49 protein-coding genes and 1 tRNA gene are annotated in these 57,671 nt (G+C 62.4%); 20 read left to right on the top strand and 30 right to left on the bottom strand.

Features of this window, described 5'->3' with window-relative positions; translation table 11 throughout:
- Positions 1-57 precede the first annotated feature (57 nt).
- Genes BUA36_RS23415 through BUA36_RS23405 form a run of 3 tightly spaced genes read right to left on the bottom strand, consistent with a single transcriptional unit; the run spans position 58 to position 3,588 of the window.
- Positions 58-984 (bottom strand): ABC transporter permease, encoded by a 927-nt coding sequence (locus tag BUA36_RS23415; protein ID WP_072788002.1) that lies wholly within the window; start codon positions 982-984, stop codon positions 58-60.
- Positions 981-2,057: an ABC transporter permease gene (locus BUA36_RS23410; protein ID WP_072787999.1), complete on the bottom strand. Its 1,077-nt coding sequence runs from the start codon at positions 2,055-2,057 to the stop codon at positions 981-983. The genes BUA36_RS23415 and BUA36_RS23410 overlap by 4 nt, the downstream gene beginning before the upstream one ends.
- On the bottom strand, positions 2,044-3,588 hold the full coding sequence (locus BUA36_RS23405; protein WP_072787997.1) for an ABC transporter ATP-binding protein: 1,545 nt from the start codon (positions 3,586-3,588) through the stop codon (positions 2,044-2,046). The genes BUA36_RS23410 and BUA36_RS23405 overlap by 14 nt, the downstream gene beginning before the upstream one ends.
- A gap of 250 nt (positions 3,589-3,838) precedes the next feature.
- Between BUA36_RS23405 and BUA36_RS23400 the strand changes: the two genes are divergently transcribed.
- The 7 genes from BUA36_RS23400 (at position 3,839) to BUA36_RS23370 (ending at position 10,160) form a co-directional block, all read left to right on the top strand.
- Positions 3,839-4,552 carry a GntR family transcriptional regulator gene (locus tag BUA36_RS23400; RefSeq protein WP_072787995.1) on the top strand — a complete coding sequence of 238 codons (714 nt, stop codon included), beginning with the start codon at positions 3,839-3,841 and terminating at the stop codon, positions 4,550-4,552.
- A 115-nt stretch (positions 4,553-4,667) separates the two neighbouring features.
- The gene (locus BUA36_RS23395; protein ID WP_072787993.1) at positions 4,668-5,516 is read left to right on the top strand and encodes an outer envelope protein; all 849 of its coding nucleotides are present in this window, start codon (positions 4,668-4,670) and stop codon (positions 5,514-5,516) included.
- 24 nt (positions 5,517-5,540) lie between these two features.
- Complete coding sequence (locus BUA36_RS23390; RefSeq protein ID WP_072787991.1) at positions 5,541-6,617, top strand: BMP family ABC transporter substrate-binding protein; 1,077 nt, start codon at positions 5,541-5,543, stop codon at positions 6,615-6,617.
- Positions 6,618-6,619: 2 nt separating this feature from the next.
- A complete protein-coding gene (locus BUA36_RS23385; RefSeq protein ID WP_072787988.1) occupies positions 6,620-7,603 on the top strand; it encodes an aromatic ring-hydroxylating dioxygenase subunit alpha in 984 nt (327 codons plus the stop codon).
- On the top strand, positions 7,600-8,076 hold the full coding sequence (locus BUA36_RS23380) for a nucleoside deaminase (protein ID WP_072787986.1): 477 nt from the start codon (positions 7,600-7,602) through the stop codon (positions 8,074-8,076). Before BUA36_RS23385 ends, BUA36_RS23380 begins: the two co-directional genes overlap by 4 nt.
- 58 nt (positions 8,077-8,134) lie before the next feature.
- Positions 8,135-9,718 (top strand): S10 family peptidase, encoded by a 1,584-nt coding sequence (locus tag BUA36_RS23375; protein WP_072787983.1) that lies wholly within the window; start codon positions 8,135-8,137, stop codon positions 9,716-9,718.
- A 31-nt stretch (positions 9,719-9,749) separates the two neighbouring features.
- On the top strand, positions 9,750-10,160 hold the full coding sequence (locus tag BUA36_RS23370) for an EF-hand domain-containing protein (RefSeq protein WP_229215547.1): 411 nt from the start codon (positions 9,750-9,752) through the stop codon (positions 10,158-10,160).
- Here BUA36_RS23370 and BUA36_RS23365 read toward each other — a convergent pair whose 3' ends face one another.
- From BUA36_RS23365 to BUA36_RS23350, 4 genes are read right to left on the bottom strand one after another with little or no spacing between them, the layout of a single operon-like run.
- Entirely contained in the window at positions 10,161-11,342 is a 1,182-nt protein-coding gene (locus BUA36_RS23365; protein ID WP_072787981.1) for a hybrid sensor histidine kinase/response regulator, read from the bottom strand.
- Positions 11,342-11,944: a chemotaxis protein CheB gene (locus BUA36_RS23360; protein WP_072787978.1), complete on the bottom strand. Its 603-nt coding sequence runs from the start codon at positions 11,942-11,944 to the stop codon at positions 11,342-11,344. Before BUA36_RS23360 ends, BUA36_RS23365 begins: the two co-directional genes overlap by 1 nt.
- 2 nt (positions 11,945-11,946) lie before the next feature.
- On the bottom strand, positions 11,947-12,765 hold the full coding sequence (locus tag BUA36_RS23355; RefSeq protein ID WP_072787976.1) for a CheR family methyltransferase: 819 nt from the start codon (positions 12,763-12,765) through the stop codon (positions 11,947-11,949).
- A 2-nt stretch (positions 12,766-12,767) separates the two neighbouring features.
- On the bottom strand, positions 12,768-16,259 hold the full coding sequence (locus tag BUA36_RS23350) for a response regulator (RefSeq protein ID WP_072787974.1): 3,492 nt from the start codon (positions 16,257-16,259) through the stop codon (positions 12,768-12,770).
- A gap of 215 nt (positions 16,260-16,474) precedes the next feature.
- Between BUA36_RS23350 and BUA36_RS23345 the strand changes: the two genes are divergently transcribed.
- Positions 16,475-17,428: a DUF535 family protein gene (locus tag BUA36_RS23345; protein ID WP_167544324.1), complete on the top strand. Its 954-nt coding sequence runs from the start codon at positions 16,475-16,477 to the stop codon at positions 17,426-17,428.
- A gap of 2 nt (positions 17,429-17,430) precedes the next feature.
- On the opposite strand, the gene BUA36_RS23340 is transcribed toward BUA36_RS23345, so the two are convergent.
- The 11 genes from BUA36_RS23340 to BUA36_RS23290 all read right to left on the bottom strand — a co-directional run bounded on the left by BUA36_RS23340 (position 17,431) and on the right by BUA36_RS23290 (position 32,888).
- Positions 17,431-19,593, bottom strand: coding sequence for an ATP-binding protein (locus tag BUA36_RS23340; RefSeq protein WP_072787969.1), 2,163 nt, complete (start codon positions 19,591-19,593; stop codon positions 17,431-17,433).
- A gap of 98 nt (positions 19,594-19,691) precedes the next feature.
- Positions 19,692-22,388 (bottom strand): TonB-dependent receptor, encoded by a 2,697-nt coding sequence (locus tag BUA36_RS23335; protein ID WP_229255791.1) that lies wholly within the window; start codon positions 22,386-22,388, stop codon positions 19,692-19,694.
- Between the two features lie 187 nt (positions 22,389-22,575).
- A complete protein-coding gene (locus BUA36_RS23330; RefSeq protein ID WP_229255790.1) occupies positions 22,576-23,985 on the bottom strand; it encodes a glycoside hydrolase family 30 protein in 1,410 nt (469 codons plus the stop codon).
- 331 nt (positions 23,986-24,316) lie between these two features.
- Positions 24,317-25,336 carry a sulfate ABC transporter substrate-binding protein gene (locus BUA36_RS23325; protein WP_072787967.1) on the bottom strand — a complete coding sequence of 340 codons (1,020 nt, stop codon included), beginning with the start codon at positions 25,334-25,336 and terminating at the stop codon, positions 24,317-24,319.
- A complete protein-coding gene (locus tag BUA36_RS23320; protein ID WP_072787965.1) occupies positions 25,336-28,503 on the bottom strand; it encodes an efflux RND transporter permease subunit in 3,168 nt (1,055 codons plus the stop codon). The genes BUA36_RS23325 and BUA36_RS23320 overlap by 1 nt, the downstream gene beginning before the upstream one ends.
- Positions 28,500-29,645, bottom strand: coding sequence for an efflux RND transporter periplasmic adaptor subunit (locus BUA36_RS23315; protein WP_072787963.1), 1,146 nt, complete (start codon positions 29,643-29,645; stop codon positions 28,500-28,502). Before BUA36_RS23315 ends, BUA36_RS23320 begins: the two co-directional genes overlap by 4 nt.
- On the bottom strand, positions 29,642-30,052 hold the full coding sequence (locus tag BUA36_RS23310) for an ExbD/TolR family protein (RefSeq protein ID WP_072787960.1): 411 nt from the start codon (positions 30,050-30,052) through the stop codon (positions 29,642-29,644). The genes BUA36_RS23315 and BUA36_RS23310 overlap by 4 nt, the downstream gene beginning before the upstream one ends.
- Entirely contained in the window at positions 30,052-30,774 is a 723-nt protein-coding gene (locus BUA36_RS23305) for a MotA/TolQ/ExbB proton channel family protein (RefSeq protein WP_072787958.1), read from the bottom strand. Before BUA36_RS23305 ends, BUA36_RS23310 begins: the two co-directional genes overlap by 1 nt.
- A 21-nt stretch (positions 30,775-30,795) precedes the next feature.
- Positions 30,796-31,572, bottom strand: a complete 777-nt coding sequence (locus BUA36_RS23300) for an energy transducer TonB (protein WP_072787955.1) — start codon at positions 31,570-31,572, stop codon at positions 30,796-30,798.
- Between the two features lie 151 nt (positions 31,573-31,723).
- The gene (locus BUA36_RS23295; RefSeq protein ID WP_084560311.1) at positions 31,724-32,422 is read right to left on the bottom strand and encodes a cytochrome b/b6 domain-containing protein; all 699 of its coding nucleotides are present in this window, start codon (positions 32,420-32,422) and stop codon (positions 31,724-31,726) included.
- 10 nt (positions 32,423-32,432) lie between these two features.
- Positions 32,433-32,888: a rhodanese-like domain-containing protein gene (locus tag BUA36_RS23290; RefSeq protein WP_072787953.1), complete on the bottom strand. Its 456-nt coding sequence runs from the start codon at positions 32,886-32,888 to the stop codon at positions 32,433-32,435.
- Positions 32,889-33,206: 318 nt separating this feature from the next.
- Here BUA36_RS23290 and BUA36_RS23285 point away from each other — a divergent pair, with 318 nt between their 5' ends.
- The 10 genes from BUA36_RS23285 to BUA36_RS23240 all read left to right on the top strand — a co-directional run bounded on the left by BUA36_RS23285 (position 33,207) and on the right by BUA36_RS23240 (position 44,290).
- The gene (locus BUA36_RS23285; RefSeq protein WP_072787951.1) at positions 33,207-36,020 is read left to right on the top strand and encodes a TonB-dependent receptor; all 2,814 of its coding nucleotides are present in this window, start codon (positions 33,207-33,209) and stop codon (positions 36,018-36,020) included.
- A gap of 190 nt (positions 36,021-36,210) precedes the next feature.
- A complete protein-coding gene (locus BUA36_RS23280; RefSeq protein WP_208861924.1) occupies positions 36,211-38,529 on the top strand; it encodes a DUF1549 and DUF1553 domain-containing protein in 2,319 nt (772 codons plus the stop codon).
- Between the two features lie 29 nt (positions 38,530-38,558).
- On the top strand, positions 38,559-40,004 hold the full coding sequence (locus BUA36_RS23275) for a DUF1501 domain-containing protein (RefSeq protein WP_072787949.1): 1,446 nt from the start codon (positions 38,559-38,561) through the stop codon (positions 40,002-40,004).
- A 13-nt stretch (positions 40,005-40,017) separates the two neighbouring features.
- On the top strand, positions 40,018-40,428 hold the full coding sequence (locus tag BUA36_RS23270) for a CHRD domain-containing protein (RefSeq protein ID WP_072787946.1): 411 nt from the start codon (positions 40,018-40,020) through the stop codon (positions 40,426-40,428).
- A gap of 12 nt (positions 40,429-40,440) precedes the next feature.
- Positions 40,441-40,818: a hypothetical protein gene (locus BUA36_RS23265; RefSeq protein WP_072787943.1), complete on the top strand. Its 378-nt coding sequence runs from the start codon at positions 40,441-40,443 to the stop codon at positions 40,816-40,818.
- Positions 40,819-40,833: 15 nt separating this feature from the next.
- Positions 40,834-41,439: a c-type cytochrome gene (locus BUA36_RS23260; RefSeq protein ID WP_072787941.1), complete on the top strand. Its 606-nt coding sequence runs from the start codon at positions 40,834-40,836 to the stop codon at positions 41,437-41,439.
- 25 nt (positions 41,440-41,464) lie between these two features.
- On the top strand, positions 41,465-42,046 hold the full coding sequence (locus BUA36_RS23255) for a peroxiredoxin (RefSeq protein WP_072787939.1): 582 nt from the start codon (positions 41,465-41,467) through the stop codon (positions 42,044-42,046).
- A 10-nt stretch (positions 42,047-42,056) separates the two neighbouring features.
- Complete coding sequence (locus tag BUA36_RS23250; protein WP_072787937.1) at positions 42,057-43,058, top strand: SMP-30/gluconolactonase/LRE family protein; 1,002 nt, start codon at positions 42,057-42,059, stop codon at positions 43,056-43,058.
- 27 nt (positions 43,059-43,085) lie between these two features.
- A complete protein-coding gene (locus tag BUA36_RS23245) occupies positions 43,086-43,565 on the top strand; it encodes a c-type cytochrome (RefSeq protein ID WP_084560310.1) in 480 nt (159 codons plus the stop codon).
- 2 nt (positions 43,566-43,567) lie between these two features.
- Positions 43,568-44,290 (top strand): lectin, encoded by a 723-nt coding sequence (locus tag BUA36_RS23240; protein ID WP_072787935.1) that lies wholly within the window; start codon positions 43,568-43,570, stop codon positions 44,288-44,290.
- A gap of 35 nt (positions 44,291-44,325) precedes the next feature.
- On the opposite strand, the gene BUA36_RS23235 is transcribed toward BUA36_RS23240, so the two are convergent.
- Entirely contained in the window at positions 44,326-47,031 is a 2,706-nt protein-coding gene (locus BUA36_RS23235) for a TonB-dependent receptor (RefSeq protein ID WP_072787932.1), read from the bottom strand.
- A 247-nt stretch (positions 47,032-47,278) separates the two neighbouring features.
- Here BUA36_RS23235 and groL point away from each other — a divergent pair, with 247 nt between their 5' ends.
- Positions 47,279-48,901, top strand: a complete 1,623-nt coding sequence (gene groL, locus BUA36_RS23230; RefSeq protein WP_072787930.1) for a chaperonin GroEL — start codon at positions 47,279-47,281, stop codon at positions 48,899-48,901.
- Positions 48,902-48,903: 2 nt separating this feature from the next.
- On the opposite strand, the gene BUA36_RS23225 is transcribed toward groL, so the two are convergent.
- The 11 genes from BUA36_RS23225 to BUA36_RS23175 form a co-directional block, all read right to left on the bottom strand.
- Positions 48,904-49,554: a tetratricopeptide repeat protein gene (locus tag BUA36_RS23225; RefSeq protein WP_072787928.1), complete on the bottom strand. Its 651-nt coding sequence runs from the start codon at positions 49,552-49,554 to the stop codon at positions 48,904-48,906.
- Complete coding sequence (locus tag BUA36_RS23220; protein ID WP_072787926.1) at positions 49,551-49,937, bottom strand: cytochrome c-type biogenesis protein; 387 nt, start codon at positions 49,935-49,937, stop codon at positions 49,551-49,553. The genes BUA36_RS23225 and BUA36_RS23220 overlap by 4 nt, the downstream gene beginning before the upstream one ends.
- Complete coding sequence (locus BUA36_RS23215; RefSeq protein ID WP_072787924.1) at positions 49,930-50,457, bottom strand: DsbE family thiol:disulfide interchange protein; 528 nt, start codon at positions 50,455-50,457, stop codon at positions 49,930-49,932. The genes BUA36_RS23220 and BUA36_RS23215 overlap by 8 nt, the downstream gene beginning before the upstream one ends.
- A 12-nt stretch (positions 50,458-50,469) precedes the next feature.
- Positions 50,470-52,413 carry a heme lyase CcmF/NrfE family subunit gene (locus tag BUA36_RS23210; protein WP_072787922.1) on the bottom strand — a complete coding sequence of 648 codons (1,944 nt, stop codon included), beginning with the start codon at positions 52,411-52,413 and terminating at the stop codon, positions 50,470-50,472.
- Positions 52,410-52,850, bottom strand: a complete 441-nt coding sequence (ccmE, locus tag BUA36_RS23205; RefSeq protein ID WP_072787919.1) for a cytochrome c maturation protein CcmE — start codon at positions 52,848-52,850, stop codon at positions 52,410-52,412. Before ccmE ends, BUA36_RS23210 begins: the two co-directional genes overlap by 4 nt.
- Positions 52,847-52,993 carry a heme exporter protein CcmD gene (gene ccmD / locus BUA36_RS23200; RefSeq protein ID WP_072787917.1) on the bottom strand — a complete coding sequence of 49 codons (147 nt, stop codon included), beginning with the start codon at positions 52,991-52,993 and terminating at the stop codon, positions 52,847-52,849. The genes ccmE and ccmD overlap by 4 nt, the downstream gene beginning before the upstream one ends.
- Positions 52,990-53,769 carry a heme ABC transporter permease CcmC gene (gene ccmC, locus BUA36_RS23195; protein ID WP_084560309.1) on the bottom strand — a complete coding sequence of 260 codons (780 nt, stop codon included), beginning with the start codon at positions 53,767-53,769 and terminating at the stop codon, positions 52,990-52,992. Before ccmC ends, ccmD begins: the two co-directional genes overlap by 4 nt.
- 17 nt (positions 53,770-53,786) lie before the next feature.
- Positions 53,787-54,455: a heme exporter protein CcmB gene (gene ccmB / locus BUA36_RS23190; RefSeq protein WP_072787915.1), complete on the bottom strand. Its 669-nt coding sequence runs from the start codon at positions 54,453-54,455 to the stop codon at positions 53,787-53,789.
- Positions 54,449-55,084: a cytochrome c biogenesis heme-transporting ATPase CcmA gene (gene ccmA, locus BUA36_RS23185; RefSeq protein WP_229255789.1), complete on the bottom strand. Its 636-nt coding sequence runs from the start codon at positions 55,082-55,084 to the stop codon at positions 54,449-54,451. Before ccmA ends, ccmB begins: the two co-directional genes overlap by 7 nt.
- A gap of 14 nt (positions 55,085-55,098) precedes the next feature.
- Positions 55,099-56,199 carry a sigma-54 interaction domain-containing protein gene (locus BUA36_RS23180; RefSeq protein WP_229215549.1) on the bottom strand — a complete coding sequence of 367 codons (1,101 nt, stop codon included), beginning with the start codon at positions 56,197-56,199 and terminating at the stop codon, positions 55,099-55,101.
- A gap of 502 nt (positions 56,200-56,701) precedes the next feature.
- Positions 56,702-56,777 (bottom strand) — tRNA-Arg (locus tag BUA36_RS23175).
- A 202-nt stretch (positions 56,778-56,979) separates the two neighbouring features.
- Between BUA36_RS23175 and BUA36_RS23170 the strand changes: the two genes are divergently transcribed.
- Positions 56,980-57,537 carry a c-type cytochrome gene (locus BUA36_RS23170; protein WP_072787908.1) on the top strand — a complete coding sequence of 186 codons (558 nt, stop codon included), beginning with the start codon at positions 56,980-56,982 and terminating at the stop codon, positions 57,535-57,537.
- Positions 57,538-57,671: the final 134 nt, after the last annotated feature.

The raw sequence follows: 57,671 nt of genomic DNA, 5'->3' as shown, positions 1-57,671 counted from the left end.
GAGTGCCAAAAAATCACCAATTGTCGCAATGCCGCATTTTTGCGACAAATACAACACTCAATCTGGTTTGAAGTGCTGGCCCAACGACATTGGCTTATTGAGCAAGATTGTTTGCGGATTACGGCAGATAATCACCAGCACCACGATGGTCGCAAGGTAAGGCAGCATCGACAAAAACTCCGACGGTATCGCCAGCCCCATGCCCTGCCCATGAAACTGCAGCACCGTGACACCGCCAAACAGGTACGCACCAATCAACACGCCGCGCGGTTTCCACGTTGCGAACACCACCTGCGCCAGGGCGATCCAGCCGCGGCCTGCCGTCATGCCCTCTACCCACATCGGCGTCAGCGCCAGCGACAGATAAGCCCCGCCCAGACCAGCCAGCGCACCGCCGAACAACACCGTGCCATAACGCAGGCCTATCACCGGGAAGCCGATCGCATGGGCGCTATGCGGCGACTCGCCCACGGCGCGGATGACAAGACCCAGCCGCGTCCGCGCCAGCATCCAGCCGATCAGCAGCACCAGCGCCACCGAGGCATACACCATCGCATCAAAGCGGAACAGCAGCGGCCCGATAAACGGCAGGTCCGACAGCACCGGGAAACTCAGATGCGGCATCGGCTCCACCGTCTGCCCGACAAAGCCACGGCCCAGAAACGCCGACGCGCCGAGGCCGAACAGGGTCAGCGCAAGGCCTGTGGCGACCTGATTGGTTTGCAGCGTCAGCACCAGGAAGCCAAACACCAGCGACATCAGCATGCCCGCCGCTGCCGCTGCAAGCAGGCCAAGCACCATGCTGCCAGTGCCGAGCGTGACGCCAAAGCCAACCACCGCGCCCATCAGCATCATGCCTTCCAGGCCCAGATTGAGTACGCCCGAGCGTTCGGTCACCAGTTCCCCCATGGATGCCACCACCAGCGGCGTCGCCGCGCCTGCGGTGCTGGCAAGGAAAGCGATCAACAATTCCGTGGTCATCATGCGGTGACTCCCGCCGCGCGCTGGTGCGGCTTGATGCGATAGTGAATGAACAGATCTGCCGCCAGCAGATAAAACAGCAGCAGTCCCTGGAAGATGCCGGTGACGGCCGACGGTGCGCCCAGCTCGATCTGCGCCGCCTCGCCGCCGATATACAGCAGCGACATCAGCACCGCCGACAACACCACGCCGAGCGGATGCAGGCGCCCGACGTAGGCCACGATAATCGCTGCGAAGCCGTAGCCTGGCGATACCGATGGTTGCAACTGCCCCAGCGGCCCCGCCACCTCGCCCACGCCGGCCACGCCGGCCAGCGCACCGCTGACCATGAAGGCAAGCCACACATTGCGCGGCTCGCTGAAGCCCGCATACAGCGCCGCTGCAGGCGCCATGCCGCTGACCTGCATGCGGTAGCCTGCAAACGTATGCTGGCAGAAGAACCACGCCGCACCGGCCGCCAGCAGGGACAGGATCAACGCGGCATTCACGCGCAAGCCCTCCACCAGCAGCGGCAAGGTCGCCGACTCGCTGAACATCTTCGACTGCGGAAAGTTGAACCCGGCCGGGTCGCGCATCGGACCATGCACCAGATAGCTGAGCCAGTGATACGACACATACACCAGCATCAGGCTGACCAGAATTTCGCTGGTGTTGAAGCGCGTGCGCAGCAAGGCCGGTATTGCCGCCCACAGCATGCCGCCCAGCGCGCCCGCCAGCAGCATCAAGGGCAGCACCCACCACGCTTGCACCTCATCGAAATACAGTGCGACCGCGCCGGCACAGATGGCGCCTATCGTCAGCTGGCCATCGGCGCCGATGTTGTTGACGTTGGCGCGAAAACCGATCGCCAGGCCAACGCCGCACAATATCAGCGGCGTCGCCTTCAATAGCAGCTCGCCCACACCGTACAAGGTGGTCCACGGTTTGATAAAGTAGACATAGAACGCATGCAGCGGTTCCTGCCCGAGGAAGAAGAACAGCATCGAGCCAGTCACCAGCATGGCTGCCGCCGCAATCAGCGGCGACGCCAGCATCATGCGGCGCGAGGGTTCGGGACGACGTTCAAGCCTGGACATATTCTGGCGCTCCCTGGTAATCGAAATCGCCGCTCATCCACACGCCGATCTGGTTGATGCTGGTAGCTGCTGCGGGCACGGCGCGCGACAGGCGGCCATCGGCCAGCACGGCGATGCGGTCACTCATCATGAACAGTTCGTCCAGCTCTTCGGACAACACCAGCACCGCCACGCCCTGGTCGCGCATATCGATGATGGCCTGGCGTATCAGCATGGCCGCGCCGATGTCCACGCCCCACGTCGGCTGCGCAAACACCACCACTTTCGGCGCCAGCAGAATCTCGCGGCCAACAATGAATTTTTGCAGATTGCCGCCGGAGAGCGAGGCCGCCGCCGAAGCGTCGCCACCGCATTTGACCTTGAAGCGTTCGATGACCTTCTGCGCAAACGCCCGCACTGCGCCACGCTGTATCAGGCCATGCCGGACCATGCCGGTGCCCGCTGCCGTAATGTAGCCGGTCAGCAGCGCGTTGTCCGCCAGCGACAGGTCAGGCGCCGCACCACGCCCCAGCCGCTCTTCGGGCACGAAGCCCAGTCCCAGCTCGCGGCGCTGCGCCGCACTGAGCATGCCGGCATCGCGTTCGCCGAGTTGTATCGTTCCCTGCCGCGCACGCAGCAGGCGCTCGCCGGAGATGGCCTTCAGCAGCTCCTGCTGGCCGTTGCCCGAGATGCCGGCGATGCCGACGATCTCGCCACTGCGCAGCGCCAGGCTCACATCCTTGAGCCGGGTGCCGAACGGATCGTCACTGTCGACGTTGAGCTGATCGAGCAGCAGCCGCACCTCGCCCGGCTCACGCGGCTTGTGCACGCAGACTGGCAGCTCGCGGCCGATCATCAGCTCCGCCAGCGACCGGGCGCTTTCCTGCTTCGGCAGCGCCGTGCCGGACACGCGCCCGCCGCGCAGCACCGTGGCCTTGTCGCACAGCGCCTGGATCTCATCGAGCTTGTGGCTGATATACAGAATGCTGACGCCCTCCGCCGCCAGACGGCGCAAGGACTCAAACAGCTTGAGCACCGCATCCGGCGTCAGCACCGACGTCGGCTCGTCCATGATGAGCAGCTTGGGCGATTGCAGCAGGCAGCGCACAATCTCCACGCGCTGCCGCTCGCCGACCGACATGCTATGCACCAGCCGCTGCGGGTCCAGCGGCAAGCCATACTGCTCCGACACCGCCTTGATGCGCGGCGCCAGCGCCGCAGGCGACACCTTGTCATCCAGCGCCAGCGCGATGTTCTCGGCCACCGTCAGCGTCTCGAACAGGGCGAAATGCTGGAACACCATGCCGATGCCCAGCTTGCGCGCATCGTGCGGTGAATGGATGTGGACCTGGCGGCCCTCCCACATGATCTGGCCCTCGTCCGGCTTGACCACGCCATAGATAATCTTCATCAGCGTGCTCTTGCCGGCGCCGTTCTCGCCCAGCACGGCATGAATCTCGCCCGGCATCACCGTCAGGTTGATCTCGGCGTTGGCCACCACCGAGGGATACATCTTGGAGATGCCCAGCATCTGCAAGCGCGGTTCTGTCATCGGCGCCTTCCCTTCATCGTATACAAATCGAATACGGCGACTGACGCAATTAGCATGCCACGCACGCGCTGCCGCCAACGCGCCGCAATGGCCCGCGCCCTGCACTAAAGCGGGGTGCGGCGCTCCCCAAAAGCGTGCGGCTGCGCCTCAAACAAAGTCATTTCGTACACAATCCGCATACCGTATTTGTACACGAGTTAGCACGCTTCGTGCTTAGTATGTTCCAGCATCTCTTACATGGAGCCTACGAATGCCCGATAAGCGCAAAGCCGATCAAGCTGTCGTCAAACGCGGTACCACTGCGGTCGACATGCGCATCTACAAAGCGGTCGTCAATGCCGTGATGAGCCACCGACTGCCGCCCGGCACCCACCTTGGCGAAGCGGATTTCTGCGAGCTGTATCAGGTCAGCCGCACCACGGTGCGCAAGGCGCTGCAAAGGCTGGCGCATGACCACATCATTGAACTGCGGCCCAATCGCGGCGCGGTGATCGCCTCGCCAACGCCGCAGGAGGCGCGCGACATCTTTGCCGCACGGCGCGCGATCGAACGCGAGATCGTGCCGCTGGTGATACAGAACGCCACGCCGGCATCCATCCAGCAAATCCGCGCCGCCATTGCGGCAGAAGACGCCGCGCGCCGCAGCGGCGACCGCGCCGGCTGGATACGCCTGGGCGGCGAGTTCCACCTGCTGCTGGCCCAGCTGGCCGGCAACCATGTGCTACAGCGCTTCATGCAGGAACTGGTGTCGCGCTGCTCGCTGATTATCGCGCTGTACGAAACGCCCGGCAGCACCATGTGCGAGAACGATGAACACCAGGACCTGGCCACGCTGATCGAACAGCGCAAGGTCAAGGAAGCCACCCACCTGATCGAGCATCACTTGCAGGAAATCGAAGAACGCCTGCGCCTGGCCGACCAGGACCGCAAAGTGAATCTGGCCGAAGCGTTGTCAGGATTCTGAAAATATGGCCCGCTTATTGCTTTAGGTGTAGACGAGATTGAATCCAATTGATAAAACGATTGGATACAAAAAAAGTGCTTTCAACACCCCATTACAACAACTTGAAGGAGCCCGTATGTCGCATCTCGTTCGCTGCACCGCCGCATTAGCCATCCTCGCCACTTGCACCGCACAAGCCGCTGACTGGAGTGACACCTCGCTCAGCTACCGTTACGGCACCAGGTTCGCCGAGCCGTTCAACAACAACGACATCACCAAGAACATCGTCAACCTGAGCCACGTTTCCGGCTACAAGTACGGCAAGAACTTCTTCAGCCTGGACTTCCTGATGTCGTCGGAACTGGACCCGTCGGCGGCCGGCTCGAACAGCGGCGCGCACGAAGCTTACATCGTGTATCGCCACACGCTGGACTTCGGCAAGATCACCGGCAAGGACCTGGCTTTCGGCCCGGTACGCGGTGTCGGTTTCACCGCCGGCTTTGACGCCAACAGCAAGACCGACGCCGGCTACAACTCCAAGAAGCGCATGCTGGTCGCCGGCCCGACGCTGATGCTGGACGTACCGGGCTTCCTGGATGTCAGCCTGCTGGCCCTGTGGGAATCGAACGCGCCGTACAACACCTTCACCAACCAGGCCACGCCACGCTACGCCTACAAAACCCACGCCATGCTGACCGGCGCCTGGGGCATCCCGTTCAACATCGGCATCCCGCTGTCGTTCGAGGGCTACGCCAACTTCATCACCGCCAAGGGCACCAATGAATTCGGCGGCGGCACTTCGCCGGAAACCAATATCGACATGCAGGTCATGTACGACATCAGCGAAGCGGTCGGCACGCCCAAGAACACCTTCAAGGTCGGCATCGAATACCAGTACTGGAAAAACAAATTCGGCAACCCGGACCGCAACAATCCTGGCGCGACCGCCAAGACGCCGATGGTGCGCGCGGAATACCACTTTTAATCGACTCAACGTAAAGGAAACCGTATGATGAATCGTCGCAAAGTACTGGCCACCCTGGCTGCCGCCGGCGTACTGGCCGCAGCCCCTTCGTTTGCAGCTGAGCCGCTGAAGATAGGCTTCGTCTACGTTGGCCCGGTCGGTGACGCCGGCTGGACTTACGCCCACGATCAGGCCCGTCTGGCGCTGGAGAAGGAACTGGGCGCCAAGGTGAAAACCAGCTATGTGGAAAACGTGCCGGAAGGCGCGGACGCGGAACGCGTGATCCGCAAGCTGGTCGCCGAGGGTAACAAGCTGATTTTCACCACCTCCTTCGGCTACATGAATGCGACGGAAAAAGTGGCCAAGACCACGCCAGGCGTGACCTTCCTGCACGCCACCGGCTTCAAGAACGCCAAGAACTTCGGCACCTACGAATCGCGCCTGTACGAAGGCGCTTACCTGAACGGCATCCTGGCCGGCAAGATGACCAAGTCGAACACGCTGGGCTTCATCGCCTCCTTCCCGGTGCCTGAGGTGATCCGCAACATCAACGCCTACACGCTGGGCGCGCAAAGCGTGAACCCGAAAATCAAGACCAAAGTGATCTGGGTGAACTCGTGGTATGACCCGGCCAAGGAACGCCAGGCGGCAGAAACCCTGGTGGCGCAAGGCGCGGATGTGATGGCGCAAAACACCGACTCGCCGGCCACGCTGCAAGTGGCGCAGGAAAAAGGCGTGTACGCGTTCGGCTGGGACTCGGACATGTCCAAGTTTGCACCGAAAGCCCACCTGACCGCCGCCACCAACGACTGGTCCGGCTACTACATCGACACCGCCAAAGCCGTCCTGGCCGGCACCTGGAAAACCGGCGAGTACCGCGGCGGCCTGAAAGAAGGCATGGTCAAGATGTCGAAGGTGAACGCGGTGGTGCCGGCCGACGCGGTCAAGGCCTTTGAGGAGAAGAAGGCCGCGCTGCAAGCCGGCACCTTTGCGCCGTTCACCGGTCCGATCAAGGACCAGTCGGGCGCCATCAAGTACGCGGCAGGCGTCAAGGCGCCGGACAAGGACCTGCTCGGCATGAACTTCTACGTGCAAGGTGTGGAAGGCTCCATTCCCAAGTGAGCATGGACCCGGTCCTGCTGAACGACTGGCATCCGGTCGCGCGCTCCACCCAGATCGCGGCCGGCGCCATGCTGGCGGCCGATCTGCTGGAGACGCGCGTGCTGCTGTGGCGCGATGCCAGCGGCGCGCTGCACGCATGGGAAGACCGCTGTCCGCATCGCGGCACGCGGCTTTCCATGGGCACGCTGCAGGACGATACGGTGCGCTGCCCCTACCACGGCTGGCGCTTCGGCAGCGATGGCCGCTGCCAGCACATCCCCGCCCTGCCGGACGCGCCGCTGAAGGCGCAGGTCAGCGTGTACCACGCGCAGGAACGCTACGGACTGGCGTGGGTCTGCCTCGGCACCCCGGCGCATGCCACGCCGCCGGCGTTCCCGGAGTTTGCGGACAGCGCGCTGCGCAAGGTCTGGTGCGGTCCGTACGAGGTGCACAGCAGCGCTCCGCGCATCGTCGAAAACTTCCTCGACATGGCGCACTTCGCGTTTGTACACGAGGGCATCCTGGGCGACCGGCAGCAGCCCGTCATTCCCGCCTATACGGTCGACGCCTTTGACGACCCGGACTACGGCAGCGGCGTCTGGGCCAGACAATGCCGTGCCTTCCAGCCGCAGGCCAGCAAGGCCGCCACCAGCGGCAGCGATATCGACTATACCTACCGCGTGGTGCGTCCGCTGACGGCGATCCTGACCAAACACCCAGCGGGAAGTATCCGCGAAGCCATCGCCCTGCTGCTGCAACCGCTCACCGAGGTCACCACGCGCGTGTGGATCGTCATGGCGCTCAATGACTTCGACGCCAGCGATGATGCATTGCGTGCATTCCAGGACACCATCTTCCTGCAGGACAAACCGATACTCGAAAGCCAGCATCCCGCGCGCCTGCCGCTGACGCCTGGCGCGGAAGTATCTGTCGCCTGCGACCGCATGTCGCTGGCCTACCGCAGCTATCTGAAACAGCAAGACCTGCATTACGGAGTACTCCGATGAACGCCACCCCGCAAGACCACGAATTCCTGACCCGCGTCCTGGCGCTCGCGCAGCGCTCGCGCGACGAAGGCCATCATCCGTTTGCCGCCATGGTGGTCGCCGCCGACGGCACGGTAATTTCACAAGCCATGAATGCTTCCAGCAGCGACCGCACCGCGCACGCCGAGATGAATGCGCTGCGCCTCGCATCACAGCAGTACAGCCCGGAGCAGCTGGCTACCGCCACGCTGTACGCCAACGCCGAACCCTGCGCCATGTGCAGCGGCGGCACCTACTGGAGCGGTGTCGGGCGCGTGGTGTATGCCATGTCAGAAGCCAGCCTGCTGGAACTGACCGGCAGCGATCCCGAGAACCCGACGCTGTCGCTGCCCTGCCGCACCGTGTTTGCCGCCGGCCAGCGCCCGACCGAAGTCATCGGACCTCTGCGCGAGGACGAGGCACGCGCCGCACACCGGGACTTCTGGCGCAAATAGACGATGCATTCCGCTCCCGGCAGGATCATAATGAGGACTGATCCAGACGGGGGACAACATGGCGTTTTGCACAAAATTGCAATGGCGGTTGTGGACACGGCGCGGCGCCCTGGCAGTAGCCTTTGCGGCCGCATTGGCCGCATGCGGCGGCGGGAGCGGCGGCAGCAGCAGTACACCCACCACGCCCAACACGCCAACGACACCCGTCACGCCGCCGGTTGCCGGTTCCTTTGCCGACGCCACCGTGTATTCCAGCACCGCCACCGGCTCGCTGGCTGCGCCCAATGAAAACGCCGCCGTCATCGCCAGCCACATCCTGCTGAACGGCCAGCAGCTCAATTACACCGCCACCACCGGCCACCTGACCGGCACCGACGTCAAAACCGGCAAGGCCAGCGCGTCGTTCTTCTATGTGGCCTACACGGTGGCCAGCCCCGACCTGAGCAAGCGCCCCGTGATCTTCTTCTACAACGGCGGTCCCGGCTCGGCATCAACCTATCTGCATCTTGGTTCTTTCGGCCCGCGCCGTCTGGTCACTGCCATTCCATCCACCACCATCCCGCCCGTACAGCTGGTGGACAATCAGGAAACGCTGCTGGCCGTCGCCGACCTGGTGTTTGTCGATGCGATCGGCACCGGCTACTCGCAAGCGATTTCCCCCAACACCAACCAGGACTTCTGGGGCGTGGACCGGGACGCTGCCGCCTTCCGCGATTTTGTGCAGCGCTACGTCGTCGTCAACAAGCGCGAAGCCTCGCCCAAGCTGCTGTTTGGCGAATCCTACGGCGCGCCGCGCACCGCCGTGCTGGCCAACCTGCTGGAAACCGCCGGCGTGCAGATCGACGGCGTGGTGCTGCAATCGGCCATCATGGACTACAACAGCAACTGCGGCGTGCTGGATCCCGGCGCCATCAGCTGCGAAGGCTATATCCCGACCTACGCCGCCACCAGCGCCTACCACCAGCGCGCTGCGGCGGCGCCGGTCGACCAGGTGCGCAGCTTTGCGGCCGGCGCCTACCGCACGGCGATTGCCGCCTACCTGGCCAGCAAGGTGGCGCCGCCCGACGCCGTGATCGGCCAGCTATCAAGCTACACGGGACTGTCCACGCTGACCTGGCAGCAGAACTTCGACATGGGGCCGGACTACTACCAGAAGAACGCCGTCACCGGCCAGCTGCTGGGCCGCTACGACGCGCGCGTGCTGGCCCCGAATGGCAGTGCGCTCACGCGCGACGGCGATCCCTCGCTGACCGTGGTGAACGACGCCTTTTCCAGCAGCATCGTGACCTATATGGCGAGCGAGCTGCACTACAGTGCCGGTTCGGCCTATGCGCCGTTTATCGACATCGTCAACCGCTGGAATTTCAGCCATGACGGCAAGCAGCTGCCGGACACCATCCCGGACCTGGCCGCCGCCATGACGCTGAATCCGGCGCTGAAGATTTTGGCCATCAACGGCTACCACGACCTGGCCACGCCATTCCATCAGACCGAACTCGATCTGGCGCGCCTGGGTGAAAATCAGTCAATCATATTGAAATACTATGTGAGCGGTCATATGACGTATCTAGACGACACCGCGCGCCGCGCGCAGCAAACAGATTTGATTAATTTCCTGAACAGCGTCACAGTGTCACACTAAGCCAAGCATCTTCCGATGCGGGGAGACAACCATGAAGCTTTTGCAATTAGCCATGCTGACCGCCGCGGCAACCGGTATCGCGGCCATGACGCATGCCGGCGCCCAGACGCCGACCTCGGACCAGGCCGCGCCCGCCACCGTGCGTTCCACGCCGGCCTATCCTGAACCGTATATTCCGCCAGCGCTGCGCAAGCCGCTGCGCGACGCCACCACCGGCCCCGTGTTGCTGCGCTACCAGGCCATGCAGAAACTGAAGAAGCGCTTTGATGAAGCCGACCTGGACGGCAACGGCGTGCTGAGCCGCGACGAGGCGCGCAAGGCCGGGCTGGGCTTTGTCGATAAAAACTTCGAGCACATCGACACCAGCCAGCGCGGCACGGTCAGCTTTGATGATTTGAAGGCCTATCTGATCCAGCGCCGCGAAGAGGCGCGCTCGCGCTGATTACTCGGCCGGCGGTGCATCGCGGCGCGGCAGGGTCAGGCTGAACACCGACCCTTCGCCGGGCTTGCTGTGCAGCGTCAGGCGGCCCTCGTGCACCTCCGCCAGCTGGCGCGAGATGTACAAGCCCAGACCCAGCCCCGCCGGCGCCTCGCTGCCGACGCCGCGCTCATATGGCTCAAAAATCTTCTGCTGGTTTTCCGGCGCAATCCCGGGACCGCAATCGCGCACGTCCACGCGCGCGCTATCCTGCTCCACCGTCAGGCTCACGTGCACCGGCTGCTGGCAGCCGTAGCGCAGCGCATTGGTCAGCAGGTTGACCACGATCTGCTCGATGCGGAACTCGTCCCACCAGCCGCTCACGGGCGTGGCCGCGTCCAGCGTGATGCTGGTGCCCGCCGTATTGGCTTGCGGCGTCAGGTCATGCACCACACGCCGCAGCAGGCCGGACAGCTCCACCCAGCCCGGCCGCAGCGACAGCTTGCCGCTGCGGATGCGCGACACGTCCAGCATATCGTCGATGAGGCGGATGATGCTCTGGATCTGGCGGTCGTCGCGCGCCACCATGCGTTGCAGCTGGTCCGGCCCAAACGCCGCCATATTGCCGCGCTCCAGCTGCATCTTGCGCAGCTGGGTTTCCAGGTACAGCGTATTCAATGGCGTCCGCATCTCGTGCGACACCATGGACATGAATTCATCGCGCATCACCAGCGCATGCTTGAGCTGCGCCTGGGTCGCTTCCTGCCGCTGGCGCGCCGACTCCAGCGCCTCCAGCTGGCGGCGCATCGCTTCGCGCTGCTCGTACAGCGCGACAAACACCTGCACCTTGCCCTTCACCGCGCGCGCATCGAGCGGCTTGTACAGCACATCCACCGCGCCCGCTTCATAGCCCTTGAAGGAATAGTTCAGCTCCTTGCCGGCCGCCGTCACAAACACGATCGGGATCTGCCGGGTTTTCTCGGTGCCGCGCATCAGCTCCGCCAGCTCGAAGCCATCCATGCCCGGCATCTGCACATCGAGAATGGCCAGCGCAAAGTCGTGCTGCAGCAGCAATGCCAACGCCTCTTCGCCGGAACCGGCCTGATGGATTTCGCGGCCCTCGCCGCGCAGCAAGGCCTCCAGCGCTTGCAGGTTCTCGGGCAGATCGTCAACGATCAGCAGCTTGGTGGGGGATGCGTCTTGCATTAATTATTCTCCAGCATCAACAGCAGTGTATGTATCTCATCCAGCGACAAAACCAGATCCGGACGGCGCAGCCGGATCGCTTCCTGCGGCATGGTCGGGACCTCGGCCTCTGTCGGGTCCTGCACCACCGTCAAGCCGCCCGCGCGGCCGATGGCCGCCATGCCGGCCGCACCATCCTGATTGGCGCCGGTCAGCAAAATGCCCACCAGCGCCGCGCCGTAAGCGTCGGCCGCCGATTCCATCAGATAATCAATCGCTGGACGGGCAAAATGCACCGGCGCTTCGCAACTCAGGGAAAAGCTGTGGTCGCGCTCCACAGACAGATGGTAGCCCGATCCGGCAAAGTATAGCGTTCCTCTGGACAGTTCCTGCTTGTCCATGGCTTCGTACACGGGCATGGCCATGCGCTGCTGGAACACGCCCGCGAGTTGGCTTTGCCGCCCCTCGGGCACGTGCAGCACCGCCACCACCGCGCAGCCATAATTTGCCGGCAAGCCGGGCAGTAGCCGCAGCAAGGCGCCGACGCCGCCGGCGGACGCGCCAATCACCACCGCCTCGATCTGGCGGCCGGCCAGCGCCGACTGTAGCTGCGCGCGGTCCATGGTCAGCGTTTGCGGAACAGGCGTTCACGCTTGAGCACCGGCTCGAAACACGGTGCATACGCGGAAAAATCGATGCTTTCCTTGCTGCCCAGGCCCAGAAAGCCGCGATGACACAACGACTCGTGGAACAGGCCGAAGGCGCGCTCCTGCAGCTTCTTCTTAAAGTAAATCATGACGTTGCGGCAGCTGATGAGATGGGTCTCCGCAAACACCGCGTCGGTAGCCAGGCTGTGGTCGGCGAAAGTGACGTTCTCGCACAGCGACTTGTCGAACAGCGCCGCGTTATACGCCGCCGTGTAGTATTCGGAAAAGCTGCGTTTGCCGCCAGCGGCCTGGTAGTTCTCTGTGTACTCGCGCATGGCGTCGAGCGGGAACACGCCCTTGCGGGCCTTGTCGAGCGACTGTGGATTGATGTCGGTGGCGTAGATCATGCTGCGCTCCAGCAGCCCCTCTTCCTTGAGCAGAATCGCCATCGAATACACTTCCTCGCCCGTGCTGCAGCCGGCAATCCAGATCTTCAGCGACGGATAGGTGCGCAGCACCGGCATCACATGCTCGCGCAAGCCGGCAAAATAGCTGGGGTCGCGGAACATCGAGGTGACGGGGATGGTCAGGTACTGCAACAACTGGCTGAACGCGGCGGGCTCGTGGATGATGCGCGCCTGCAGCGCCGAGATGCTGCTGCACTCCATTTCGCGCAGCGCGTGCAGCACGCGGCGCTTTTGCGAGGCGCCCGTGTAGTCGCGGAAATCGTAGCTGTACTTCATGTAGATGGCCTCCATCAACATTTTCAGCTCGATATCGGTGTCGCTGTGCTGCATGGTCAGCTCCGTTCAGCGTTCGGCATCCAGACGCGCAGCAGCGAGTACAAACGCGACAGGTCGATCGGCTTGGCCAGGTAGTCGCTGGCGCCCGCCGCCAGGCATTGTTCCTGGTCGTCCTTCATGGCCTTGGCGGTAATCGCAATCACCGGCAGGCGGGCAAAGCGGGCGTCGGCGCGGATGCGGCGCGTGGCTTCCAGGCCGTCCATCCCCGGCATCATCACGTCCATCAGCACCAGGTCGATGTCCGGGATGGTGTCCAGCTTGTCCAGCGCTTCGTGGCCGTTGCGGCCCACTTCCACCAGCGCGCCTTTTTGCTCCAGCGCGCTGGTCAGCGCAAAGATGTTGCGCACGTCGTCATCCACCAGCAGGATGCGGCGGCCTTCAAACACGCGGTCGCGCGCGCGCACCGTCTTCAGCATGCGCTGGCGTTCGCTGGACAGGTCGGCTTCCACCTTGTGCAGGAACAGCGTGACTTCATCCAGCAGACGCTCCGGCGAACGTGCGCCCTTGATGATGATGGAACGCGAGTATTTGTGCAGGTCCGCCTCTTCCTCGCGCGACAGGTTGCGGCCGGTGTAGACGATCACCGGCGGGAACGCCGCCAGCGATTCGCCGGCCATGCGTTGCAGCAGCTCGTTGCCCTGCATGTCCGGCAGCTTGAGGTCGATAATCATGCAGTCGTAGACGGTGTCACGCAGCAACGCCAGCGCTTCCTGGCCGCTGCCGACCGCGAAGATCTCCACGTCATCATCGGAAATCAGCTGCACCACGCTGTCGCGCTGGCGGTCGTCGTCTTCCACCAGCAGCACGCGCTTGATTTTCTGCGTCAGCTTGGTTTCGATGCGGCGGAACACTTCCATGAGCTGTTCGCGCGTGGTCGGCTTCAAGGCGTAGCCAATGGCGCCCAGGTGCAGCGCCGCTTCGCCGTTGTCGGCGCCGGACACCACATGCACCGGGATGTGACGGGTCTGGGCATCGTCCTTGAGTAGCTGCAGCACCGACAGGCCGGAGCGGTCCGGCAGGCGGATGTCCAGCAGCACCGCATCCGGCTTGTACTGGCGGGCCAGCGCCAGTCCCTCTTCCGCCTCGAAGGCGACCAGGCAATGGTACTGCTTCTCGTGCGCCAGCTCGTACAGGATGCGCGCGAACGTCGCGTCATCCTCCACCACCAGCACCAGGCGGCCACGGGGTGCGCTTTCCTCGTCCAGCAGCGCACGGTCGTCATCAAACGCGCGCGGCACGTGGACCGCAGGCGCCGGAGTGGGCGCCGGCATTGCCGGCAGCGGCGCGCTGGTGGTTTCAATCATGGCCGGGGCATTGGCGCCGCCCACGCGTGGGCCGGCTTGCGGCGTGCTCCAGTGGATAGGCAAGGTCAGCGTGAAGCAGCTGCCTTTGCCCGGCTCGCTGACCAGCGAGATGCCGCCGCCCAGCAGCTGCGCCAGATCGCGCGAGATCGACAGGCCCAGGCCGGTGCCGCCGTATTTGCGGCTGGTCGTGCCATCGGCCTGCTGGAAAGCGTTGAAGATGCCTTGCTGGTCTTCGGCGCGGATGCCGATACCGGTATCCTGCACCGAAAACGCCACGCTATCGCCGTGCGCCTGCACCGACAGCGTGATCTGCCCGGCGCTGGTGAACTTGAGCGCGTTCGACAGCAGATTCTTGAGGATCTGCTCCAGACGCTGGCGGTCGGTCACCATGTGCGGCGTGACGCTGTCGGCCACCACCAGCTGGAAGGCCAGTTTTTTCTGCTGCGCCAGCGGCTCGAACACCATGGCCATGCCTTCCACCACATGGCGCGCCGACAACTGCTCCGGCACCAGGTCCAGCTTGCCCGCTTCTACCTTGGAGATGTCGAGGATGTCGTTGATGAGGTTGAGCAGGTCGTTGCCAGCCGAGTAAATCGTATTGGCAAAGCGCACCTGCTCGTCGTTGAGGTTGCCTTGGGCGTTTTCCGACAGCAGCTTGGCCAGGATCAGCGAACTGTTGAGCGGCGTGCGCAGTTCGTGCGACATATTCGCCAGAAATTGCGATTTGTACTGGCTGGCGCGCTCGAGGTCGCGTGCGCGCTCCTCCAGGTCCAGCTGGGCTTTTTCCAGCTCGGCGTTTTTCTGGTCCAGCGCGTTGCCTTGCTCGGCCAGCTGCTCGTTGGTCTGCTCCAGTTCGGCCTTCTGGTTTTCCAGGCTGGCCTGCGATTCTTCCAGCACGCGCGACTGTTCTTCCAGCTCTTCGTTGGCGGTGCGCAGTTCTTCCTGCTGCACCTGCAATTCCTCATTCAGCTGCTGGGTCTCTGCGAGTACTTCCTGCAAGCGCTGGCGCGACAGGCTGGCCGCGATGGCGGCGCCGATATTGCTCTTGACCATGGCCAGCAAATCGACATCGCGCTCGCTGATCTGGCGCAGCAGGCCCAGCTCGACCACGCCATTGATCTCGCCGTCGCTGTCCACCGGCGCCAGCAGCACGCTGGCGGGCGCGCCAACGCCCAGACCGGAACTGACCTGGATGTAATTGGCAGGCAAGGGCTCCAGGCGGATGATGCGGCGCTCCAGCGCAGCCTGCGCCACCAGGCTCTCGGTCGGCTTCAGCTGCTGATCCTGCAGTTCCCATTCTGCGCTAAAGCCATACGACGCCACGCGGCGGAAGCTGCCATCCGGCGCGCGCAGATACAGCGCGCCCACCACCACGCCCATGTAGCGGGCCAGGAATTGCAGCAAGGTCGAGGACAGCTGCGGCAGCGCCAGCTGGCCGATGCCCTGCTGGGCCAGCTCGCTCTGGCCGGTGCGCAGCCAGGCTTGCTGCTGCAACAGCTTGGCATGCTCGGCATGTTCGTTCAAGGCCTTGGTGTAGACACCCGACAGACCGGTCAGTTCGCGGCGGCCGAACCAGGCCAGGATGCCGCCCACGCCCAGCGTCAGCAGCAGATACACCACGGCCACCCAGGTGGTGACGCTGCGCGCCTCGTCATTGCGGTCCAGGCGCATGCGCAGTTCGGTATTCACGAAGGAATCCAGCTGGCGGCGGATTTCATCAAACTGGTTTTTACCGCGGCCGGTCTTGACCGCCCCAGTCACTTCGCCGTTGGCGGCGCGCAACCGTATCATTTCCTGCGCATACTGGTCCCATTGCTGCTGCTGGTATTGAATGGTGCGCAGGCGGTCGACCTGGGTCGGATTGTCTTCCACCAGCTTCATCAGGCCGGCAAGGTTGGCCGCCACCTTGGGCTTGGCCGCCACATACGGCTGCAGGAAGGCTTCGTCGCCGGCCAGCAGATAGCCGCGCAGGCCGGTTTCCATGTCCACCATCTCCTTGCCAATCTGGTTGGCGTTGCCAATCACCCGCTCGCTGTGCTCGACCCAGTTCATGGTGGTGATCAGGTAGGCCAGCAAAACAACAAACACGCCGGCACTCACCACGCCGGCAGCCAACGGCAACGTTACGTTACGAACAAGAATCCGCCGGAAGCCGCGGTCATCGAGCATGGTGGAATTTGGCATGGTCTGGGCCAGGGTAGCTTGAGAAGCAAGAAGTTTATCCTATGTACAAGCTTTGCCTGTCCACAAAATCAATCGTGCGTGGTCCGCATTGTTTTGCCACCCGTCTACCTTTCCTTTTGCTTTCCAATTTGTAATGTAAGTTACCAAGACGACATGTTAATGTGGATTCATTGCGATACATTGCGTTACAAAGAATTTGCGGAGGCAACATGGAGATGCAAAACACACAACCTTTAGGGCCGCTGCGTGCTGTCACGCAGTTGCTGGACCGTGCGCACCACCTGGTGTTCAAGCGCACGCTACCCCTGCTACTACAGGCCCGCAGTCATTTGCGCCTGCTGTCCGTGCTGGCCACGCCGTCTGTTGCGGAACTGATTGCGCGCCATCCTGCCATGCGCTACAAGTATCTTCGTAGCAATTATTTAATGGGTTCGCTGTCGGTGGCCGACTCATTACAGACCATGATCCACCATTACCGCAGCCTGGGCGACAAAGTCCTGCCTTGTTTCTTTGCACGCATCTTCGATGATCGCCCGGCGATCTGGGAACATGCCATCAACGACCATCAGTTCAAGATCCGCCTGGCATTTCCCCGCCACTTGGGCAATGGCAAGGCGGTCTTCGATCACGAAGGCGACCTGTCGGTGATTTTTGAGATGGACCAGGTGCCGCTGTATGTCCTCAGCATGACGCTGGTGCCGCATCATGTGGCGACGCGCAGTTGGGGCATCAATAGCCAGACGGGCGTGATGTTTGTTGGCCGGGTGCAGGGAGTGCGCGACCGCGTCGAGGAAATGCGCACCGCCACCAAGGCACTCAAAGATATCGCGCCACCACGCATCTTGCTATGTGCCGTAGAAGCGCTGGCCACCACGCTGGGCGCCGACATCATCGCCGGTGTCTCGAATGCGGAACAGCTGGAACGCCGTCGCCAGGGCGACAAACATGATACGTTTTTTGACTACGACGCGTTCTGGCAACAGGTCGGCGCCGAGCCGGCCACCAGCGGTGTGTTCTGCGCCCCGGCGCAGTTACCGGAAAAGCCGATTGAAAAGATCCAGCAAAAGCACCGCTCGCGCGCCCTTTCCAAGCGCCACTTCCGCAAAACAGTGATGGAAAGCGTGACCAGCAACCTCATCCGAGACTTTCTGGTGGCCACCTCACACTGACTTTACCCGGCGCGCGGCAGCGTGACGGCAAACACTACCTGCAGTTTGTCATACCGGTAGGCGATCTGGCCGCCGTGCTGCTGCACGATTTCCTGGGCGATGTGCAAGCCCAGGCCCAGGCCGCCACGGTTGCGGACATTGCCGACCGAGGCGTGCTTGAGCGGGCTGTACAACATCGGCAGCAGCTCGGCAGGAATCGGCGGCGCCACATTGCGCACCTCCAGCACGACCTGGCCATCCTGCTCGGCCAGTATCACTTCGATGGGCTCGCCATGCATGCCATGGTGGCGCGCATTGCTGACCAGGTTGCTTACGACCTGCATCATGCGGTCGCCATCCACCAGCGCGCTCAGCGTGGCCGGCATGCTGGCATCGATACGCAAATCGGCGTGGGCCGTGCGTACCTCATCGAGCAGATCCTGCAGCAGCAGCACCAGGTCGACCTCGCTGCGCTCCAGGCCGAGACCCAGGCCGCCGTTGATGCGGCTCATGTCCAGCACCTGGCTGATCAGGCGCTCCATGCGCGTGCTGGACGCCTGGATGCGCGTGCTCATGGTGCTGGCGGCGCCGCCATGCTGCAGCACCGTGGCCGCCATATTGATCGAATGCAGCGGGCCGCGCACGTCGTGGCCCAGCATGGCCAGCAGCTGCGCGCGGGCGCGGTCGGTTTCCACATGCTTGGCCATGCTGGCGCGGTGCATCTCGCCCAGCAGCTGGCTGGCCGCCAGTTTCTCGGCCGCGTCCCAGGACACGGCGCGGCCGCGCACCATCTCACGCCATTCATCGAACGAGCCGCGTGGCGTCAGGCGCGGTCCGAGCGGGCCGGTACGCACCACTTTTTCCGGCCTTCCGGCCCAGCGGATGGTGTGGATCTGTTCGCGCCGCAAGGCCAGCAGCCAGCCGCCGGTGGCCGGGTCAAACCGCAGCGCCAGCAGGCCGGCCCACGGCGCCAGCGCCGCCTGCATCTCCAATGGCCAGTCACCGATGGCGCTGCGCTCGACCAGGTCGGCGCCGCCTTCCGGCAGCGACGCCACCATGCGCGCGGCCAGTTCGGCATCGACCTCGCCATGCACCATCACCTTGCCGTACTGCGTCACCACCAGCGCCTCCGCCTGCAGCGACTGGCACAGCGCTGGCGCATGCTGCAGCAGCGCGCGGGCCGGTTCGTCGTGGTGCAGCAGGGTCTCCATCACGCGGGTACGCACTTCGGCCGAGGCTTCGACCAGCCTGGCGCGCTCGCGCGCTTCGATCGACTGCACCAGCGAAGCAAGCACCTGCGCCATCACATCGGCCGCCATGCGGATCGAATACGGCACCTGCAAGGGCAGCATGTGATGGCAGGCCAGCAAGCCCCACAGGCGGCCCGCCACCACGATCGATACGCTCATCGACGCACCGACGCCCATGTTCTGCAAATACTCGATGTGGATCGGCGACACGCTGCGCAGCACGCTATGGCTCAGGTCCAGCGGCGCATCGCCAGCGCGGCCGCGCAGCGGCGATGGCGTGTAGCCGGTGTCGGCAATCAGGCGCAGCGTGTTGATGATGTACAGCCGGCGCGCCTGCGCCGGAATGTCGCTGGCCGGATAGCGCCGGCCCAGGTAGGGTTCCAGGTCCTCGCGGCGCGCCTCGGCCGTCACATCGCCGCTGTCGTCCTGGTGAAAACGGTAGGCCATCACGCGGTCGAAGCCGGTGATGGCGCGCACCTGCTCGGTTGCCAGCTGCAGCAGCGCGTCAATCGATTTCTGCCGCTTGAGACGGTCAATGGCGGCATGCGCCTTCAGCGCAAAGGCAGCCACCGCATCGCTGGGCACATCGCGCAACTCGAACTCGACGATAAGACGGCCCTGGTAGGCGTGGACGATGCAGTCGAAACGCAGCGGTCCGATGGCCACTTCCAGCGCAATGGCCGGCGCTTCGCCATCCTCCATGCTGTCCACGCAATCGGTGGCGGCCGCCTGCACTTCGGCCCGCAGCGGCAGTTGCGCCAGCGGCGTGCCCAGCGCCAGCGTCAAGCCCAGCAGCTGGGCGGCGTTGTCGCTCCAGGCCAGCAGCAGGCCAGCCATATCGAATGCCAGTAAGGCGCCATGCGGCTGGATACTGCCCGGGATGTGTATCGGTTCATCCGCACAATTGTCCAGCGTTACGGGGTCGATCGCTTGCATCGTGCAGAGTCACTTTTTCGGGAGGATAGGACTGACGATTCTATCACTCCTCGCCGGCCATAGGCGACCCGCTGTGCCGCCTATGTTCGCTAGCGTACTTACAGTTTGTAGTTCAATCCCAGCAGGAACTGACGGCCGTAAGTGGTGTAACGCTCAGGCGCATACGAGCCGCCCGAGAACGGATCGCCCTGGCGCGTCTGGTAAGGCGAGTTGTTCAGGTTATTCACCTGGAACAGGAAGGACAGGCCTTTGTAGGTGCCTTCCTCGATCGCATAGCCCAGTTGCAGGTCGATCTGGCGTTCGGCCAGAATCTCGCTGAAGGCACGCTGGGCGAACAGGCCGGTCACCTCGCCGCGATAAGCCGAACGGTAGCGGCGGCTGGCACGCGCCGAGTAGCCATCCTTCTCGTAGTACACGGTGAAGTTGGATACCACGCCCGACAGACCCGGCAGCTTCTCCTTGGTGCCCGGACCATTCGGATGGATCGAGCTTTCCGTGCCGGACATGCTGCCCGTCACGCCAAAGCCTTCCAGCGGCGCCCACAGCAGGCCCGCATCCAGCGCACCCGACAGCTCCACACCCTTGACCATGCCGCCCGTGCCGTTGGCCGGACGGTTCAGTGTGCCAATGTCCTGCAGCGGTATCACTGCCGATGGATTCGGGAAGCCGGCAAAGCTGAACGCGGTCTGCTGGTTGTAGATATAGCTTTGCAGCTTCTTGTACCACAGCGCGCCCGCGATATAGCTGCGCTTGCCGATGTATTTTTCCATCGACAGATCGTACGAGTTGGCACGCCATGGTTCCAGGTCCGGATTGCCGCCGCTGCCGTTCCACATGCGGGTAGTGGCGTCGACGCCGCCCGAAACGCCGGCACGCATGTCCGACATCTGCGGCCGCGCCACCGTCTTGGCCGCGCCCAGGCGCAGATTGGTGGTGGACAGGTATTTGTCCAGGTCGAAGTTCAGGTTCAGGCTCGGCAGCCAGTCGGTGTAGTTCTTGCCGCCGGTGATGCTGCCCACTGTGCCGCCGTTGACGGTGGCGCCGCGCGATTTCTGGTCGACGTTGACCGCTTGCAGGCCCAGCGCGCCACGCACGGGAATCGGCCCCAGGTCGGTGTCGATGCCCAGCTTGCCGTAGGCGGTGGTGATCTTCTCGGTCACGCCCCAGTCCTGCAATGCCTGGTCGTTCGGACGGGCCGGCTGCATGTCGTAGTACTTGTTGAGCACGCCCAGCACGTCATAGCTCATCACTGCAGGAATGCCGGCGAAGGACAAGGAGGTAGACGGCTGCAGCAGGTCCGACGATACGGTGGCCGGCGCGCGGCCGTTTTTCAGGAACCAGTAATTGTTGGTGTCGGCGTGGGTTTTCTCGCGCTTGCTGTAGTTGATGCCGCCCTCGACATAGCGCAGGAAGCCATCCAGCTCTTTCTTGGCCGAGAACTTGGCCGAACCCAGCTTGTCTTCCACCACCGGGTGGTGCATGTCCGCATCCTTGCCCCAGCCGCCAACGTCGTTGAGCTTGATGATGTTTGGATCGGCGAAATTGATGCTCGGGGTGAAGGTCGGCAAGCCGCTGGCGGTCGGGATGTGGAACTGGAAGTTGTTGTCGGTCCGGCCCGCGCCTGCAGGGCCGAGGCCGGCATAGGTTTCCAGCACTTCCTCGCGCCGCTTGGCGGTCGAGTACGACAGATCACCCACCAGGGTCCAGCCATCTTTCTTGAACGTGTTGTTCCAGCCAAGCGCACTCAGCTTGTCCTTGCGCTGGTTGTAGTCGTTCCGCACGATCGGTTCCAGGTTGGTCAGTGCGCCGCCCACCAGCAGGCGCGTGCCGCCGATGTTTTCCACTTGCGGATTGAGATAGCGGATCGGATTGTCCTGGTTCGAATTCCACATCAGGCCACGCATCGTGGTGTTTTGCTTGAACTCGGAATAATACAAGTCCAGCGTGGTACGGAATTCCTTGGTTGGACGGTATTCAACCACCGCCATCAGGCCATCGCGTTTCTGCTCGCGCGACGAGGCCGTCACTTCGGCGCCATTCAGCGTGACCACGTTCGCCATGTCGGCCGGCAGGTTGCGGTTGGTACCCCACCACCACGATTTGTATTCCTGCTGCTGGCCTGGCGAATCCAGGTGAGCATAGCCAATCGCCACGCCCAGCGTGTTGTTGAGGAACTGGTCCACATACGAAGCGCTCAGGCGGTTGCCGTTGGCCGAGGTATTGGAGTTGAGCTTGCCGTTGGAGTTGTGCTCGCCGCGCGCATTCAGCACAACAGTGCGCTGGCGGACATCCAGTGGCCGCACGGTCTGCAGGTCCACCGTGCCCGACAGGCCGCCCGACACCAGCGACGCATCCGGCGTCTTGTACACGGTCACGCCGTTAATCAGTTCGGATGGGTACTGGTCGTATTCCGCGCCACGGTTATTGCTGGTCGAGACTTGCTCGCGGCCATTCAGCAGCGTGGTGGAAAAGTCCGGCGCCAGGCCGCGGATCGAGATGACTTGCGCGCGGCCTTCAACGCGCTGTGCGGTCAGGCCGGCCAGGCGCGCGATCGATTCCGCAATCGACACGTCGGGCAGCTTGCCGATGTCTTCCGCCGTCACCGCTTCGACGATGGCGTCGGCATCGCGCTTGATCGCCATCGAGGTTTCGATGCTGCGGCGGATACCGGTCACCACCACCTCCTGGACTGCGGCGTCATCCGCCTTGTTGGCTTGCGGACCGCCAGCCTGCTGGGCGTGGGCCGGGCCGGCGGCAAACACCAGTGCGGCGCAGGCGGCGGCGATCGGGGTCATTCTGATTGTGTAGTGCTGTGTTTTATGACGCATTTTCATCTCTCTTTTATAGTTTTCAACGGAAAGGCTGTGGTGCGGTGCTGCTGGTCATGCAGTCCTGCGGTTGGTGCGCTTCATCCGCCGACGTGCGGAAGCGCTTCCATGCCGACTGAAAAAAATGCCGTGGCAAAGCACGGCAGTGCAGGGGTTATTTCCAGGTGAAGGTGGCGACGCTGGCCGCCGGCAAGGTGTAATCGAAACTGCGCTGGCCGACGCGCACGGCAAAGCTGCGCGGCGCCTTGGCCGAGTTCACCACCATCAACGCCGTCGACCCATCGTCGGCATTGCGGAAGGCCACCGTATCGAGATCGCCATAGCCGCTGGTGGACGCGATGCGGTGCGCGCCCTGGCGCACGAAGCGGCTGGCATGGGCCAGCGCGTAGTACTCTTCATTGCGGGTGATCTTGCCGTCGCGGCTGTCGATGGTGACCACGCCACGGCAGTCCTTGCAGCCGCCCAGGTGCGGGCCATCGTTTTCATCGAGCGCCAGGTTCCACAGCAGCACGCCCTTGGCCCAGCCGCGCGTGGTGCCGATCACCAGCGTGCGGGCGAAGTGCTGCAGATTGTCCGACCACACCGGCGCCCATTTGCCGCCTGAGCATTCAGTGAAATAGGTTTCCTTGTCCGGCCAGCGGTCGTGCAGCGCCGCCTGTACGCGCACGTCGCCGCCGTAGCAGTGCCAGGCCACACCGCTCACGTATTTGTTGGCGGTGGCGTCTTTGAGCACATCGGCTGGCGACCAGGGTTCATCCCAGTTGTGATCCCAGTCCAGGATGCGGGTGCCCGGATGGTCTTTGGCCAGCACCGGCCCCAGATGGCCGCCAATAAAGGCGGCGCGCTTGGCCGGATCGACGCGCATGCCGGGATAGTCTTTTGGTTCGAAGTGCGGTTCATTCTGCAAGGTCAGCCCGTAGATCGGCACGCCTTCCTTTTCATAGGCGCTGACGTAGCGTGACAGGTAGCTGGCGAAGGGCGCGAAAGCTTCTGGTTTCAACGTGCCCTGGATCAGGCTATCGGTGGATTTCATCCAGCCCGGCGCGCTCCATGGCGACGCCATCACGCGCAGCCTGGGGTTGATCGCCAGCGCGGCCTTGGTGACGGGCAGCACATCGGCGCGGTTGGCATCGATCGAGAAGTGCTTGAGCTCCGGATCGGTCTGCCCGGCCGGCATATCGTCAAAGCTGTAGTGGTGGCGCGAGAAGTCGGATGCACCGATGGTCAGGCGCGTGAAGCTGAAACCGGCGCCGGGCGCTTTGCCGAACAACTCATTGAGCAAGGCGCTGCGCTGCTGCTCGTTGAGCTTGTTTTGAATCAGCCACGCGGAGGCATCGGTGATGGCGGCGCCGAAGCCGACCATCTCTTGGAAACGCTGCCTGGGGTCGACCTCGATAATCGTGGCCGCCTGCGTGCCGGGCTTGAATTGCGCATCGGCGTTGCGCTGCAAAAGCTGCGACTGGTCGCCGGTGGTGACCCACGCCTGCACCGTTTGCGCATGTGCCGCGCCAAGCGCGCACAGCAGCAGCGCGGGCACCGCAAGCAGTTGGGAGAGGGATTTCAAAGACGACGGGCGCAACGCTCCATCGCCTGTAAACACAGGGCTGGCTGTCAACATGCTGTCTCCTCGCGCAGACGGATCCTGGTCCGCCTGTCTATCGTTTATTCACTTATGAATTAAATGGAAGCGTTTCCATTTGTTGAAGAAACTATAGCACCGGCAAATCTTTCATGTCAACGAGCGCACCATCGGTGTGGTTGATAAAGCGACGTGTGTGGGATTTTTGTCGGTGCTACCAATGGACTGCAAGGCTTAAGCGCATCAGGGATGAGGCTAGCACATACGGCACGCCTGGAAATGACAAAGCCGCCTGCCGGCGGCTTGTATGCACACGCTATTGCTGAGCGACTTTGCCGGATGGTTGATACAGCTGGTCAAACAGGCCGCCATCCGCAAAGTGGGTCTTGTGGGCCTGCGCCCAGTTGCCTGCCACTTCGTTGATGGTGAACAGTTTCAGTTTCGGGAACTGGTTGCCGTATTTTTTCGCTGCCGATTCCACCGTCGGGCGGTAGTAGTTCTTGGCGATGATCTCCTGGCCCGCATCCGAATACAGGTAATCCAGGTAAGCCTGCGCGACTTTACGGGTACCACGCTTGTCGGCGACCTTGTCGACGATGGCGACCGGCGGCTCGGCCAGCACGCTGACCGACGGCACCACGATGTCCACCTTGTCTGGCCCCAGTTCCTTGATCGCCAGGAAGGCTTCGTTCTCCCACGCGATCAGCACATCGCCGATGCCGCGTTCAACGAAGGTGACGGTCGAACCGCGCGCGCCGGAATCCAGCACCGGCACGTTTTTATACAGCTTGCTGATGAAGTCCTTGGCGGTGGCCTCGTTGCCGCCCTTCTGTTTCAGCGCATAGCCCCAGGCTGCGATATAGTTCCAGCGCGCGCCGCCGGAAGTTTTCGGATTCGGCGTGATGACGGAAATACCCGGCTTCACCAGATCATTCCAGTCCTTGATGCCTTTCGGGTTGCCTTTGCGGACCAGCAGCACGATGGTCGACGAATACGGCGTGCTGTTATGCGCCAGGCGCTTCTGCCAGCTCTTGTCGAGCAAACCATGTTCGGCCACTTCATCGATATCGTAGGCCAGGCCCAGCGTCACGACGTCTGCATCCAGGCCGTCGATCACGGTGCGCGCCTGCTTGCCGGAGCCACCGTGCGATTGCTTGACGGTGACGCTGTCGCCCGTCTTGGCCTTCCACTGTTTGGCGAAAGCAGCGTTGAAGTCCTGGTATAGCTCACGCGTCGGATCGTAGGACACATTGAGCAGCGTGATATCGGCTGCATGGGCAGCGCCCGCGATGGCGCCGAACAGCAGCGCCGAGTGCATCAGTTTTTTCAACAGCATTAGTAGTTCGCCCTTTGGACAAGTTGATTATTGCCGGTTGCCGCAACAGGCGGCACCAGTGTGATACTGGCGATGCGCGCCGCCATCTGCTGGTCAGTCATCGGCCCCGTGCCGCTATAGCGGTCCAGGACCAGATAAATCACCGGTGTGATGTACAGCGTGATCACCTGAGAAAGCAGCAGGCCGCCCACCACGGCCAGCCCGAGCGGCTGGCGCAGTTCGGCGCCCGCACCCCAGCCGAAAGCCAGCGGCAAGGCGCCCATCAGGGCCGCCAGCGTAGTCATCATGATGGGACGGAAGCGCTGGATGCAGGCCGCGCGGATCGCCTGCGCAGCAGGCATGCCCTGCGTACGCTGCGCATCGAGCGCAAAGTCGATCATCATGATGGCGTTCTTCTTGACGATCCCCACCAGCATGAGGATGCCGATGGTGGCGATCAGCGTCAGGTCCATGCCGCACAGGCGCAGCGTAATCTGCGCGCCCACCGCGGCGGAAGGCAGGCCGGCCAGAATCGTCAGCGGATGGATATAGCTTTCATACAGCACCACCAGCAGCACGTAGATCACCAGCAGCGCAATGGCAATCAGGATCACCTGGCTGGAGAGCGTGTCCTTGAACACCGCCGCCTCGCCGCCATATTTGGTGATGATGGTTGCCGGTAGCTCGATCTCCTTGCCGATAGCATCAATGCGCGCGGTAGCGTTGCCAAGCGCCACATCCGGCGCCAGGTTGAACGACAGCGTGATCGCCTGTAGCTGGCCATGATGGTTGACCGCCGTCGGCCCTACCGTACGCACCACGCGTGTAAAGCTGGATAGCTGCACCAGCGTGCCGCCGCTGCCTCGCACGCTGATCTTGTCCAGCGCATGCACATACTGGCGGTCCGCCGCTTCCATGATGACCTGGTAGCTCGCACTGGGCGCATAGATCGTAGAGATCTGGCGGTCGCCAAAGGCGAGATACAGCGCGCTGCGCACATCGGCCATCTGCACACCGAGGCCATTGGCCTTGTCACGGTCAATGTCGAGCGTGGCCTGCAAGCCCTTGTTCTGCGTATCGCTGGTGACGTCACGGAAGATCGGATCGGCGCGCATCGCCTGCATGATTTTTTCCACCCAGCCGTCCAGTGCATCCGGCGTGACGCTTTGCAGCGTGTACTGGTAGCGGCTCTTGCTGGAACGGCCACCCAGTTGCAGGTTCTGCATGGGGCTCATATACACGACAATGCCCGGCACGGTGCGGGCAGCCTTGCGCATCGAATCCAGCGCCTCCTTCATGCTCGCACGTTCGCCCTTGGACTTGAGCGTGACGATCAGGCGGCCGCTGGACGCACTGGTGCCGCCGCCCGGCCCACCCGGCCCAGTAAACGACAGCACGCCCAAGACATTGGGATCGGCCTGAATCACACGGGCGACCTTGGCCTGCAACGCCATCAACGCTGGCATGGACACGTCTTCCGCTGCTTCGGTAATCACGCGCACGCGGCCCAGATCCTCTTCCGGGAAAAACCCTTTGGGGATGGTTTGATACAGCACGGCCGTCAGCACCAGGCTGGCCAGCGCAGCCAGCAGCACCAGTCCGCGATGGCGCAGCCCCCAGTCCAGCGTACGCTCATAAATCCGGGCCAGCCAGGTGAACCCCGTGTCGAAGACACGTACCACCACATTGCCGCCGGTATGCGCCGCGTCGCCATGGGTCAGCAGGCGGCTGGCCAGCATCGGCACCAGCGTCAGCGACACCAGCGCCGATACCAGAATCGACAACGACACCACCACGGCAAATTCATGGAACAGCAGTCCGATCACGCCTGGCATGAAGAAGATGGGAATGAACACGGCCACCAGCGAGACGGAAATCGAGACGATGGTAAAGCCCATCTCGCGCGAACCGCGCAGTGCCGCTTTCAACGGCGGCTCGCCTTGTTCGATATGGCGCACGATATTCTCCAGCACCACAATGGCGTCATCCACCACCAGACCTACCGCCAGCGTAATGCCCAGCAGCGAGACGTTATTCAGACTGTAGCCGAGCCAGTAGAACAGCACCATCGCGCCCAGCAGCGAAATCGGCAGCGTCACGGCGGGAATCAGCGTGGCAGATGCGCGGCGCAGGAACAGGAATATCACCAGCACCACCAGCACCACCGTCAACCCCAGCGTGATATTGACGTCATGGATGGCGTCGCGAATCGACAGCGAACTGTCGCCGCTCAGCGTGACCGTGATCGAGGCAGGCAGTTGCTGTTGCAGCAGCGGCAGCAGGCGGCGTACGGCATCGACCACCTGCACGGTATTGGCATTCGGCTGGCGCTGCACCTGCAGCACCACCGAGCTGGCATTGTTGTAATAGGCACTGGTGCGGACGGACTGGAAGCTGTCCTCCAGCGTGGCGACATCTTTGAGCCGCACCGGCAAGCCATTGCGGGTAGCGATAATCAGGTCGGAAAACTGCGCGGCCTTCATCAGGCGCGCGTCGGCCTGGATGGTCAGTGTCTGGTCCGGGCCTTCGATAATGCCCAATGGCGAATTGGAGTTGGCCGACTTGACCGCGTTCGCCAGTTCGTCCAGCGTCAGATTGCGTGCATTGAGTTTATCAAGGTCGGCGCGAACGCGCACGGCAAAGCGCTTCTGGCCATTGACGTTGACCTGCGCCACGCCATCCAGCGTCGAGATGCTGGGCGCGATCAGGTTCTCGGCAAAGTCGTTCAACTCGGTCAGGCTCAATGACGGCGAATTCAGCACGATGAACAAGGTCGGTCCATCGGCGGGATTGGTCTTGCGGTAGGACGGCAGCTCGGTCACTTCCTGCGGCAGTGCGCGCTGCGCGCGTAGCAACGCCGCCTGCACATCCAGCGCGGCGACATTGATATCAATGCTAGGATCAAACTCCAGCGTCAGCGAAGTGGTGCCGGGCGAGCTGCTGGAAGTAATCAGATTCAGTCCGGCGATGGTGGCGAACTGCTTCTCCAGCGGCAGCGCGACCGAAGACGCCATCGTCTCCGGACTGGCGCCCGGCAGATCAGCGTTAACGTTGATCACCGGTGTGTTATAGCTGGGCAGTGCTGCTACAGGGAGACGAAAGCAGGCCAGAATGCCGGCAGCGACCAGCGCCATCGCCAGCACAAACACCAGCGCAGGGCGCCGTATGCACAGTTCAGAAATATTCAAGGGCGGCTCCCTGCATTCGCCAGTAGCGCATCCTTGCCAACATTGACTTTCACACCAGGGCGCAGGTTCTGTTTACCCTCAATCACGACACGCTCCCCCACCTTCAAGCCATCCACTGCGGCCAGGTTGCCGAAAGCATGCAGCAGCCGTACCTTGCGCGGACGCGCCGACTGCTGCTCGTCGACCGAGTACACCAGCGCTCCGTCACTCTGCGTGATGATGGCCGCCAGCGGCACGACAACGGCGCCGCGCAGCCTGGACAGTGTAATGCGCGTCTGCACATACTGTCCCGGCCAAAGACGGGTATCCGCATTATCAAACTGCGCCTTGATGCGGATGACGCCTGCCACGGCATCCACGCTGCTATCGATAAAACTCAGGCGGCCCGTGAGCACAGCGTCCGGTAACGCTGCGCTCACGGCCACCGGGCCGGACTTCGCTGCCCCCAGCAGGGCGGCCACACCTTTTTCGGGTACGGTGAAACTCACCGCGATCGGATCGATCTGCGTCACACTCGCCAGCACGGCATTGGCCTGCACCAGGCTACCGGCATATACGTTGACGACACCCACCCTGCCAGCAGATGGCGCACGTATTGCGGTATAACTCAGATCGACCTGCGCAGAGCGCACTGCGGCAAGATCGGCTTGCACCAGCGCGCGCTGGCTTTCTACCTGCGTTTGCACGCCATCGGCAGCGCTGGCCGAGATGAACTTCTGCGACGACAGCTCGCTGCTGCGCCGGTACTGGCGCTCCAGATCCGCCAGTACCGCCTGGTCGCGGTCCAGCTGCGCCTGTGCGCGATCCAACGCCGCGCGCTCGCCCCGGTCATCCAGTGAAAACAGCAAGGTATCAGCTGCGACGAACTGCCCTTCCTTCACATGCACCTGCGTCAGCTGGCGCGTGACGTGAGGACGTATCTCGACGCTACTCAGCGGCACGACCGTACCATTGGCCTCCACTTCGACCGCTACATCGCGCTGTTCAGCGGCAGCCAGCCGCACCAGCGGCACACCGCCACGCGGTGCGGCCGCTGCGGGTGCCGTCACGGCATGTGCCGCCTGTGGACGCACCAGCAGCACGTAGCTGGCAGCCACCACGCCGGCCAACGCCAGCAACGTCAGTAAACGCCTGGTTTTCAACCGCCCGGCTCCGTCAATACCGACAGCTTGCTCACGCCGGAGCGCTGGATGTTGGCAATCACCTTGGCCACTGCGCGGTATGGTACGCCCTGGTCGGCCTGGAGGCTTAGCGCCAGCTCCGGATTCTGGTCAACCAGCTGCCGGAGTTCAGGTTCCAGCGATGCCGGTTCCACTTCACGCTTGTCGATAAAGATCTTGTTGCTGCCGTCGATACTGACCGTCACCGTTTTCGATGGATTGTTCGGCGTGGTGGTCGAGGTCTTGGGCAGGTTGATGCGCACCGCATTGTTCAGCAGCGGCGCGGTGAGGATGAACGTCACCAGCAATACCAGCATCACGTCCACCAGCGGCGTGATGTTGATTTCACTGACAACGTCGCTGCTGTCGCGTCCAGTCGTGAAAGCCATTATGCGAATGCTCCCTGCTGCGGCGCCACCGCCGGGCGCACTGTCTGCGATACGCCCTTGGACACTGGGCGGGCGACACGGAAGCCGTTCTTCTGCGCCAGGTTGACGAAGTCGGTGGCGTAGTTATCCAGTTCGGCCGCCGTCACCTTCAGGCGACGTACGTAGAAGTTAAACGCCAGTACTGCTGGTACTGCCACCGCGATACCGACACCGGTAGCGATCAGCGCCTCGCCAATCGGGCCGGCCACCACGTCGATACTGGCCGAACCGCTCTTGCCGATGGCGCTCAGCGCGTGGATGATGCCAAACACAGTGCCGAACAAGCCAACGAAAGGCGCCGTACTGCCGATGGAGGCCAGCACCGCCAGGCCGCTTTCCAGCGACTGGTATTCCTTCTGGATTTGCTGGCGCAGGTGGCGTTCCAGCAGTTCTTGCCTGTCCCAGCTATGTTCCAGATCGTTGCCGCCACCGGATTCGCTCACGTGCAGCACATCAAAGCCCACATTCGCCAGGCGCGCCTTGGGACTGGCATCGCTGGCCAGCGCACTGGCCGCATCCAGCGTACTGGCGCTCCAGAACTGTTTGGTAAATTGTTTATCCCGTTTGCTGACACGGTAATGCTGTACGCCCTTCACCAGGATCAGTACCCAGGTGACGATGGAGAACAGCACCAGCGCATACAGGGAGCCTTGAACGATAAGATCTAAGTAGTAAGAAGACATGGATAAGCTCTCGCTGTAAAGTTAAGAAAGTTTGAAATTCAACGGCACCTTGACCCAGCCATCGATAGGCGTCTGGCCACGCTTGGCAGGATCGAAGGACCAGGCGGTGACTGCCTTGATGGCGGCATCGTCAAGAATCTTGTGGCCGCTGGATTTATCGACCGTCACGGCTTCCGGCTTGCCCGAAGCCAGCACGCGCACCTTCAGGATCACCTGCCCCTGCAGGCCACGGTCCTGCGCCAGCGATGGATATTCCGGCGGCGGATTGTTCTTGTAGCCCGCGAAGCCGCGTGGCTCGGTCACCGGCTCCGGTGGTGGTGGCGCGGGCGCTGCAGCCACGGGGGCGGGGGGCGCTGGTGTCGCTACCTGTACCGTGTTTGCACTGGGTGGTCCATCATCCACCGGCGCCTGCTGCACCACGGGTACTTGCGGCGCGGCGCGCTGTGGCACCGGCGCCTTGGCCACCTGTGGCTGCACCTTGGGCGGTTCCGGTGGCGGCGGTGGCGGCGGTGCAAACTCAATCGCCAGCGGCTCCGGCGCCTTGGCAGGCAGCGGATCGATATGTCCGCCCTGATGCAGCGAGATGTAGACACCCGCATGCAGCAGCACCGCCACGCCCACCAGCGCAGCAATGCCGATCTTGTTCCCCGGCTGGCCCACCGTGCCAGGCCGCGCGGCAGCCACACTGGCTGGTGGCGCTACCTCGACAACCTTCAGACGCGACACCGGCAGCGCCTGACGCCGTACAGCAGCGCGGCGTGGTGAATAGTTGATGCTCTCAAAACTCAGTGCGGTCATGATGAGGCCCTTTCTCTGTTATTCCTGTTCGTCTTTGAGCAGATTCCGTGCCCGAAGCTAAGTGACTGATTTCATTGATATAGGCGATGCCGAAGACTTAAAATCTGCTGCGTGTGCAGCAGTGCCGAAGCACCGGCTAAACAGTGCGGCGTCAGTGCGTGCCGCTGGCGAAGTACACCGCTGCTGCTGCCGCTGCCAGCGCAATCACCAGCGCAGGCCAGCTGCCCGGCCGCGCCGATACACCATGGTGAACCTCTTTCCAGCCGGTGACCATGGGCTTGACCAGGTTGTCCTTCTTGAGCACCAGGTAGACCGCAATTGCCAGCACGTGCACCGCCAGCAGCGCAAACAGCAGGTAGGTCAGCTTCTGATGCCAGCCTGTGAGCCGTAGCGAGGTCGCCTCTTCCACCAGCGACGCCAGCGGACCGCTGAACGAGATTTCGTCCGTGCCGAACAAGCCGGTACCCACCTGCGCCGCCAGCAATAACAACAAGGCAAACACCGACAAGGCACCCAGCGGGTTGTGGCCCTGCCCTTTCCAGCGGCCGCGCAGATAAGCGCGTAATGAAGACAACGTCGGCGCGAAGCTGGCAAAGCGCGCATGCGTTGCGCCGATCACGCCCCATACCAGACGGAAGGTCACCAGCCCCACAATCGCCAGGCCAGCCTTGCCATGCACCGGCATCCAGTCACCGCCGATCTCGCCGGTGATGAGGGCAACCGTCACTGCGGCGACCAGCGACCAGTGAAAGACCCGTGTCGGCAGATCCCACACCAATATCCGCTTGCGCGGCGGCGCGACGGCAACCGCGGGTTGCACAAGTTCCTCGATGACGGCGCGCTTGTTCATGGCCGAGTGATCAGTTCTGGCCTGCTGCGGCGACCTGCTTGGCCGGTGCCGCAGGTGCTGGTGGCGTAATGCGGACAATCTTGCCGCCCAGCGCCTCGTAGTCTTCGGAGCCGGCAGCACCGGCGACCTTGAAGCCTTTGGCCGTCAGCAGGTCGCCAATCGCACCGGCGCGGTGTGCATGGTTGGACACGGTAACGATCACGCGGTCTTTAGGAATATAGGCCAGGCGGTTTTCCACGTCCTTGGCCTGGATGTTCAGGAACACGGGGAAGCTGCCCTTGCTCACCACTTCATCCGGACGGCGCACATCCAGCACCACCAGCTTGTCCGGCGCCGCCAGCAAGGCGTCAACTTCCGCGCGCTCCAGTTGTTTGGTTTTGTAAGTCCAGGGCTGCGCCTGTTGCGCCCAGGCGGAAACGCTGGAAACCAGCGCCAGTGCCAGCACTGCGGTTTTGATTTTCTTCATGATGTAGCTCGCTTTCCTAATGAATGAGACAGTTCTCGTTCACCAGCGGTTGCAAGCATCGTGCCACTCAAGGAAAGCCCGTATTTGCTGGCTTTCCATGCTATCCACCACTTGCATGATGCTGGCTGGGCACCAGCTTGGCCAGCAGCGCTGTTGCAATTTCACCAGCTGTGAAAAACCCAGCCGCAAACGACGGCGACGCGCGGAGGCCCGGATTTGTTGAGGCATAAGCTTATGCCTTCATCTCTGCGGCACGATGGCACGCTCCTTGCGAAATAGGTGGCATTACACACACCACCATCTCAGGAGAATAAACTAATGAGCAAAACGCAGAAGGCCTTATCACGACAGCATTTCCGTGTGGCGCCGCTCACCGCCGCCGTCGCTGCCTCCCTCGGCCTGCTGGCATCGGGATCCGTGCTTGCCGCTGATCCGCCGACCGTCGCCGAACTCCAGGCCGAAATTGCGCGCGTGCTCGCCGAGAACGCCAAACTGAAACAAGCCCTTTCGGCACAAGGCGGCGTGTCCGTGCCGGTGGCGGCCGAAGTGGCTGCGCCAGTTGCTGCTGAACCGGCTGCAGCGGAGGAACCGCAAGCCCTGGGTGAAATCACCGTACGCGGCAAGAAGAAAATCGAACTGCTGAAAGACGTGCCGCTGTCGGTCTCCGTCATCAGCGGCAATGAACTGGAGCGAGAACTGGCGCAGGATCTCAGCGCCATCACCAGGCGCAGCGCAGGTATCCAGTTCAACCAGAACAACACGCGCGGTGCTTCGCTGTCGATACGCGGCCTGGGCAAACGCTCCTTCACCGAAACGCAAGACCCAAGCGTTGGCATGGTGGTGGACGGCGTGGCTTATGGCCTGTCGCAGCTGGCCAACTTCGATTTCTATGATGTGGACTCGGTCGATGTCACGCGCGGCCCACAAGGTACGCTGGGCGGCAAAGGCGCCAGTTCGGGTGTCGTCAGCGTCAACACCAGGCGCCCATCGTTCTACCCGAGCGCCGACTACCAGATCACTTACGGCCAGCGCGACACGCTGATCGCCAAGGCCAATCTCGGTGGTCCCATCATCGACGACCTGCTGGCCTGGCGCGGTTCGTTTGTGGTGGACCGCAGCCGCGGCTACTACGTCAACAATTTCGACAGCAACTACAGCCTGTATAACAAGAACCGCGTCAGCGGCCGCACGCAATTCCTGTTCACGCCATCGGCCGACTTCAATGCCCGCGTAAGCTTTGACCTGGAACCGCACGCACCGCAAGTACAAAATGGCCTGACCTTCTACAAGAACCAGCCAGACCGTTTTGCCGATGGTTCGCTGACCGATCCAAGCGGCACCACCACGCGCGCCAAGCTGGCTGGCTACACCAACGCCAGCGGCGTCTTTACACCCGGCCGCGCATGGTTCGCGGGCCGCGACTTCAACGGCACGCCCTACACTTACGATGCCAACTACATCGGCGACAACAATCTCAACTTCAACGAAAACCAGGGCCAGACCGTGCATAACAAGGGCGGCCAGATCGACCTGACCTGGAACCTCGCCAACCACACGCTGACCTCCATCACTGCCACCCGCAAGTACACTTTCGACGCCCACAACGATGAAGGTACGCCGTTCGACATCAACCGCAATGGCGGCGGTGGCGTCGATTACCAGCAGTTCAGCCAGGAATTCAAAATCAAGAACAAGCCAGGCAGCGCGGTCGACTACGTGGCTGGCCTGTTCTATCTGAAAACGGACGACGATATCGCCTCCAAGACCGGCTGGGGTTCGGATGCAGGCGCCTGGTTCGCCACCACCGCCCAGTACAACGCGCTGGATCGCAACGCCGGCATCAACCGTGGCGCGGGCCTGGCCCTGCTGAAAGACTCGCTGGACGACGCCATCGCCAAAGGCGACACCATCGTCCACACCAAGAGCTCCGCCATCTACGGCAACGCCACCTGGCACACCACGGATGAACTCAGCGTCAATGGCGGTCTGCGCCTGACGCATGAAAACCGCAACACCACCGACATCCGCTTCCTGACTGCCAACGGCGCCGGTGCCGCACTGAATCCGGTTGCGGTACGCGGTGTCGCGCTGGGTGGATTCAACTCCACCAGCACTGGCGCACTCGCCGCAGGTAACACTGCGACACAGCAGGCAGTGGCAGATGCAGTGGCCAACCGCTACTTCGGGGCGGCTTCCTACAGCGCACTGACCGCTGCCCAGCTGGCGCAGGTGGCAGCAGCCAAGTCGCTGCGCGCCGGCCAGATCGGCCAGCTAATCAGCGGCATCACCAGCTACTACAGCGACAACCTGTGGACCGGCACACTAGGGCCGAGCTACCGCTTCAGCAACGATGTCACCGGCTACCTCACCTGGCAGTACGGCGAAAAATCCGGCTCTGCGCTCAACGTCAATGGCCTGTCCGCCAATGTCCGGCCAGAGAAGACCAATGCCTTCGAACTGGGTCTGAAATCCAGTCTGCTGAAAAATACGCTGATCATCAATGCGGATATCTACCAGATGAATATTCGCGACTACCAGTCGACGGTGCGTGTGGTGGACGACTTCACCACCCAGACCAATATCGCCAACGGCCAGGCCAATCCGCTGGCTTACGTGACGGCACAGGGCAACGTGCCCAAAGCGCGCGCGCGCGGACTAGAGCTGGATGCGGTCTATTCCGGCATTCCCAACCTGAGCATCCGCGTGGCGGGCGCCTATACGGATGCGCGCTACGTCAGCTTCCCGCTGGCGGCCAAGCCGGATGAACAGGCTTACCTGGCCGCCGCCTACGTTGACCAGAGCGGTCTGACACTGCCGGGTGTGGCCAAGTGGACCGGCAACGTCGGCGCCGAGTACCGCGTGCCGGTGTGGGGCAACAAACAGTTCCACACCAGCTTCAACACCGCGTTCACCAGCCGCTATAACAATACCGACACACTGTCTTCGTATGGCGTGGTGCCGGGGAATGCCATCACCGACTTCGCCATTGGCCTGGGTTTCAAGAGCGGCTTCGACGTCAGCCTGATCGTCAAGAACCTGACCGACAACCGCGCGCACGAACCGGCATGGAGCAGCTACTCGCCTAACCCGTATCCGCGCTGGTACGGCCTGACCTTCAGCGGCAAGCTGTAAGGCTGACCGCAGCCTGCTGCATTTCCAGCAGCAGGCTGCTGCAACTGTCTGGCGCGAAGCACCCCTGCCACCGCGCCGAACGTGAATTTCCATTGAAATCAACCACATGCGCATCCGGGACTGGCTGGCACGATAGTTGCCACTTAAAGCAGCAACATCAACCGTCCATGTATGCAGAAGGAGCAAGTCCGTGAACCATCCTGTAATCAAGACGCTATCGGTCGCCGTGCTGCTGGCCCTTTCCGCCGCATTGTCGGCGGCGACCGATGACAAGCCAGCCGATACCGCCAAGCCGGCGTCCGCCCCGACCAAGGCCGCCTGGGCCTACACCACGCCGCAGCGTCCCGTCGTCCCCACCGTCAAGCAGAAAGCCTGGGTACGCACGCCGGTAGACGCCTTCGTGCTGGCCAAGCTGGAAGAGAAAGGCCTGAAGCCATCGCCGGACGCCGACCGCGCCACCTATATTCGCCGCGCCACGCTGGATACCTGGGGCCTGCTGCCAACGCCGGAAGACGTCAAAGCCTTCGTCAACGACAAATCGCCGGACGCCTATGAGAAGCTGGCCGACCGCCTGCTGTCATCGCCGCACTATGGCGAGCGGCAGGCGCGCCGCTGGCTGGACCTGGCGCGCTATGCCGACAGCGCCGGCTTCCAGCAGGACGTCACGCGTCCCAACAACTACCGCTACCGCGACTACGTCATCACCGCCTTCAATAGCGACAAGCCATTCAACCGCTTTATCCGCGAGCAGATCGCCGGCGACGAGATCTGGCCGGAAAACCAGGAAGCCCATGTGGCGACTGGCTTCCTGGCCGGCTATCCAGACAACCTGAACTCGCGCGACCTGGTGCAGCGCAAATACCAGATCGCCACCGACATGACGGACCTGGTCGGCGAGACCTTCCTGGCGTCCACCATCGGTTGCGCGCGCTGCCACAACCACAAGGCCGACAAGGTCAGCCAGAAGGAATACTTCCAGCTGCAGGCTTTCTTCGCCAATACCAGTTTTGACGAGAAGGCGCCCGCCATCAAGGGCGACGCCGAACTGGCGTTCGAGAAGCAGCAGACCGCTTACCGCGAAGCGACCAAGGAGATCCGCGCCAAACAGAAAGCCATCCTCGATACGGTACGCACCGACGGTGTCAAGTACCACAAGGAGCGCTACCTGACCGACAGCCGCGATGCCATCTTCAAACCAGAAGCAGAATGGACGGCGATGGACCGCTGGGTTAACTTCCGCCTGAAATCCGTCAGCAGCGAGCAGGATGTGGTGGCCTATCTGCGCCTGACCTCCGAAGACAAGGACGCCGCGGAATACAACCCGGCCAACGTCGAGAAGTGGAAGCAGTATCAGAAACTGACCGCCGACCTGCGCAAGTTCGACAAGCTGAAACCGGAGAAAGGCAGCCTGACGCTGACCACCGCGACCGAACTGGGACACGCCGACGCACCGCCAACCTTCGTCCGTTTTGGTGGCGTGCATGAACGTCCAACCGATGAAGTGCAGCCAGCACTGCCAGCGCTGTGGGCCGGCGCCAACGCCAAGCTGGATATCAAGCCATCTGCCAGTTCATCCGGCCGCCGCACGGCGCTGGCCGACTGGCTGGCCAGCGACAGCAATCCGCTCACGGCGCGCGTGTACGTCAACCGCGTATGGTCGCAGTACTTCGCCAACGGCATCATCGGCACCGTTGCGGACTTCGGCCGTGCAGGCCAGAAGCCAACCCACCCGGAGCTGCTGGACTACCTGGCCACGGACTTCGTGCAAAGCGGCTGGAGGGTGAAGAAGCTGCATCGCGAAATCCTGCTGTCGTCGGTGTATCGCCAGTCCTCGGCCCAGCGCGACGATGTGTTGAAGGCAGATCCGGATAACAAGCTGCTGGCGGTCTATCCACGCAAGCGCCTGGAAGCCGAAGCAATCCGCGACTCGCTGCTGGCGGCATCGGGCCAGCTGGTCGACAAGGTTGGCGGTCCAGCCGTCTTCCCGCAGGTGCCGGGCAACTTCAACGCCGGCAATCTGTGGACCGCATCGACCGATCCGCAGGAACAGAACCGCCGCAGCGTCTATGTGTTCGTACGCCGCAGCGTGCCGTATCCGCTGACGCAGAGCTTCGACCCGGCCGATCCATCGCACGCCCACCACAAGCGGGACGTGACCACCACGCCGTTGCAGGCACTGACCCTGTTTAACAGCGATGTGGTGTTCAGCTGGTCGCAGGCGCTGGCCGGCCGCGTGATCCGCGAAGCAGGCAAGGACGAAAACGCACAGCTCGACCGTTTGTACGAAATCCTGTTCGCCCGTTCGCCCAACAAGTCTGAAAGAGCGGTGCTGAAGGACTTCCTGAACAAGGAAGAAAAAATCATCCAGGCCAAGAACGCTGACGGCAAGTTCGAGGTTGCCGTACCGGTAGGCGCCAAAGAGAAGCAGCTGAATCCTATCCGCGCTGCCGCCTTTGTCGACCTGGTACACGCCGTCGCCAACTCCAACGATTTCGCTTATCGCTTCTAAACATTTTCTGAGAAAAAAAGGACAGCATCATGAGTATCAATTCACGTCGCGACTTCCTGCTTAAATCCGGCCTGGGCCTCGGCGCCGGTGCAGTCAGCGGCCTGCTGCCAGGCGGTGGCTTGCTGCACGCCGCCAGCGCTGCCGATCTGGTCGATCCGCTCGCACCCAAGCAGCCGCACTTCCCGGCCAAGGTCAAATCCGTGATCTGGCTGCATCAGAACGGCGCGCCCAGCACGCTGGACCTGTTCGACTACAAGCCTGCGCTGGTCAGCCTGGCGGGCCAGGAAGTGCCAGCCTCGTTCCTGAAAGGGATCAAGACCAGTACCCAGGGCGGCGTCGGCAAGCTGTATGCCTCCAAACGCACCTGGAAGCAGCATGGTGAAAGCGCTGCGTGGTTCTCGGACCTGGTGCCGAATATCGCCACCCAGGCCGACAAGATCGCCTTCATCAAATCCAGCGTGACCGTAGGCGCCACCCACGACATCTCGATCCTGAAGCTGAACACCGGTGATCTGAGCCCTGGCCGTCCATCGCTGGGGGCGTGGGTCAGCTATGCGCTGGGCACGGCCAATCCGGACCTGCCGCCGTATGTGGTGCTCTACAACGGCAAGAACGAGCCTAGCGCCGGTTCGGTCAACTGGAACTCCGGCTTCCTGCCGGCGGTGTACCAAGGCACGGCCTTCCGTCCCGGCCCATCGCCGATCCTCTACCTGGAACGTCCAGAACTGCGCACCGCCGAACAGCAGCGCGCGTCGCTGAACCTGCTCAAGCGCCTCAACAACGACGGCGCGGCGCGCTATTCGGCCGACACCGAACTGAAAGCCCGCGTGCGCTCCTACGAGCTGGCCGACCGCATGCAGGTTGCAGCACCGGAAGCCGTGGACCTGACCAAGGAAAGCGACGCCACCAAGGAACTGTATGGCCTGAACGATGAAACCAGCGCCAGTTACGGTACCACGCTGCTGCGCGCGCGCCGCCTGGTGGAACGCGGCGTGCGTTTCGTCCAGGTGGTCACGGGCGCACCGGATGGCCAGACCGAAATCACCAGCTGGGATGCCCACAGCGACCTGGAAAAGAACCACGCCGTCAATGCCAAGATGATCGACAAGCCGATCGCCGGCCTGCTGGCTGACCTGCAATCGCGCGGCCTGCTGGAAAGCACGCTGGTGGTCTGGACTTCGGAGTTTGGCCGCACCTCGTATGGCCAGAGCGGCAATGGCCGCGACCACAATCCATGGGGTTACACCCAGTGGGTGGCCGGCGGCGGCATCAAGGCCGGTACCACCTATGGCGCCACCGACGAAATCGGCCTGCAGGTGGCCGACAAGGACAAGGCGGTCGACACCTACGACCTGCACGCCACCGTACTTCAGCTGCTGGGCCTCGACCACCTGAAAACCACCTTCCTCAACAACGGCCGCTCGGAACGTCCGACGGTGGTATATGGCAAGGTCATTAAAGAACTGCTGGCTTAATCAAGGATACGCAATGAATAAACATCGTTTTGGTTTTATCGCGCTGGCACTGGCTGCAGCGCTGGCGCAGGCTAGTGAATCGCAGGTGGTGCTGAGCGGTTCGGAAGAAACGCCCGCTGTCACCACCAGTGCCAGCGGCAGTGGCGTGATCGTGGTTGGCAACGGCGCAGCGCATGCAGTCAGCGGCAGCATTGTGGTCAAGGATGTGCAGGCGACTGCTGCGCACATCCACGCGGGCGCACCAGGCAAAAGCGGTCCGCCAGTCATCACACTGACCAAGACCGGCGACAACACCTGGTCCGTGCCAGATGGCGCGGTGCTCAACGACGACCAGTATGCGGCTTACCAGGCCGGCAACCTGTACATCAACGTGCACAGCGCCGACCACAAGCCGGGTGAAATCCGCGGCCAGCTGCGTCCTTGAGTACGGGGCTCCATGCGTAAATTGATTTTGCTCGCTGTCGCCTCGTTGTTTGTATCGGCCGGCGTTCGCTCCGCAGAGGAGATGAGCGTCGACCTGATGCAAACCATCGAAGACACCAACAAGAGCCTGTCGTCCAATATCGCCCTGAGCAACAAGGCTGGCGCCACGTCCGACGCCAAGGAACTGACGCAGATGTTTGCTGACGTAGAAACCTATTTCAACCACAAGGGCGACGCCAGCAACGCCGTCGATCTGGCGAAACAGAGCAAGGACTTGTCAAACCAGATCGTCGGCTTCGTGGCGGCAAATAATTTTGACTCGGCCACCACGGCGGCGACCACGCTGTCACGCACCTGCCGCACCTGCCATACGTTCTACAAAAAGGAGTAGCCCATTTTTAAAGCAATGAGTGCATTGCTGGTGCTGCTCCCGTTTCTTGCACTTGCCGCGCCGCCGGGTGACCCGGTGGCCGGCAGGGAGAAGGCGGATACCGAACGCTGTCTGGAATGTCACGGCAGCACCGGTGACGGCCAGGGTTTCAGCACCGGCAGCGATGGCAAGTTCGCCCGCCTGGGCGGCCAGCAGTACGACTACATCGTCAAGCAGATCCAGGATTTCCGCAGCGGTCAACGCAAGCATGAATTCATGAAGATGATGGCGACCGGGATCAGCGACGCCGACCTGGCCGATATCGCCGCCTACTTTGCGGCGTTGCCGGCCATGCCTGCGGGCGCGGCGCCGAAGAACACGACGGCACAGCAGCTGTACCAGCACGGCGATGCGGCGCGCCAGCTTCCCGCCTGCACCAGCTGCCACGGCGACAGTGGCAAAGGCATCGCTGGCGTAGCGCCGGTGATCGGCGGACAAGGCAAGGCCTATCTGGAACAGCAGCTGCAGGACTGGCGCAGCGGCAGCCGTAACAACAGCGCGGGTGGCGTCATGAACCAGTTCGCCAAGCCGCTGAGCACCACCGAGATTGAAGCGCTGGCGCGCTACGTCTCTGAAATGTAGACAACCACACAGAGAGGAATACCGTATGAAACGTATGATGATAGCTGCCCTGCTGTCGGCCGCAGTGGCGCTGCCAGCCAGCGCGGCGCTGAAGGAAGGCGACAACGCTCCGGCCTTCCAGTTGCAGGCTTCGCAAAATGGCAAAGCCTTCGCCTTTTCGCTCAAGGACGCGCTGAAGAAAGGCCCGGTGGTGGTCTACTTCTATCCATCCGCCTATACCGGCGGCTGCAATATTCAGGCACATAGCTTCGCGGTGAACCACGACAAATTCAGCGCCGCCGGTGCGACCGTGGTTGGTGTATCGCTGGACAGCATCGCGCGCCTGAACGAATTCTCGGCAGACCCCAACTACTGCGCAGGCAAGTTCCCTGTCGCCGCCGATGCAAATGGCGATACGGCCAAGGCCTACGACCTGGCGATCCGCGAGATCCCCTCCGGCCGTAAGGACACGCGCGGCATCGAGATCGACCATGCGGCCGCTGAGCGCACCACCTTCATCATCACCCCGGACGGCAAGATCGCCGCCACGGTAGGCGGACTGACGCCGGAAGCGAACGTCGAAAAGGCGCTGGCCACGGTACAGCAGCTGTCACGTAAAAAATCCTGAGGAGTACACCATGCGCCATCCACTCTGGAATCCCCTGGCCGCCGCACTGGTGGCCGCCGGCCTGACACTGGCCGCCGCCGATATCACCGCGCAGACGGCCACCGTTGCCGCTTCCATCACCCCTGCGATTGCGGGCGTGGTTGCCGCTGGCACGCCGATCGAGTTAATCAAGGAGGGCTTCAACGGTACGGAAGGACCGGTGGTACTGCCTGACGGGAGCCTGATCTTCACCGAGACCGTGGCCAACCGCATCACTCGCATCGCACCAGATCGCAGCACTTCCACCTTCCTCGATAACAGCAATGGCTCGAATGGACTGGGCTTCACCGCCAACGGTGATTTGTATGCGGTGCAGGTGCTCAAGCCGCGCGTCGGCATCGTCCACCCCGCTGCACATGCGCGTACGCTGGCCGAGGGCTGGGAAGGCAAACCGTTCGGACGACCGAACGATCTGGTAGTCGACCGCAAGGGCGGCGTGTACTTCACCGACTCCGGGGCGCCGCCGCGTCCTGCCGGATCGCCAGCGCCCGCCGATGCGCCGGTGGTGGCCAGGCCGGCCGTGTATCACATCACGCCCTCCGGCGAGCTGAAACGCCTGGCGGCCGATATCGAACGCCCCAATGGCATCCAGCTCAGTCCCGACGAGAAGACGCTGTACGTCGCCAACACGGCGGGTGAACACGTGCTGGCCTACGACATCGCCGCCGATGGCAGCGTTGGTGCGCGCCGCAATTTCGCCAAGCTGCAAGGCTGGCGCCAGACCGAAACCGGACCAAGCAGCGGCGCCGACGGCCTGGCAGTCGATGGTAGCGGCAGGCTGTATGTGGCCTCCACCGCAGGCATCCAGGTCTTCTCCAGCAAAGGTGAGGCGCTGGGCATCATCGCGCTGCCGAAGGCGCCGCAAAACCTGGCTTTCGCAGGGCCGGACAAGAAAACGCTGTACGTGGTCGGCCGCGGTTCGGCCTACAAGATCGCGCTGCTGGCGGAAGGATACGGCGGACGCGCCAAGTAGTTTTTTTAACCTGACGATGGGATACAGATGAAAGCACGTTTCAAGAAAATTCTCGCGCCGTCGCTGGCCGTGGTCATGCTGGCCGCTTCGATCGGTGCGCTGGCGCAGCAGGCGCCCAAGCCTGAGAACCTGATCAAGTGGCGCCAGTCGGCATTTCAGGTCGCGGCCTGGAATACGGGCCGCATTAAGGCGTCGGTGGATGGCCAGTACAACAAGGATGAAGTACAGCGCGCGGCTAACGCCATCGCCGCCATCGCCAACTCCGGCCTGGCCGGCCTGTTCGCGCCGGGCACGGAACAGGGCAAAGGCTGGCACGATACCAGCGCAAAACCCGAAGCCTTCAAGGATCCCAAGAAATTTGGCGAACTGAATGCCGCCTTCGGCAACGAAGCCACCGCACTGGCCAGCGTGGCCGCTGGTGGCGACCTGGCCGCCATCAAAGCCCAATTCGGCAAGCTGCAGCGCACCTGCAAATCCTGCCACGACGATTTCAAAGCCAAAGAATAATCATGACCAAAACTTCTACCCTGATTTGCGGCGCCGTCACGGCGCTGTGCGTGGCCACCGGCGCGGCCTTTGCGCAACAGGCGCAACAAGCTCCGGCACAGCCTAACACCGCCCGCTCCACAGATCCCACCAAGCCACTCAGCTTTTTCGTCACCAGCGAAGGCGTGGGCAAAGGCGCTGACCTGGGCGGCCTGGAAGGCGCCGATGCACACTGTCAGAAGCTGGCAGCGTCGGTCGGCGCAGGCAAGCAGACCTGGCACGCCTATCTGAGCACCCAGCCGGCCGAGGGCAAGCCCGCCGTCAACGCGCGCGACCGCATCGGCAATGGCCCCTGGTTCAACACGCGCGGCGTGCAGATCGCCCGCGACGTGGCACAGCTGCATGGCGACACGCTGGATGCGGCACGCCTGGGCAACAACCTGTCCCGCACCACAGTGCTGACGGAGAAAAACGAAGCGGTCAAAGGCGCGGGCGACAAGCCGAACGAGCATGACATCATCACCGGTTCGACGCCTGATGGCCGCGCCTTTGCCGATGCGGCCGACCATACCTGCAAAAATTACACGTCCAGTGCCGCAGATGGTTCGGCGCAGCTGGGTCACTTCGACCGCACTGGCGGTGGTAACACCTCGTGGAACGCTGCGCACCCTAGCCGGGGCTGCGGCCAGGCCAACCTGGTGGCCACCGGTGGCGCCGGCCTGCTGTACTGCTTCGCTGCAAACTAATATCCCCGTCATTCCCGCGCACGCGGGAATGACGTTTATAGTTTTCCGCTAAATACAATCCCCACCCAGCGCCCGACTGCCGGCACATAGCTATTCCAGGTCACCACTTGCGAGGTCCTGTCATCGAACAGGTTCTTGGCCAGCAGCGTGACATCAAACTTCTTGTCGAGCGTACCAAGGCCAATCCCAAAGTCGGTGATGCTATACGCAGGCACCCACGCATAGCTGGACAAGGACACATCCGAGTTGTACTTGCTGCTGTACGCAGTATTGAAATTGGCGTGGAATTCCTTGTTCCAGCCTTTGACCGGCGCACGGTACTCGCCACCCACATTGAAGGTGAACTTGGCCGTACCAGGCAGATTCTGCCCGGTGACGTCGCGGTAAGGCGTCGCCAGGTTGGCCATCTCCAGTGGGTTGGACGAGTTCTTGAAGTCCTTGTAGTAAGCGTCGTTGTACGCTCCCGAGAAACGCAGCACGGTATTGGGCAGGCCGCTATACACGCCATCAAACTCCAAGCCTTGGGCACGCACCTTGGCAGCATTGCCGGTGGCGGCGGTGTAGTACAGCGTGCCATCGCTCTTCTGCGCCGTGGTGTAGGCGTCATACACCTGCACTGCCTGCTGGTAGTCCTTGATATTGTTGAGGAATAGGTCAGCACTCAGCGTCAGCTTCTTGTCCAGCAGCGTGGTCTTGACGCCGATTTCGTAGGAGGTAGATTTTTCAGGTCTGGCGTTGTTGGAGTAGCCATTGATGACCTGCGCGATGCTCGCCTTTTCGCCATACTGGAACGAGACGTAGCCCGTCACATTGTCGTTGATCCTGTAGCTGGGACTGAGCAGGATGGTCGGCTGGCGGTCATGGATGGTGTCCGCCCTGGTGGTGTTATAGACCACGCCAATATTTGCCGCGCGTATCGCCTTGGCAGCTGCCAGCTGTTTTTTCTGGTCGGTGGTCAGCGCCGCATAGGCCACGCCAAAGTACTTCTGCGCCGCGAGGTTGGCCAGTGCCAGCTGCGCCGCCGTATTACCGTTGACGGCAAGGTTGCCATTGGCGTCGCTGTTGAAGCCACCCGTGGCGATACCGTTGACGACAGCCGGGTCCAACTCCGAACCAAAGCCTTCTTCAGCGATAAACTTGGTGGATGAATTCTTGCGGTCTTCTGCCGTGATACGCAGGCCACCAGTCACCGTCAACTGCTCCGAGACGTGCCAGTTGGCCTGGCCGTACAAGGCCGCACTCTTGCTATGGATGTCCTGCGGCGTGTTGGTCTCCAGCCGGCTCAGTGAATTCTGCAGCAGGTAACGGCCAGCGCCATCCTTGTCCAGCGCCGTGTACTGGGCGCCGGTAGCGAACCATGCACCGGCATCCGAGCCAAAGCCGGTGCGCGAGCTATAGTTGTTCTTCTGCGACAGCAAATACAAACCGGTCTGATAATCGACCGCGCCACCGACGGGTGAAGTCAGGCGTAACTCCTCGCTGACCTGGGCATTCCGCGACACATAACCGCCACCGTTCTTGCTGATGTCGAATGGCGTGCCTTCGTCATTGCGGGCCTGGAAGTAGAAGTCCTTATAGCCGCTGATGGAGGTGAGCGTGTATTCGCCCAGCTTCCAGGTGAGTGTGGCGGAGGCGCCATTGGTAGCGGTGACCAGTGGCCGCTGGCTGTCCTGATTGACCTGCGCCGCCAGATAATTACCGGCATAAGTGTAATCAGCCTGCTGCTGGAACCAGCGGCGGGTCAAACGCGTGGCGGCGTCGGTGGACAAAGGGTTGGGCAAGCCATTGGCATATTGGGTCGGCGTCGGCGTGAAGAAGGTCCAGCCGTTGTAATACTCTTCGTGACGCGGCGTGACCTCCAGCTTGAGCAGGGCACTGAAGTCGGCGCTAGGCGTCAGCAGGAATTGCACGCGGCCGGAGACATTGTCCTTGTTCTTGTAACCGAAATCGCCGTTGTAGGCATTTGGATAAACACCTTGCCCCTTGTCGACCGTGAACGCGGCGCGCCATGCCAGCAAGTTATCGATGAGCGGGCCGCCAACGGCGGCGTTGGCAATCACGCGGTTGTTTTCACCCAGCGCCAGGGAGAAGCTGCTGTCCGGTGTAAACGTAGGCTTGCGGGTGGTGATATTGATGGCGCCCATACTGGCGTTCTTGCCGTACAGCGTACCTTGCGGGCCACGCAGCACTTCCACGGCGTCGACATCGTAGAAGTCAAACGACGACAGCGGGTTGTAGGCGTAGCTGACGCCATCCACAGTGATGCCGACGCTGGGATCCATGGCATCAGTCTGCGCCTGCTTGCCCAGGCCTCGGATGGAAATTGCGCTGGTACGCGCATTCCCCTGGTTCCACGAGACGTTGGCCGCGCGCTGGGTGATGGAGGCAACGTCACGCGCCTGCAGGTTATCCAGCTCATTGCCGGAGACGACCGAGATCGATACCGGTACTTCTTTTAGCCGCTCCAGGCGGTTGCGCGCACGGACAGTCAATTCGCCCAGCGTTTGCGCTTCTTCTGGTTCCGGCGTTGCGGCAGGAGCCGACGTAGGCGCAACGGCAACCGGTTCGGCAACGGCGCCACCCTGGGCGGCAATGATCTGTTTGAGGCGTGCGATTTCGGCCTGCAACTCAGCGACGGTAGGATCGGCAGCATAGGCCGGTCCGCAAGCCATGAGCACCACGGTGGCGATGGAAGAAAGACGGAACGGTACGCGACCGTGACGCAAGGAGAAATCAGTCATGATGTGTCATCTGTAAAGGGAAGGCAACATCGTCTTTGCAAGTCGCATGCCACCACGCCGTCGTACGACAAGGCCGTTTTCCGCTGCCATCATTGTTGATTACGTCGCTGTTCCTGTTTGCCGGCTGCTGCATAGCCAACAGCTTTTCCCTTATACCTAAAGCCGCTATGCAAATGCGGATGTCTTACTTTGCGACCGGCGGCTACGCACCTACAATTTCCGCAACGAGCGACTTTCGAAAGAAAACATGAGTGCAAAAGATGTGGTGTTCGGTCTGAATGCGCGGGCGCGCCTGGCGTCCGGTTTCAATTTGCTGGCGGATGCAGTCAAGCTCACGCTGGGGCCGCGCGGTCGCCATGCTGCCGTGGAGCGCGGTGCCGCACCGCCTGTATGGACCAAGGATGGCGTGACCGTTGCGCGCGAGCTCTCGCTGGGCGATCCACTGCATAACATGGGCGTGCAATTGGCGACCGAAGTATCGGCCCGCACCGGCGACAGCGTCGGCGATGGCACCACCACTGCCATCGTACTGGCCCAGGCCATCGCCCGCGAAGGCTTGAAGCATGAGGCCAGCGGCTTTAGTCCCATCGATCTCAAACGCGGCATTGACCTGGCGGTAAACGCCATCGTCGAACAACTGGCAGCGCTGGCGCGGCCAGTTGCCACCAGCAGCGAGATCGCGCAGGTGGCCACCGTGTCAGCCAATGGCGACACGGTCATTGGCAAACTGATTGCGGAGGCTTACGAGCGCGTTGGTAGGGATGGCGTGATTACAGTCGAAGATGGACCGACGCTGGATGACGAGCTCACAGTTGCCGAAGGTTTGCAATTCGCGCGAGGTTACCTGTCGCCCTACTTCATCAACGACGCCGCTCGTGGCGTCGCAGAACTGGAGCGGCCGTTGATACTGCTGGCGGACCAGAAACTGGACAAGCTGCGCGACTTGCTGCCGGTGCTGGAATTGGCAGCGCAGGCAGCACGCCCGCTGCTGATTATCGCCGAGGAGATCGCCGGCGATGCACTCGCGGGTCTGGTACTGAATCACAGCCGTGGTGTACTGAAGGTGCTCGCCGTCAAGGCGCCCGGCTACGGTGAGCGCCGTCGCACCAGCCTGGAAGACCTGGCGGCGCTGACCGGTGCACGTTTGCTCAGCAGCGATAGCGGCCTGACGCTGGCGACGTTGACGCTGGCCGACCTGGGCCAGGCACGGCGGGTAGAGGCAGGCAAGGAGCACACCACCATCATTGACGGCAGTGGCGCCGCCGAAGCGATTGCGTCGCGCAGTGAGCAAATTCAGGCAGAAATCTCGGCCACGTCGGCAGGCTATGACCGTGACCAGTTGCAGCAACGGCTGGCCGGGCTGGCCGGCGGCGTAGCGGTGATCCGGCTTGGCGCCGCGACCGAATCCGAAATGGCCGAGAAGAAGGCACGCCTGGAAGATGCACTGCATGCCACCCGCGCCGCCGTCGCGGAAGGGGTGGTCGCTGGTGGCGGCGTCGCCCTGCTGCGCGCACGGCAAGCGCTGCCCATGCTGCGTGGCGCCAATAGCGGCCAGGACGCCGGCATCGCCATCCTGCTGCGCGCGATAGAAGCGCCATTGCGGCAGATTGCGGTCAACGCCGGCGTCTCTCCATCCGTGGTGCTGGAACGCGTGCTGCAAGAGACAGGTCACGTCGGCTACAACGCAGCGGACGACAGTTATGGCGACCTGGTAGAACTAGGTGTCCTCGATCCCACCAGGGTCACGCGCGTGGCGCTACAAAGCGCAGCTTCCGTGGCCGGCCTGCTGTTGACCACCGCTGCCGGTATCTATGCCATACCGCAGCCACGCGATCCGCACGACGACCACCATCACGAGGAAGCAGCTTAGCGTTATCTGGCCTGGGCCTTGGCGATATTGGCCGCGATCGAGCGGCCGATATCCGAATCCGCCGGCACCAGCGCCAGTATCTTTTTCCATGCCTTGACCGCGCTGGCCGCGTCACCGCGTTCCAGCGCCGCGCTGCCAGACAAGGCCAGCGCCTGGATATGGTTCGGATCAATCGACAGCGCTTTGGCCAGCAGCGTCTCCGGTTCACCCGCCAGCGTGCCGCTAGTGGACATACCCAGCGCCACAGCATAATCGACCAGCACATCAGGATTCTCCGGCTCCAGCGCCTGCAAATGGCGATATGCGTCCGCTGCCTGCTCGAAGCGGCGTAAAGTCTCATACGAACGCGCCAGCATGCGCCAGCCAGCGGCATCATCCGGCTGCTGCGCCAGCCGTGAAGCCAGCCGCGCAACCATCTGCTCCACCTGCGCCGGACCGATATCGCTGCTGCGCGCAGCCTCCGGCGCCGGGCGCAGGCCATTGGGATTACCCAGCACCGCATACAGCGACACCGCCAGCAAAGGCACACCCAGCGCCACCGTCCACACAGGCCAACGCTGGACCGATTCGCCTGCTGGCCGCCACAAAGGCGGCAATACAAATCCCAGTGCACACGTCAGCAGCAGGCTGGCAATCAGAATAAAGACGGTCATTGTTCGTGCTCTCCACTGCCGGCCCGGCGTTGTAGCTGATACAGCAGCGTTGCCACACCCGCCGCCAGCAATGCGAAAGGACCTAGCCATAATATCCAGGTCGCGGCTTTGAACGGTGGCCGGTACAGCACAAAGTCGCCATAGCGCTGCACCATGAAGTCAATTACCTGCTGCTCCGACTTCCCTTGCGACAGCTGCAGCCGCGCCTCGCGCTTTAAATCCAGCGCCAGCTGGGCGTGCGAATCTGCGATGCTCTGGTTCTGGCACACCAGGCAACGCAGCTGTTCCGCCACATGGGTGACGCGGCGTTCAAGCGCCGCATCGTCCGCACTGGCGATTGCGGCCCACAACAGCAGGACGGCGACACGCCATCGGCTAACCATGGTTCAGTTCCTGGATCAGCGGCAGCAGCTGTTCCTTGATCTGCGCCGACGTCAGGCCACCTGTCAGTTTCAGGCGGATCAAGCCCTGCTTGTCGATGACAAAAGTCTCCGGCACACCGTACACACCGAATTCGATACCGGTCTTGCCGTCGCCATCAAAGGCGGTGGCCTGGTATGGATTGCCAAACTCGTTCAGCCATCGCTGACTATCGCCGCGCTGATCGTTGTAATTCAGGCCAACCACCGGCACCACCTTGAGTTTTGACAGCTCCAGCAACGCCGGATGCTCTGCGCGGCAAGGGCCACACCAGGAAGCCCACACGTTCAACACCCATACCTTGCCGCGCATGTCGGTGGAACGGAATGTTTCGCGCGCATCGCCCACCTGCGTCAAGCTGAATTCCGGTGCGCGCTTGCCCACCAGCGGCGACGGGACGTCCTGTGGTTTGAGCCGCAGGCCGATGCCCAGGAACACCAGCAACACGGCAAAGCCGCCCAGTGGCAGTATGTATCGTTTCATTCTCTGTCCTCGTTAAACAAGTACCGCAACGCTGGCTGCCTGAGTTGCTGCTTCGCGCCGGCCCAGCCGGTACCGGCGGTCCGTTGCGGCCAGCAATCCACCGGCAGCGATCATCAGGCAACCGGCCCAGATCCAGCCCATGAAAGGCTTGCGCTGCATGCGTACCAGCCACGCGCCATCCTTGCCCGGCTCGCCCAGCGACAGGTAGATATCCTGCGTGAAGCCTCGTTCGATCGCCGCTTCCGTCATCGGCATCTGCTGTACGGTGTAGTAGCGCTTCTCCGGTTGCAGGATCACCATGTTGTTATCGGCATCGACCACCTCGAAAGTGGCGCGTGCGGCGACGTAGTTGGGACCATCCACCTTTTGCAGATTGACGAAGCTGTAGCGCAAGCCATTGCTGACCAGGCTTTCACCCACGCGCAGGCTGGCGTCTTCGGATACCTCCCCACCTTTGACCAGCGTGACGCCAAACACAAACACGGCGATGCCCGCATGCGCAGCCAGCATGCCCCAGTAACCCAATGGCTGTTTCACCACGTTGCGGCGCTGCGCTAGGTGCAAACCTGTGCCCAGCACAATCCACAGTGACAGCATGAGCCCAGCGGCGACGGTCGGCCGGTATTTCAAACCCAGCCAGGCGGTCAGCCCGAACAACAGGGCAATCTGCGCGATTTTCGACAACCGTCCGCCAACCTTGCCCCACGCCGCGCGCTTCCATTCAACGAAAGGCGCGGCCGCCATCAGCACCAGCACCGGCAGGAACAACGGCATCAGCACCGCTTCAAAATATGGCGCGCCGACCGAGATTTTTCCAAGCTCCAGCGCATCCAGAAATAAAGGATACAAAGTCCCCAGCAGCACCGTGGCTGCCGCCGTCAACAACAGCACGTTGTTCATCAACAGCAGCGACTCGCGCGAGAACACTGCAAAGCGTTCCCCGGCTCCGACCGACGGCGCGCGCCAGGCATACAGCGCCAGCGAACCACCGATCACCAATGCCAGGAAGGCCAGGATAAACAGGCCACGGCGCGGATCGGTGGCAAACGCATGCACCGATGTCAGCACGCCGGAGCGCACCAGGAAGGTCCCCAGCAACGACAGCGAGAAGGCCACGATGGCCAGCAGCACGGTCCAGTTCTTGAAACTGCCGCGTTTTTCCGTGACCGCCAGCGAGTGGATCAGCGCAGTGCCGACCAGCCAGGGCATGAAGGAAGCGTTTTCCACCGCATCCCAGAACCACCAGCCGCCCCAGCCCAGTTCATAGTAGGCCCAGAAGCTGCCGAGGAAGATCCCCAGCGTCAGGAAGGCCCAGGCAACCAGTGTCCATGGCCGCGACCAGCGCGCCCAGGCAGCATCCAGTTCGCCGCCCAGCAGCGCGGCAATGGCAAACGCAAACGCCACCGAAAAACCGACATAGCCCATATACAGCAGCGGCGGATGGAGGATCATGCCAGGGTCCTGCAGCAAGGGATTCAGGTCGCGGCCATCGCGCGCGGCAGGCACCAGGCGTTCAAAGGGGTTCGACGTGAACAGCATGAACAGCAGGAAGCCAACGCTGATCCACGCCATGACAGCCAGCACACGCGCAGCCAGCGCTGGCGGCAAGCGCTTGCTGAACAGCGCCACCGCCGCCGTCCAGCAAGCCAGTATCAAGACCCACAGCAGCAGCGATCCTTCATGTCCGCCCCATACCGCCGCCACGCGGTAGTACCAAGGCAGCATGGAGTTGGAATTGGATGCGACATAGGCGACGGAAAAGTCGTTGCCGACGAAAGCCGCTACCAGGCAGCCAAACGCCAAGGCCACAAAGGTAAACTGCCCTGCCGCCGCCGGCCGCGCCAGCGCGATCCAGCTTCGCCGCCCACGCCAGGCGCCCAGCAGCGGCAAGCTGCCTTGCACCAGCGCCAGGCATAGCGCCAGCATCAGCGTGAAATTGCCAAGTTCCGCTATCATTTGTCCACCTTCGCAGCCAGTCCTTTTTTCAATGCATAAGCAGCATCGGGCGGCATGTAGTTTTCATCGTGCTTGGCCAGCACTTCCTCCGCGACGAACCGGTGGTCCGCATCCAGCCTGCCTTGTGCGACTACACCCTTGCCCTCCTTGAACAGGTCCGGCAGGATGCCACGGTAATGCACCGGCACACCGCGTGCCATATCGGTGACGATAAAACTGACTGTGATGCCGTCTTCTGCGCGTGTCAGGCTGTTCGCTTCCACCATGCCGCCAAGGCGAAAACTGCGGTTGTGCGGCGCCTCGCCCGCCAGGACCTGCGTCGGCGTATAGAAGAACACCAGATTCTTCCTGAACGCCGACAGGATCAGCCAGGTGGCCAGCGCCAATGCGATTAACGTAGTCACCACCAGTATCAGGCGTTGCTGGCGGCGCGTCATGAACGCTGCTCCGCTGCACGGCGACGCGCCCGCAATGCCAGCTGCTCGATCAGCAACGCCAGCGCGGTGACTGCGAAAGCGCCCCAGACATAGCGCGCGTAGCCGCCCATCGCCAGGAAATCATTCCAGCTATCCCAGATCATGCTTGTACTCCCAGATAGCGCTGAACCCAGTCGGCATGGCGTTCGCGCTCCAGCACAATGGTGCGCAGCCGCTGCAGCGTGGCGCCGATGGCATAGGCCCACAAGGCCAACGTCATGACCAGCATCCCTTGCAGCATCAGCGTCGCCATCGATGGTGCGGTGCGCAGCGATACCGATGCGCCCTGGTGCAACGTGTTCCACCACTGGACGGAAAAATAGATGATGGGTACATTCACCACACCCACCAGTGCCACCACGGCGCCCGCGCGGTCGGCGCGGCGCGGATCGGCAATGGCCGCCTGTAGCGCCATGAAGCCGATGTACAGGAACAGCAAAATCAGTTCCGACGTCAGGCGCGCATCCCACACCCACCACGTACCCCAGGTTGGCTTGCCCCACAGCGCACCGGTCCACAGCGCTAGAAAGGTGAACAGCGCGCCGGTCGGCGCCAACGCACTGGCCATCATGGCCGACAGCCGGGTGTTCAGTACCAGGCCAAGCGCCGACCAGAAAGCCATGGCCAGATAAATCAGCATCGACAGCCACGCGGCAGGAACATGCACGAAGATGATGCGGTAAGCATCGCCCTGCTGGGCATCGGTTGGTGCGGCGAACAGGCCGATATACAGCCCGGCCAGCGCCAGCAGCACAGCAACGCTATGCAGCCACGGAATCAGGCGGTCTGCCAGCGGCACAAAGGCCTGCGGCGCGGCGTAGCGCAGCCAGTGGCTAGCGCGCGGCGGCTGGTCCGCAATAGAAGTTCTGATACTCAGCACAACGTTATCCTTTTTATCTATTCAAGCGAAATCCGTAACGCCGATGCGGTAGCCCACGGCGCCAGCGCAGCTGCGGCGGCCAGCAGCCCGCCCAGCAGCAGCAGATTGGCTTCGACCAGCGTGCCGCCCGCATCTGCGGATGCGGCGCCCGCGCCAAAAATCAGCACCGGTGTATACAGCGGCAGTACCAGCAGCGCCACCAGCACGCCGCCACCACGCACATCCAGCGTCAGCGCCGCGCCGATGCTGCCCACCAGGCTCAGTGCCGGCGTGCCAACCAGCAGGCTCAATATCAGCGCGATGGTGGCGCTGGCGTCGAGGTCGAACTGCAAGGCCAGCAAAGGCGTCAGCAGCACCAGCGGCAGGCCGCTGATCAGCCAGTGCGCGACGATCTTGCCAGCCACGATCAGCACCAGCGGCTCCGGCGACAACAGCAGCTGTTCCAGCGTACCGTCCGCGTAATCCGCACCAAACAGCCGGTTCAGCGCCAGTGTGCTGGCCAGCAGCGCCGCCACCCACAGCACGCCAGGCGCCAAAGTCCTCAGCAACGCCGGTTGCGGCCCCAGTCCCAGTGGGAACAGGGTGCAGACGATGACGAAGAACACCAGCGTCCCCAGTACATCGGTACGGCGACGGAAGGCCAGCAGCAGATCGCGCCGTATCACCTGCAGCAGCGCGTTCACCATGGCGCCAGCTGATCGAGATCGAACTGCCCCAGCCTGCGCGCCTCCAGCGCCTGCGCCTGATGCGTGGTGTAGACCAGCATGCCGCCGCCGGCCAGGTGCCAGTTCAGCGTGCGGCACAAGGTCTGCACGGCCGGCTGGTCCAGCGCGACAAAGGGTTCATCCAGCAGCAGCAAGGGTGGCAACCGGTCGAGTGCCAATCGGGCCAGCGCAACGCGCCGACGCTGGCCTTGCGACAGCGCGCGCGCCGGCAGTTCGGCCGAACCGCCCAGCCCCACGCTGACCAGCGCCACCAGCGCCTGATCGCGGCTGCACGCCACGCCGGACAGCGTGCTGCTGACCACCACGTTCTCCCAGGCCGACAAATCATCCTTGATGGCGCTGGCGTGGCCGCAGTAGATCAGCTGCCGGTGATAATCCTCGCGCAGGCGCTGAATCGGCGTACCGTTCCAGCGCACCTCCCCCAACAGCGGCCGGCCCAGGCCACACAGCAAACGCAGCAGGCTGCTCTTGCCACTGCCGTTGCGGCCCTTGAGCCATAACGCCTCGCCGCTTTGCAGTTCGAAGTTCAGATCACTGAATAGCTGGCGCTCACCGCGCGCGCACGCCAGCTGGTGTGCTTGCAGAGACATGGTCTGTACACCCATCAGTGCTGCAGCGCTTCGCCACGGCCCGTGCTTGCCGACAGGTCGCCGCTGCCGCCATCGAAGCCGATCAGGCCAAAGCGCTTCAGATGGGTGCGCAGGATATTGCGGCTGATGCCCAGCGCGCGCGCCGTCTGCACCTGATTGCGGTTGCACACTTCAAACGCCGTACGCACCAGCCCCGCCTCCATGCGGTCGAACAGGTCCGGCTGGTCCGATTCGATCATGCTGTTCACCAGCGCCGACAGCTGCTGCTGGAAGCCATCGGCGTCGATCGCAGCCGAGGATGCGGTTGCGGCAGCGGGCTGGCGCACCGGCTGTTGCTGGCTGCGGTGCGCAAGGCCGGTCAGCTTCAGGTCCTCAGCCTGTATCAGGTTGTCGCGGCAGACGATGAGGGCGAAATGGATCACGTTTTCCAGCTCGCGGATATTGCCTGGCCAGCCGTACGACAGCAGCGCCATCTTGGCTTCCGACGACAGCGTCACGTGGTGCAGATTCAGCTTGCCGCCATAGACCTCGATGAAATGGCGCGCCAGCGGCAGGATATCGCCAGTACGCTCGCACAGCGGCGGCAGGTTGATGGTCGCCACGCCCAGCCGGTAATACAGGTCCGAGCGGAAGCGGTCGGCCGCAATGGCCTTGTGCAGATCGACATTGGTGGCCGCCACCAGCCGTACGTTCAGCGGAATCGGCTGGCGCGCACCGAGCCGCACCACCTGGCGCTCCTGCAGCACGCGCAGCAGCTTGACCTGCAGCGCTGGCGACAGGTCGCCGATTTCGTCGAGGAACAGCGTGCCGCCGTTGGCTGCTTCGAACCAGCCGGAGCGCGCCTGGGTGGCGCCGGTGAAGGCGCCCGCTTCGTGTCCGAATAATTCCGCGTCGATCAGCGATTCGCTGAAAGCGCCGCAGTTGACGGCCACAAACGGACCACGCCGTCCGCTCTGGGTATGGATATGACGGGCAATCAGTTCTTTTCCGGTGCCCGTCTCGCCCACAATCAGGGTCGTGGCATCGCTACGCGCGATACGCTCGACCTGCTGCAGCAATTCGGACGAACGCGGATCATGGAACAACATTGCCTTGGCGCGTATCGACAATGTCATGTCGGATTGCCCCGGAAAAGTGAGTAGTTTGTCCACTGCGCATCCCATTCATTGTTATTAGTAAGTCACCCTAGACTAAGAGGAATTTGATGCAGCGCACACGAATGATTTCGATGATATAAATTCACATTTTGGATAAAGCGACAACTCTCCTATGAGGCGCAAAGAGGTGTTGAAAACACAGCAGAACATCAACAGTCCAGCAACAGCGCGGCAACAACAGATTCTGTTGTTTTTTATATTACGGGAAGGATTTAACAGTGTTTGTGCTGCGGCGCAGCATAGCGAATGGGAAAATGGCCGGATATTTTTGAATTTCGGAGCATTTTGATGTGGGTCAAAAAATGCGGAGAAAATTACCACGCATCTATAGCTGATAATTGCCGGAATTGACGCGCAGCGCGGCGCGTGCGGGCGCTGGAGCAGACAGGGAACTGGTCACCATGTTGCTGCGACGACAGCAACAGGACCTGCTCTAACCTGTTGATTTTAAGAGAAATTATGGTGCGGCTGGCGGGGATCGAACCCACGACCCTTGGCTTCGGAGGCCAATACTCTATCCACTGAGCTACAGCCGCGACAGGGGGGATACACGAAGGTGTGCCGTAGGATACCGTTTTTATTGGCAACCGTCCATGGGGTAGTGTCGTTTTAAACAAGTTTGCGTTTCCCTCGCGGCATTCTTGTGTCTATAATCAGCCGTTTGGTGAATGTTTTACAAGGTAGCTGCTGATCCACTCTTCGCGCCACCCGGCATGAATTTAGTCTGTTAAGGAAATCATGAGCGATACACATAACGAACACGAATCCGTCATCAGAACGCCAAAGCAACTCGTGATAGCTGTTATCGGCTTCTTCGCAATAGTCATTTTCGGCATTGTTCTTCTGGTCCAGTTTGTCACGACCACCAAGCTGACGGGCGCTGGCTCCAACAGCCAGGCCCCGGAAGAAATCGCCACCCGCATCGCCCCCGTCGCTGACGAAGGCTATACCCTCAAAGACGCCAACGGTCCGAAAGTGCTGCAGACCGGCGAAGCCATCTACACCTCGACGTGCGCGGCCTGCCATGGCGCTGGCGTGGCTGGTGCGCCGAAGTTCGGTGATGCCGGCGCCTGGGGTGCACGCATCTCGCAAGGCTACGACACGGTGGTCAAGCACGCGCTGGAAGGTCTGCGCGCCATGCCAGCCAAAGGCGGCAATCCGGATCTGGATGATGTAGAAGTGGCGCGCGCTGTGGTCTGGATGGCCAACCATGCGGGCGGCAAGTTCAAGGAACCTGAAGTGCCAGCCGCACCAGCCGCTGCGGCGGCGGAACCCGCCAAAGACGCTGCCAAATAAGCTGCCTCCACCACCAAATAAAAAACCGGCTTTCAGGCCTAATGCCGTTCAGTTAAGGTCTCGTTTTAAGACTCGTACGGTGTAACGTTTAGGCAGCGCTTTAACGGCCCGATCGTAATGGCGATCGGGCCGTT

The organism is Duganella sacchari (genome assembly GCF_900143065.1).
Taxonomy (GTDB): Bacteria; Pseudomonadota; Gammaproteobacteria; order Burkholderiales; family Burkholderiaceae_D; genus Rugamonas; species Rugamonas sacchari.
The sequence above is the reverse complement of the archived record's forward strand: the minus strand, read 5'-3'. Positions and strand labels throughout refer to the sequence as shown.

What these genes read in the sequence shown, in the direction of transcription:
- BUA36_RS23395 (WP_072787993.1), top strand. Translation starts at nt 4,668, where the DNA reads ATGTCGCATCTCGTTCGCTGCACCGCCGCATTAGCCATCCTCGCCACT.
- BUA36_RS23300 (WP_072787955.1), bottom strand. Translation starts at nt 31,572, where the DNA reads ATGACCGCACTGAGTTTTGAGAGCATCAACTATTCACCACGCCGCGCT.
- BUA36_RS23415 (WP_072788002.1), bottom strand. Translation starts at nt 984, where the DNA reads ATGATGACCACGGAATTGTTGATCGCTTTCCTTGCCAGCACCGCAGGC.
- BUA36_RS23265 (WP_072787943.1), top strand. Translation starts at nt 40,441, where the DNA reads ATGCGTAAATTGATTTTGCTCGCTGTCGCCTCGTTGTTTGTATCGGCC.
- BUA36_RS23220 (WP_072787926.1), bottom strand. Translation starts at nt 49,937, where the DNA reads ATGGTTAGCCGATGGCGTGTCGCCGTCCTGCTGTTGTGGGCCGCAATC.
- BUA36_RS23335 (WP_229255791.1), bottom strand. Translation starts at nt 22,388, where the DNA reads ATGACCCCGATCGCCGCCGCCTGCGCCGCACTGGTGTTTGCCGCCGGC.
- BUA36_RS23380 (WP_072787986.1), top strand. Translation starts at nt 7,600, where the DNA reads ATGAACGCCACCCCGCAAGACCACGAATTCCTGACCCGCGTCCTGGCG.
- ccmA (WP_229255789.1), bottom strand. Translation starts at nt 55,084, where the DNA reads ATGTCTCTGCAAGCACACCAGCTGGCGTGCGCGCGCGGTGAGCGCCAG.
- BUA36_RS23295 (WP_084560311.1), bottom strand. Translation starts at nt 32,422, where the DNA reads ATGAACAAGCGCGCCGTCATCGAGGAACTTGTGCAACCCGCGGTTGCC.
- BUA36_RS23305 (WP_072787958.1), bottom strand. Translation starts at nt 30,774, where the DNA reads ATGTCTTCTTACTACTTAGATCTTATCGTTCAAGGCTCCCTGTATGCG.
- BUA36_RS23365 (WP_072787981.1), bottom strand. Translation starts at nt 11,342, where the DNA reads ATGCAAGACGCATCCCCCACCAAGCTGCTGATCGTTGACGATCTGCCC.
- BUA36_RS23375 (WP_072787983.1), top strand. Translation starts at nt 8,135, where the DNA reads ATGGCGTTTTGCACAAAATTGCAATGGCGGTTGTGGACACGGCGCGGC.
- BUA36_RS23360 (WP_072787978.1), bottom strand. Translation starts at nt 11,944, where the DNA reads ATGGACCGCGCGCAGCTACAGTCGGCGCTGGCCGGCCGCCAGATCGAG.
- BUA36_RS23410 (WP_072787999.1), bottom strand. Translation starts at nt 2,057, where the DNA reads ATGTCCAGGCTTGAACGTCGTCCCGAACCCTCGCGCCGCATGATGCTG.
- BUA36_RS23235 (WP_072787932.1), bottom strand. Translation starts at nt 47,031, where the DNA reads ATGACTGATTTCTCCTTGCGTCACGGTCGCGTACCGTTCCGTCTTTCT.
- BUA36_RS23285 (WP_072787951.1), top strand. Translation starts at nt 33,207, where the DNA reads ATGAGCAAAACGCAGAAGGCCTTATCACGACAGCATTTCCGTGTGGCG.
- BUA36_RS23355 (WP_072787976.1), bottom strand. Translation starts at nt 12,765, where the DNA reads ATGCAGCACAGCGACACCGATATCGAGCTGAAAATGTTGATGGAGGCC.
- BUA36_RS23310 (WP_072787960.1), bottom strand. Translation starts at nt 30,052, where the DNA reads ATGGCTTTCACGACTGGACGCGACAGCAGCGACGTTGTCAGTGAAATC.
- BUA36_RS23170 (WP_072787908.1), top strand. Translation starts at nt 56,980, where the DNA reads ATGAGCGATACACATAACGAACACGAATCCGTCATCAGAACGCCAAAG.
- BUA36_RS23260 (WP_072787941.1), top strand. Translation starts at nt 40,834, where the DNA reads ATGAGTGCATTGCTGGTGCTGCTCCCGTTTCTTGCACTTGCCGCGCCG.
- BUA36_RS23405 (WP_072787997.1), bottom strand. Translation starts at nt 3,588, where the DNA reads ATGACAGAACCGCGCTTGCAGATGCTGGGCATCTCCAAGATGTATCCC.
- BUA36_RS23245 (WP_084560310.1), top strand. Translation starts at nt 43,086, where the DNA reads ATGAAAGCACGTTTCAAGAAAATTCTCGCGCCGTCGCTGGCCGTGGTC.
- BUA36_RS23225 (WP_072787928.1), bottom strand. Translation starts at nt 49,554, where the DNA reads ATGACCGTCTTTATTCTGATTGCCAGCCTGCTGCTGACGTGTGCACTG.
- BUA36_RS23370 (WP_229215547.1), top strand. Translation starts at nt 9,750, where the DNA reads ATGAAGCTTTTGCAATTAGCCATGCTGACCGCCGCGGCAACCGGTATC.
- BUA36_RS23270 (WP_072787946.1), top strand. Translation starts at nt 40,018, where the DNA reads ATGAATAAACATCGTTTTGGTTTTATCGCGCTGGCACTGGCTGCAGCG.
- BUA36_RS23275 (WP_072787949.1), top strand. Translation starts at nt 38,559, where the DNA reads ATGAGTATCAATTCACGTCGCGACTTCCTGCTTAAATCCGGCCTGGGC.
- BUA36_RS23255 (WP_072787939.1), top strand. Translation starts at nt 41,465, where the DNA reads ATGAAACGTATGATGATAGCTGCCCTGCTGTCGGCCGCAGTGGCGCTG.
- ccmB (WP_072787915.1), bottom strand. Translation starts at nt 54,455, where the DNA reads ATGGTGAACGCGCTGCTGCAGGTGATACGGCGCGATCTGCTGCTGGCC.
- BUA36_RS23215 (WP_072787924.1), bottom strand. Translation starts at nt 50,457, where the DNA reads ATGAAACGATACATACTGCCACTGGGCGGCTTTGCCGTGTTGCTGGTG.
- BUA36_RS23210 (WP_072787922.1), bottom strand. Translation starts at nt 52,413, where the DNA reads ATGATAGCGGAACTTGGCAATTTCACGCTGATGCTGGCGCTATGCCTG.
- BUA36_RS23345 (WP_167544324.1), top strand. Translation starts at nt 16,475, where the DNA reads ATGCAAAACACACAACCTTTAGGGCCGCTGCGTGCTGTCACGCAGTTG.
- groL (WP_072787930.1), top strand. Translation starts at nt 47,279, where the DNA reads ATGAGTGCAAAAGATGTGGTGTTCGGTCTGAATGCGCGGGCGCGCCTG.
- BUA36_RS23385 (WP_072787988.1), top strand. Translation starts at nt 6,620, where the DNA reads ATGGACCCGGTCCTGCTGAACGACTGGCATCCGGTCGCGCGCTCCACC.
- ccmE (WP_072787919.1), bottom strand. Translation starts at nt 52,850, where the DNA reads ATGACGCGCCGCCAGCAACGCCTGATACTGGTGGTGACTACGTTAATC.
- BUA36_RS23325 (WP_072787967.1), bottom strand. Translation starts at nt 25,336, where the DNA reads ATGCTGTTGAAAAAACTGATGCACTCGGCGCTGCTGTTCGGCGCCATC.
- ccmD (WP_072787917.1), bottom strand. Translation starts at nt 52,993, where the DNA reads ATGATCTGGGATAGCTGGAATGATTTCCTGGCGATGGGCGGCTACGCG.
- BUA36_RS23240 (WP_072787935.1), top strand. Translation starts at nt 43,568, where the DNA reads ATGACCAAAACTTCTACCCTGATTTGCGGCGCCGTCACGGCGCTGTGC.
- BUA36_RS23390 (WP_072787991.1), top strand. Translation starts at nt 5,541, where the DNA reads ATGATGAATCGTCGCAAAGTACTGGCCACCCTGGCTGCCGCCGGCGTA.
- BUA36_RS23340 (WP_072787969.1), bottom strand. Translation starts at nt 19,593, where the DNA reads ATGCAAGCGATCGACCCCGTAACGCTGGACAATTGTGCGGATGAACCG.
- BUA36_RS23350 (WP_072787974.1), bottom strand. Translation starts at nt 16,259, where the DNA reads ATGCCAAATTCCACCATGCTCGATGACCGCGGCTTCCGGCGGATTCTT.
- BUA36_RS23290 (WP_072787953.1), bottom strand. Translation starts at nt 32,888, where the DNA reads ATGAAGAAAATCAAAACCGCAGTGCTGGCACTGGCGCTGGTTTCCAGC.
- BUA36_RS23250 (WP_072787937.1), top strand. Translation starts at nt 42,057, where the DNA reads ATGCGCCATCCACTCTGGAATCCCCTGGCCGCCGCACTGGTGGCCGCC.
- BUA36_RS23180 (WP_229215549.1), bottom strand. Translation starts at nt 56,199, where the DNA reads ATGACATTGTCGATACGCGCCAAGGCAATGTTGTTCCATGATCCGCGT.
- BUA36_RS23400 (WP_072787995.1), top strand. Translation starts at nt 3,839, where the DNA reads ATGCCCGATAAGCGCAAAGCCGATCAAGCTGTCGTCAAACGCGGTACC.